The sequence below is a fragment of the Paenarthrobacter sp. Z7-10 genome (genome assembly GCF_026932795.1).
Taxonomy (GTDB): domain Bacteria; phylum Actinomycetota; class Actinomycetes; order Actinomycetales; family Micrococcaceae; genus Arthrobacter_M.
The window spans coordinates 1-57,671 of sequence record NZ_JADPVH010000019.1 but is presented as its reverse complement, the minus strand read 5'-3'; the positions used below and the strand labels follow the sequence as shown (position 1 = coordinate 57,671).

At 63.7% G+C, this 57,671-nt stretch carries 51 protein-coding genes and 1 riboswitch (1 of these 52 running past the window's edge); of the genes, 19 read left to right on the top strand and 32 right to left on the bottom strand.

Annotated elements, in window-relative coordinates; genetic code table 11:
* The 8 genes from IV498_RS07765 to IV498_RS07730 form a co-directional block, all read right to left on the bottom strand.
* On the bottom strand, nucleotides 1–448 hold the start of the coding sequence (locus tag IV498_RS07765; protein WP_442951315.1) for an ABC transporter permease. It extends 896 nt beyond the left edge of the window; 448 of the gene's 1,344 nt are visible here — the first part of the coding sequence; it begins with the start codon at nucleotides 446–448; the stop codon falls past the left edge of the window.
* The gene (locus IV498_RS07760; protein ID WP_269045985.1) at nucleotides 445–2,001 is read right to left on the bottom strand and encodes an ABC transporter ATP-binding protein; all 1,557 of its coding nucleotides are present in this window, start codon (nucleotides 1,999–2,001) and stop codon (nucleotides 445–447) included. The genes IV498_RS07765 and IV498_RS07760 overlap by 4 nt, the downstream gene beginning before the upstream one ends.
* A gap of 131 nt (nucleotides 2,002–2,132) precedes the next feature.
* Nucleotides 2,133–3,251 carry a BMP family lipoprotein gene (locus IV498_RS07755; protein WP_442951316.1) on the bottom strand — a complete coding sequence of 373 codons (1,119 nt, stop codon included), beginning with the start codon at nucleotides 3,249–3,251 and terminating at the stop codon, nucleotides 2,133–2,135.
* Between the two features lie 262 nt (nucleotides 3,252–3,513).
* On the bottom strand, nucleotides 3,514–4,557 hold the full coding sequence (locus IV498_RS07750; protein WP_269045995.1) for an NADP-dependent oxidoreductase: 1,044 nt from the start codon (nucleotides 4,555–4,557) through the stop codon (nucleotides 3,514–3,516).
* Nucleotides 4,558–4,658: 101 nt separating this feature from the next.
* Nucleotides 4,659–5,126, bottom strand: a complete 468-nt coding sequence (locus IV498_RS07745; RefSeq protein ID WP_269045983.1) for an organic hydroperoxide resistance protein — start codon at nucleotides 5,124–5,126, stop codon at nucleotides 4,659–4,661.
* 44 nt (nucleotides 5,127–5,170) lie between these two features.
* Nucleotides 5,171–5,647, bottom strand: a complete 477-nt coding sequence (locus IV498_RS07740; RefSeq protein ID WP_269045982.1) for a MarR family winged helix-turn-helix transcriptional regulator — start codon at nucleotides 5,645–5,647, stop codon at nucleotides 5,171–5,173.
* A 110-nt stretch (nucleotides 5,648–5,757) separates the two neighbouring features.
* The gene (locus tag IV498_RS07735; protein ID WP_269045981.1) at nucleotides 5,758–6,960 is read right to left on the bottom strand and encodes an amidohydrolase; all 1,203 of its coding nucleotides are present in this window, start codon (nucleotides 6,958–6,960) and stop codon (nucleotides 5,758–5,760) included.
* 128 nt (nucleotides 6,961–7,088) lie between these two features.
* On the bottom strand, nucleotides 7,089–8,246 hold the full coding sequence (locus tag IV498_RS07730) for a mannose-1-phosphate guanylyltransferase (RefSeq protein ID WP_269045980.1): 1,158 nt from the start codon (nucleotides 8,244–8,246) through the stop codon (nucleotides 7,089–7,091).
* A 227-nt stretch (nucleotides 8,247–8,473) separates the two neighbouring features.
* Here IV498_RS07730 and sdhC point away from each other — a divergent pair, with 227 nt between their 5' ends.
* The 7 genes from sdhC to IV498_RS07695 all read left to right on the top strand — a co-directional run bounded on the left by sdhC (nucleotide 8,474) and on the right by IV498_RS07695 (nucleotide 14,656).
* Entirely contained in the window at nucleotides 8,474–8,866 is a 393-nt protein-coding gene (gene sdhC / locus IV498_RS07725) for a succinate dehydrogenase, cytochrome b556 subunit (RefSeq protein ID WP_269045979.1), read from the top strand.
* 2 nt (nucleotides 8,867–8,868) lie between these two features.
* Nucleotides 8,869–9,327, top strand: coding sequence for a succinate dehydrogenase hydrophobic membrane anchor subunit (locus tag IV498_RS07720; protein ID WP_269045978.1), 459 nt, complete (start codon nucleotides 8,869–8,871; stop codon nucleotides 9,325–9,327).
* A gap of 141 nt (nucleotides 9,328–9,468) precedes the next feature.
* Entirely contained in the window at nucleotides 9,469–11,265 is a 1,797-nt protein-coding gene (sdhA, locus tag IV498_RS07715; RefSeq protein ID WP_269045977.1) for a succinate dehydrogenase flavoprotein subunit, read from the top strand.
* A 1-nt stretch (nucleotide 11,266) separates the two neighbouring features.
* Complete coding sequence (locus tag IV498_RS07710; protein WP_269045976.1) at nucleotides 11,267–12,046, top strand: succinate dehydrogenase iron-sulfur subunit; 780 nt, start codon at nucleotides 11,267–11,269, stop codon at nucleotides 12,044–12,046.
* A gap of 151 nt (nucleotides 12,047–12,197) precedes the next feature.
* Nucleotides 12,198–12,788 (top strand): TetR/AcrR family transcriptional regulator, encoded by a 591-nt coding sequence (locus IV498_RS07705; protein ID WP_269045975.1) that lies wholly within the window; start codon nucleotides 12,198–12,200, stop codon nucleotides 12,786–12,788.
* A 19-nt stretch (nucleotides 12,789–12,807) separates the two neighbouring features.
* Complete coding sequence (locus IV498_RS07700; protein WP_269045974.1) at nucleotides 12,808–13,695, top strand: maleylpyruvate isomerase family mycothiol-dependent enzyme; 888 nt, start codon at nucleotides 12,808–12,810, stop codon at nucleotides 13,693–13,695.
* 226 nt (nucleotides 13,696–13,921) lie between these two features.
* Nucleotides 13,922–14,656, top strand: coding sequence for a hypothetical protein (locus tag IV498_RS07695; protein ID WP_269045973.1), 735 nt, complete (start codon nucleotides 13,922–13,924; stop codon nucleotides 14,654–14,656).
* A gap of 109 nt (nucleotides 14,657–14,765) precedes the next feature.
* Here the strand turns inward: IV498_RS07695 and IV498_RS07690 are convergent, their stop codons facing one another.
* The 10 genes from IV498_RS07690 to glyA form a co-directional block, all read right to left on the bottom strand.
* Complete coding sequence (locus IV498_RS07690; protein WP_269045972.1) at nucleotides 14,766–15,818, bottom strand: YihY/virulence factor BrkB family protein; 1,053 nt, start codon at nucleotides 15,816–15,818, stop codon at nucleotides 14,766–14,768.
* Nucleotides 15,754–16,428 (bottom strand): 2'-5' RNA ligase family protein, encoded by a 675-nt coding sequence (locus tag IV498_RS07685; RefSeq protein WP_330059291.1) that lies wholly within the window; start codon nucleotides 16,426–16,428, stop codon nucleotides 15,754–15,756. Before IV498_RS07685 ends, IV498_RS07690 begins: the two co-directional genes overlap by 65 nt.
* Nucleotides 16,429–16,432: 4 nt before the next feature.
* On the bottom strand, nucleotides 16,433–17,452 hold the full coding sequence (gene trpS, locus IV498_RS07680) for a tryptophan--tRNA ligase (protein ID WP_269045971.1): 1,020 nt from the start codon (nucleotides 17,450–17,452) through the stop codon (nucleotides 16,433–16,435).
* A gap of 26 nt (nucleotides 17,453–17,478) precedes the next feature.
* Complete coding sequence (locus tag IV498_RS07675; protein ID WP_269045970.1) at nucleotides 17,479–18,453, bottom strand: exodeoxyribonuclease III; 975 nt, start codon at nucleotides 18,451–18,453, stop codon at nucleotides 17,479–17,481.
* Between the two features lie 62 nt (nucleotides 18,454–18,515).
* Nucleotides 18,516–19,127: a hypothetical protein gene (locus IV498_RS07670; RefSeq protein WP_269045969.1), complete on the bottom strand. Its 612-nt coding sequence runs from the start codon at nucleotides 19,125–19,127 to the stop codon at nucleotides 18,516–18,518.
* Between the two features lie 137 nt (nucleotides 19,128–19,264).
* Nucleotides 19,265–20,098 carry an ABC transporter permease gene (locus tag IV498_RS07665; protein ID WP_442951314.1) on the bottom strand — a complete coding sequence of 278 codons (834 nt, stop codon included), beginning with the start codon at nucleotides 20,096–20,098 and terminating at the stop codon, nucleotides 19,265–19,267.
* Nucleotides 20,095–20,883, bottom strand: a complete 789-nt coding sequence (locus IV498_RS07660; RefSeq protein WP_269045992.1) for an ABC transporter permease — start codon at nucleotides 20,881–20,883, stop codon at nucleotides 20,095–20,097. The genes IV498_RS07665 and IV498_RS07660 overlap by 4 nt, the downstream gene beginning before the upstream one ends.
* Before the next feature lie 184 nt (nucleotides 20,884–21,067).
* On the bottom strand, nucleotides 21,068–22,021 hold the full coding sequence (locus IV498_RS07655) for an ABC transporter ATP-binding protein (protein WP_269045968.1): 954 nt from the start codon (nucleotides 22,019–22,021) through the stop codon (nucleotides 21,068–21,070).
* A 121-nt stretch (nucleotides 22,022–22,142) separates the two neighbouring features.
* Nucleotides 22,143–23,087 carry a bifunctional methylenetetrahydrofolate dehydrogenase/methenyltetrahydrofolate cyclohydrolase gene (locus tag IV498_RS07650; protein WP_269045967.1) on the bottom strand — a complete coding sequence of 315 codons (945 nt, stop codon included), beginning with the start codon at nucleotides 23,085–23,087 and terminating at the stop codon, nucleotides 22,143–22,145.
* A gap of 5 nt (nucleotides 23,088–23,092) precedes the next feature.
* Nucleotides 23,093–24,397 (bottom strand): serine hydroxymethyltransferase, encoded by a 1,305-nt coding sequence (glyA, locus tag IV498_RS07645; RefSeq protein WP_269045966.1) that lies wholly within the window; start codon nucleotides 24,395–24,397, stop codon nucleotides 23,093–23,095.
* A gap of 137 nt (nucleotides 24,398–24,534) precedes the next feature.
* Nucleotides 24,535–24,620: riboswitch (ZMP/ZTP riboswitch) on the bottom strand.
* An 87-nt stretch (nucleotides 24,621–24,707) separates the two neighbouring features.
* Here glyA and purU point away from each other — a divergent pair.
* A complete protein-coding gene (gene purU, locus IV498_RS07640; protein ID WP_269045991.1) occupies nucleotides 24,708–25,568 on the top strand; it encodes a formyltetrahydrofolate deformylase in 861 nt (286 codons plus the stop codon).
* 185 nt (nucleotides 25,569–25,753) lie between these two features.
* Here the strand turns inward: purU and IV498_RS07635 are convergent, their stop codons facing one another.
* Both IV498_RS07635 and IV498_RS07630 read right to left on the bottom strand, forming a co-directional pair.
* The gene (locus IV498_RS07635; protein ID WP_269045965.1) at nucleotides 25,754–27,457 is read right to left on the bottom strand and encodes a flavin monoamine oxidase family protein; all 1,704 of its coding nucleotides are present in this window, start codon (nucleotides 27,455–27,457) and stop codon (nucleotides 25,754–25,756) included.
* Nucleotides 27,454–28,884 carry an amino acid permease gene (locus IV498_RS07630; protein ID WP_269045990.1) on the bottom strand — a complete coding sequence of 477 codons (1,431 nt, stop codon included), beginning with the start codon at nucleotides 28,882–28,884 and terminating at the stop codon, nucleotides 27,454–27,456. The genes IV498_RS07635 and IV498_RS07630 overlap by 4 nt, the downstream gene beginning before the upstream one ends.
* 351 nt (nucleotides 28,885–29,235) lie before the next feature.
* Between IV498_RS07630 and IV498_RS07625 the strand changes: the two genes are divergently transcribed.
* Nucleotides 29,236–30,900, top strand: coding sequence for a PucR family transcriptional regulator (locus tag IV498_RS07625; protein ID WP_269045964.1), 1,665 nt, complete (start codon nucleotides 29,236–29,238; stop codon nucleotides 30,898–30,900).
* Here the strand turns inward: IV498_RS07625 and IV498_RS07620 are convergent.
* Entirely contained in the window at nucleotides 30,869–31,702 is an 834-nt protein-coding gene (locus tag IV498_RS07620; RefSeq protein WP_269045963.1) for a carbon-nitrogen hydrolase family protein, read from the bottom strand. The genes IV498_RS07625 and IV498_RS07620 overlap by 32 nt on opposite strands.
* A 274-nt stretch (nucleotides 31,703–31,976) precedes the next feature.
* Here IV498_RS07620 and IV498_RS07615 point away from each other — a divergent pair, with 274 nt between their 5' ends.
* The 6 genes from IV498_RS07615 to IV498_RS07590 all read left to right on the top strand — a co-directional run bounded on the left by IV498_RS07615 (nucleotide 31,977) and on the right by IV498_RS07590 (nucleotide 39,565).
* Entirely contained in the window at nucleotides 31,977–32,495 is a 519-nt protein-coding gene (locus tag IV498_RS07615; protein ID WP_269045962.1) for a gamma carbonic anhydrase family protein, read from the top strand.
* A gap of 280 nt (nucleotides 32,496–32,775) precedes the next feature.
* Entirely contained in the window at nucleotides 32,776–33,945 is a 1,170-nt protein-coding gene (locus IV498_RS07610) for an ROK family transcriptional regulator (protein WP_442951313.1), read from the top strand.
* Nucleotides 33,946–34,254: 309 nt separating this feature from the next.
* A complete protein-coding gene (mmsA, locus tag IV498_RS07605) occupies nucleotides 34,255–35,799 on the top strand; it encodes a multiple monosaccharide ABC transporter ATP-binding protein (RefSeq protein WP_269045960.1) in 1,545 nt (514 codons plus the stop codon).
* Between the two features lie 26 nt (nucleotides 35,800–35,825).
* On the top strand, nucleotides 35,826–37,091 hold the full coding sequence (gene mmsB / locus IV498_RS07600; RefSeq protein ID WP_269045959.1) for a multiple monosaccharide ABC transporter permease: 1,266 nt from the start codon (nucleotides 35,826–35,828) through the stop codon (nucleotides 37,089–37,091).
* Between the two features lie 46 nt (nucleotides 37,092–37,137).
* Nucleotides 37,138–38,241, top strand: a complete 1,104-nt coding sequence (locus IV498_RS07595) for a substrate-binding domain-containing protein (protein ID WP_269045958.1) — start codon at nucleotides 37,138–37,140, stop codon at nucleotides 38,239–38,241.
* A gap of 154 nt (nucleotides 38,242–38,395) precedes the next feature.
* A complete protein-coding gene (locus tag IV498_RS07590) occupies nucleotides 38,396–39,565 on the top strand; it encodes a Gfo/Idh/MocA family protein (RefSeq protein ID WP_269045957.1) in 1,170 nt (389 codons plus the stop codon).
* A gap of 148 nt (nucleotides 39,566–39,713) precedes the next feature.
* Here the strand turns inward: IV498_RS07590 and IV498_RS07585 are convergent, their stop codons facing one another.
* From IV498_RS07585 to IV498_RS07550, 8 genes are all read right to left on the bottom strand, one after another.
* Entirely contained in the window at nucleotides 39,714–40,427 is a 714-nt protein-coding gene (locus IV498_RS07585; protein WP_269045956.1) for an ABC transporter ATP-binding protein, read from the bottom strand.
* The gene (locus tag IV498_RS07580; protein ID WP_330059286.1) at nucleotides 40,414–41,301 is read right to left on the bottom strand and encodes an ABC transporter ATP-binding protein; all 888 of its coding nucleotides are present in this window, start codon (nucleotides 41,299–41,301) and stop codon (nucleotides 40,414–40,416) included. Before IV498_RS07580 ends, IV498_RS07585 begins: the two co-directional genes overlap by 14 nt.
* Nucleotides 41,298–42,515, bottom strand: coding sequence for a branched-chain amino acid ABC transporter permease (locus IV498_RS07575; RefSeq protein WP_269045955.1), 1,218 nt, complete (start codon nucleotides 42,513–42,515; stop codon nucleotides 41,298–41,300). The genes IV498_RS07580 and IV498_RS07575 overlap by 4 nt, the downstream gene beginning before the upstream one ends.
* Nucleotides 42,512–43,519: a branched-chain amino acid ABC transporter permease gene (locus IV498_RS07570; protein WP_269045954.1), complete on the bottom strand. Its 1,008-nt coding sequence runs from the start codon at nucleotides 43,517–43,519 to the stop codon at nucleotides 42,512–42,514. Before IV498_RS07570 ends, IV498_RS07575 begins: the two co-directional genes overlap by 4 nt.
* 164 nt (nucleotides 43,520–43,683) lie before the next feature.
* Nucleotides 43,684–44,928: a branched-chain amino acid ABC transporter substrate-binding protein gene (locus tag IV498_RS07565; protein WP_269045953.1), complete on the bottom strand. Its 1,245-nt coding sequence runs from the start codon at nucleotides 44,926–44,928 to the stop codon at nucleotides 43,684–43,686.
* Between the two features lie 398 nt (nucleotides 44,929–45,326).
* Nucleotides 45,327–47,549 carry an NADP-dependent isocitrate dehydrogenase gene (locus IV498_RS07560; RefSeq protein WP_269045952.1) on the bottom strand — a complete coding sequence of 741 codons (2,223 nt, stop codon included), beginning with the start codon at nucleotides 47,547–47,549 and terminating at the stop codon, nucleotides 45,327–45,329.
* A 130-nt stretch (nucleotides 47,550–47,679) separates the two neighbouring features.
* Nucleotides 47,680–49,296 (bottom strand): bifunctional phosphoribosylaminoimidazolecarboxamide formyltransferase/IMP cyclohydrolase, encoded by a 1,617-nt coding sequence (gene purH / locus IV498_RS07555; RefSeq protein ID WP_269045951.1) that lies wholly within the window; start codon nucleotides 49,294–49,296, stop codon nucleotides 47,680–47,682.
* Between the two features lie 63 nt (nucleotides 49,297–49,359).
* Nucleotides 49,360–49,761 (bottom strand): VOC family protein, encoded by a 402-nt coding sequence (locus IV498_RS07550; RefSeq protein WP_269045950.1) that lies wholly within the window; start codon nucleotides 49,759–49,761, stop codon nucleotides 49,360–49,362.
* A gap of 225 nt (nucleotides 49,762–49,986) precedes the next feature.
* Here IV498_RS07550 and IV498_RS07545 point away from each other — a divergent pair, with 225 nt between their 5' ends.
* From IV498_RS07545 to IV498_RS07530, 4 genes are all read left to right on the top strand, one after another.
* Nucleotides 49,987–51,702, top strand: a complete 1,716-nt coding sequence (locus IV498_RS07545; RefSeq protein ID WP_269045949.1) for a glycoside hydrolase family 3 N-terminal domain-containing protein — start codon at nucleotides 49,987–49,989, stop codon at nucleotides 51,700–51,702.
* An 80-nt stretch (nucleotides 51,703–51,782) separates the two neighbouring features.
* Nucleotides 51,783–52,736: an N-acetylmuramic acid 6-phosphate etherase gene (gene murQ / locus IV498_RS07540; RefSeq protein ID WP_269045948.1), complete on the top strand. Its 954-nt coding sequence runs from the start codon at nucleotides 51,783–51,785 to the stop codon at nucleotides 52,734–52,736.
* 4 nt (nucleotides 52,737–52,740) lie between these two features.
* Complete coding sequence (locus IV498_RS07535; protein WP_269045947.1) at nucleotides 52,741–53,895, top strand: serine hydrolase domain-containing protein; 1,155 nt, start codon at nucleotides 52,741–52,743, stop codon at nucleotides 53,893–53,895.
* A gap of 76 nt (nucleotides 53,896–53,971) precedes the next feature.
* The gene (locus tag IV498_RS07530; protein ID WP_269045988.1) at nucleotides 53,972–54,955 is read left to right on the top strand and encodes an aldo/keto reductase; all 984 of its coding nucleotides are present in this window, start codon (nucleotides 53,972–53,974) and stop codon (nucleotides 54,953–54,955) included.
* Between the two features lie 30 nt (nucleotides 54,956–54,985).
* Here IV498_RS07530 and purN read toward each other — a convergent pair whose 3' ends face one another.
* From purN to IV498_RS07515, 3 genes are read right to left on the bottom strand one after another with little or no spacing between them, the layout of a single operon-like run.
* Nucleotides 54,986–55,546 carry a phosphoribosylglycinamide formyltransferase gene (gene purN / locus IV498_RS07525; protein WP_269045946.1) on the bottom strand — a complete coding sequence of 187 codons (561 nt, stop codon included), beginning with the start codon at nucleotides 55,544–55,546 and terminating at the stop codon, nucleotides 54,986–54,988.
* A gap of 33 nt (nucleotides 55,547–55,579) precedes the next feature.
* A complete protein-coding gene (locus IV498_RS07520) occupies nucleotides 55,580–56,887 on the bottom strand; it encodes a cell division protein PerM (RefSeq protein ID WP_269045945.1) in 1,308 nt (435 codons plus the stop codon).
* Nucleotides 56,888–56,939: 52 nt separating this feature from the next.
* Nucleotides 56,940–57,593 carry a hypothetical protein gene (locus tag IV498_RS07515; RefSeq protein ID WP_269045944.1) on the bottom strand — a complete coding sequence of 218 codons (654 nt, stop codon included), beginning with the start codon at nucleotides 57,591–57,593 and terminating at the stop codon, nucleotides 56,940–56,942.
* Nucleotides 57,594–57,671: the final 78 nt, after the last annotated feature.

Genomic DNA, 57,671 nt, shown 5'->3' with positions numbered 1-57,671 from the left:
AGATTCCCAGCTGCCCAAGCCAAGTCCGCGCACCCGGATCGTAGGTGGCGCCGCGCAGCAGTGCGCCGTAGGCTTCGGAGACCGCGGTCCAAGCCGCGGCAAAGGTATTGCCTGGTTCAGCGAAGAAGTATCCCGAGGCGGCCGCCACGCGCTTGTCTGTCACCGCGATCAGCAATCCACCGATCACGAGGGCGACGACGACGGCGAGCACCGACACGAGCGCGCTGCCGCTCATGATCTCCCGGACGATGCGCTTGCCGGTATGGTCGCCGTCGCCACCTGTTGCTGTCGAAGGCAGCCTTCCGGACGTTCCCACCCCGGTAAGCTCCGCCTCCCCCGCGCTGCCGGCGGGAGCGCCGCCGTCGGCCGGACCGTCGCCGGTCAGGCTCCCGGCAGACACCGCCGGTTGATCGGACTCGTTGGCCTCAACGCCCCGCGGGTCCCTCATGAAAGTTCTCCTTCTGCGGTGGTGGCGGAGGCATCCAGCTGTGCCTGCGCCTCTGTGGCGGTCAGCCCGGCCATCATCAGTCCCAATAAGGATCGGGAAGATTTTCCGGGGACAATGCCCATCAGCGCACCGGCGTAGAGGACGGCGATGCGGTCCGCCAGTTCCAGCACCTCGTCCAGCTCGGTGGAGACGATGACGACGGGTGTTCCCTTGTCCCGTTCGGCGATGATTCGCTTATGCAGGAACTCGATCGATCCGACGTCGACGCCGCGGGTTGGCTGTGAGGCAATGAACAGTTTGAGCGGCCGTGACAGCTCCCGGGCCAGCACCACCTTTTGCTGATTCCCGCCGGACAGGGTGCCAACGGGCACCGACGCGGAGGGGGTGCGGACGTCGAATTCGACAACCTTCGCTTCCGCATGCCGGGCAATGGCGGCCCGGTTCAGGGTCGAACCACGGGAAAAGGGAGCTTTTCCATACAAATCCAGGATCAGGTTCTCGGCGATGGAGAAATGCTCCACCAGTCCGTCGATCTGCCGATCCTCGGGAACAAAACCCACGCCGGCATCAAGGACCTGGCGTACATTGCGTCCCACCAATTCACGCCCATCCAGGGTTACAGATCCCTTTACGTGCTTGTGCAGGCCCAGTACGGCCTCCGTCAGCTCGGTCTGACCGTTGCCCTGCACACCGGCGATGGCCAAAATCTCGCCGGTGCCGACGCCGAAGCTGACATCGTCGACCAGGCGGTGCCCGGCGTCGTCCATCACCGTCAGGTTCCGGACCCGGAAGGTCTCCTCGCCCGGAGTGGCATCGGCCTTGTTCAACGCCAGGCTGACGGAACGGCCCACCATCAGTGCCGCCAGCTCCGTGGTGGCCGCCGACGGCAGCGCCGTGCCCACCATTTTTCCGCGCCGGATCACCGTGATCGTGTCCGCAATGGCCTTGATCTCGCGCAGTTTGTGCGTGATGAACACCAGCGAGGTGCCGCTGTCCTTGAGCTGGCGCATGATGGAAATCAGCTCGTCGGTCTCCTGCGGGGTGAGCACGGCGGTGGGCTCGTCCAAGATCAGGATCCGGGCATCCCGGACCAGGGCCTTGATGATCTCCACGCGCTGCTGCACGCCGACGGGCAGGTCCTCGACCACGGCGTCAGGGTCCACGTCGAAGCCATACTTCGCGGAGATGTCCCGGATTTTCTTCCGTGTTTGTTCCAAATCCAACACACCGGCAAATCCCGTGGCTTCCTTGCCCAAGGCGACGTTTTCGGCCACTGTAAAGACCGGCACAAGCATGAAGTGCTGATGCACCATGCCGATCCCGGCCGCCATCGCGTCGGCCGGTCCGGAAAATTTCACGGCCTTGTCATCGATGAGGATTTCTCCGGAGGAGGGCTCGTACAGGCCGTAGAGGACGTTCATCAGGGTGGATTTTCCGGCGCCATTTTCGCCCAGCAGGCCGTGGATCTCACCCGGTTGCACCACCAGGTCAATGTGGTCATTGGCCACCAGGGAGCCAAAGCTCTTGGTAATGCCCTTGAGTTCCAGTTTCAAGGTTCCAACCCGTCTTGGGAAAATTCTGCCGGAAAATGATTGGCCGGAGGTTGTGTCCGGCCGGTGATCCGCCGCAAAAGCGCGCCGCCTCCGCAGCCTGGCTGGGGAGACGGCGCACCAGGAACGGCAGCCTACTTGGTCTTCGGGCTGGCCTTCGACTCGACCTTCAGTGCTCCGGAGATGATGTCCTTCTTGATCGCATCCAGTTCGGACTTGGTGTCCGCGGACACCGCCGAATCCAGATCGTGGAAGGGAGCCAGCGCCACGCCGTCGTTCTCCAGCGTGCCGATGTACGGGGTGGGATCAAACTTGCCCGCCTTGTCATCCTTGACGATGCTTTCCACCGCGTCGCCCATCTTCTTCATGACGGAGGTCAGCAGGATGGACTTGTACGCCGGAGCCGTCAGGTAACCGTCGGAGTCGACCCACACCAGCTTGGCATCCTTGCCCGCCTTGTTCGCGGCGAGAATGGCATCTCCGGCGCCCTGACCCAGCGGCCCAGCAACCGGCATGATCACGTCGGCACCTTCGCCCAACAGGTTATTGGTGGCCTTGGTGCCTTCCTGGATGACATCAAAGGTATTGGCAAACACGCCCTGCTGGGTGGCCTTGTCCCAGCCCAGCAGCTTAACGGACTTGCCCTTTTTCTCATTGAAGTACTTCACGCCATCGGCGAAGCCATCCATGAAGACCGTCACGGTGGGAATGTTGATACCCCCAAATGTGCCGACCTTTCCGGTCTTGGACTGTGCGGCTGCAGCGTATCCCGCGAGGAACGCCGCCTGCGCCGTGTCGTAGACGACGGGCTTGACGTTGGGCAGCGAGATCTCGTTGTCGTCGATGGTGGCGAAGTGGCCCTTCGTGTCCTTCTTCGCAACCGTTTCGGTGGCGTCCTTGAGCAGGAAACCAACGGAGAAGGTCAGGTTGCAGCCGGCGTTGGACATCTGGTTCAGATTCGGCTCGAAGTCCGCCTTGGTGGTGGACTCCGCTTCCTTCATCTTGATGCCCAGATCGGCCACCGTCTTCTTCAGGCCCTCATAGGAGGACTGGTTGAACGACTGGTCGTCGAATCCGCCGGAGTCCGAGACAATGCAGCCAAGGTAGTCGCTGGCACCGGCGCTGTTGGAATCGCCAGCGGCCGCCGCCGACGGCGGCGTGCCGCAACCGCTGAGCAACAGAGCGGTGGCGCTCAAGGCGATGGTGCCGGCCGTGGCACCGCGCTTCGCTGCGGCTAACCGGGAGAGCTTCAGTAGGGGTTTCTTTGGGGCGGGCTTGATCAATGTTCCTCCAGAAAGATGTTGAGCCCCACGGCTGAAGTTTCAATGAGTGTCCGTTGGTAATAGTGCGTAACACCGTACCGAAATTCTGTTGTCACTGATATTTTCGTGGCGCTGCGCCGTGGCGCAATGATGACAATACCCTAGCGTTACACGCTCCCGGTCGAGGGCCATCCGGATGACCGCGCGATCATTGTTGGAAACTTGTTACCAACGGGTAGCCCCGGACCATCCTTCAGTCCAGCGCGACGATCATCTTGCCGGTGTTGGCCCCGCGCAGCATGTCGATGAAGGCCTGCGGCGCACTGGGCAGCGAGTGCACCACGGTTTCATCGGTGTGAACGTCGCCGCTGGCCAGCCACCGCCCCATCCGGGACGCGAATTCCGGGGCCAAATGCTGGTAGCTGCCGACCAAAAAACCTCGCAGCATCAACTGCTTACCAATGGCCAACGCAAGGTTGGACGGTCCGGGGGCCGGAGAGCTGTTGTTGTACTGCGAGATGGCCCCGCAGAGAGCGATCCGACCAAACGGATTCATCTTGGCAATAGCGGCCTCCAAGTGCTCTCCGCCTACATTGTCAAAGTAGACGTCGATGCCGGCGGAGCTCCCCAACGCACTCTTCAATGAGTCGCGGACCGGTCCGTCGTGATAATTGAAAGCAGCGTCAAAGCCCAGTTCAAGCAGCCTCTGCACCTTCGCAGCGGAACCGGCACTGCCGATGACCCGTCCGGCACCAAGGTTCTTGGCCATCTGACCCACCAGCGATCCAACCGCACCTGCTGCTCCGGAGACAAAGACTGTGTCCCCAGGGGTGAAGGCGGCCACCTGCATCAGTCCGGCATAGGCTGTCAGCCCGGTCATGCCGAGCGCGCCGAGATAGGCGGACGCCGGGGCCACCGAAGTGTCCACCGGCTTCGTCGCACCGCCCTCCAGCACGGCATACTCACGCCAGCCGTGGAAATGTACGACGACGTCGCCCACGGCCCGCTCGACGCTGCGGGAGGCAATGACGGTGCCCACGGCGCCGCCCTCCAACGCCTTGTCCAAGGCGAACGGCGCGCTGTAGGACTTCACATCGTCCATCCGTCCCCGCATATAGGGGTCCACCGAGATGGCGGTATTGCGGACCAGCACCTGTCCATCGGCCAAATCCGGCAGTTCAACTCTGGCCAGCCGGAAATTTTCCGGCACGGGCCAACCGTTCGGTCGGGACGCCAGATGGACCTCCAGCCCCGTCCGCGGAAGGCCAGTTTTGCCGTCCAGATCCTCGGCCTCCATGGCAACCGGGTTTGGACCCGCAGGGTCCTGGCCGGCAGAGTTTGGACCCGCGCCGTCCTGGCCGGCAGAGTTTGGACCCGCAGCGTTCATGCCGGCGGCGTTCATGCCGGCACCCCCGCCGGCTCGGAATCCATGGTCGCCGGCACTTCGGAGTCGACAATGCTCAATTGCACACTGATGTTTCCCCGGGTGGCATTTGAATAAGGGCAGACCTGATGGGCGTCGTCGACCAGGGGTCGCGCCGCTTCCCGATCCAATTCGGGAAGGCAGATGTCCATCCGCACACCGATGCCGTATGCACCACCACCGCTGGGCCCGAAATCGACCTTGGCACGCACCCAGGATCCGCCCGCATCGACGTGCCGTCGCCGCGCCACCAGCCGGAGGGCCGAGTGGAAGCATGCAGCGTAGCCAGCGGCGAAGAGTTGCTCGGGATTGGTGCCCTCGCCGGTGCCGCCCAGTTCAGGCGGTGAAGCCAGCCCAACATCCAACGCGCCGTCGGAACTGCGGGCATGTCCGTCCCGGCCGTCCCCAGTAGCCACTGCCTCGGCTGTGTACAAAATCTTCATATTGATCCTTTAGTTGCTGCGGGTGGGAGCCCGGGAAAGGTGCCTTAGTTCTTCAGTTGCTGCGGGTGGGAGCCAAGCAGAGGTACCTTCGCTGCTTCGTGCAGCGCCTCGGTGAGTTTGCCCAACGTGTCCTGTAGCTGATCCAGCTCCGGGAGGGAAAGCCCTGACGCATCGGCCAACCGCTGCGGAATCTCCGCGGCCCGCCGTTGGAGGGCGGCGCCGTCGGCCGTCAGGTGAATCTCCACCCGCCGTTCATCACCGGCGGACCGCCTGCGCCTCAGCAGACCGGCGGCCTCGAGCCGCTTCAGTAACGGGGACAGCGTACCGGAATCCAACTCCAGCGCCTCCCCCAGTTCGCGCACCGTGGCTTGGTCCCGTTCCCAGAGCAGCAGCAGGACCAAATACTGCGGATAAGTCAGGCCCAGGCGCTCAAGCATCGGCCTGTACACGGCTGTGGCAGCCCGCGACGCCGAATATAAGGCAAAGCAAACTTGACGCTTGAGCATGTCCCGTTCGGTCATTGCCCCACCATAGCGCCCAACTAGATTGTGCACAACTTATTATATGTTGCGTCCCGGTACGAAGCGCGCCGAGTCGGATCAAGGTGCGTGAAAGCGCGATCCAAGTCGGATCAGAGGAGGTCGCGGATGGATCGGAGCGCCGCCGCTGCCAGGACCTTGATGCCATTGGCGAGCGCTCCCTCATCGACTATGTAGTCGCCGCGGTGCAGGTCATAGACTTCACCGCCGGGCACATGCGTTCCCAATCGCATCATGGCGCCCGGAAGGTCCTGCAGGAACCAGGCAAAGTCCTCCCCGCCCATGGACTGCGGGGTCAGCACCACGGCGTCCTCGCCCAGCTCAGAGCGGGCAGCGGCTTCAATCAGGGCCGTCTCGTGCTCCGAGTTCACCACCGGGGGCACGCCGCGGATGTGTTCCAGGGCCACCTCGACGCCATAGGGTGCGGCCACCTGCTGCACTACGTCATCGAGCAGCCTGCCGGCCGAATGCCAGGCGTCGCGGTCAAGGCAGCGCATGGTTCCGAACAGCAGTCCGTTGGCGGGGATGGCGTTCGGCGCGGAACCGGCATTGATCTGTCCCCATACCACCGAGACGCCGCTTCGAACATCCACGCGGCGGGACAGCACGGCGGGAACGTTGATGGCTATCTGGGCAAGTGCGAACACCATGTCCTCGGTCAGGTGCGGGCGGGAGGTGTGGCCGCCGCGGCCGGTGAGCTCAATCTTGATGGTGTCCGAGGCGCTGGTGATTGCACCAATGCGCGTGCCGATATTGCCGACGGCGATCCTGGGATCGCAATGCAGCGCAAGAATCCGGGGCACACCGTCCAAGGCGCCCTGGGCGATCGCATCCAGCGCCCCGCCCGGCATCGTCTCCTCGGCCGGTTGGAAGATGATGCGAATGGTGGCACCCAGCGGCCGGTGCGAATGCATGGCCGCCAGCACCAGCGCGATTCCGAGCATGCAGGTGGTATGCACGTCGTGTCCGCAGGCGTGTGTCACGCCGTGGTTTTTCGAGGCGAAGGGCAGGGACGTTTCTTCCATAATCGGCAGAGCGTCTATGTCTCCGCGCAACGCTGTGGCAATCGGTCCGGAGCCGACGTCGACCACCAGACCAGTGTTCTTGAGCCGGCGCGGCTTCAACCCGGCGGCAGTCAGGGCCTCGACAAGCTTCTCGGTGGTGCGGTATTCCTGCCGGGAAAGTTCGGGATGGGCATGTAAGTCGCGCCGGAACAGCAGCAATTCCGCCAATATCGGTTCCAGCCACGGGCCGATCAGCAACGTCGGTTCAGTCTCGGAGGAGTAGTTGCGCACACAGAAACTCTAGCCACTGGGGAAAGGAATCCCGGCATTGGGGGCGGCTCGTTACCCCTGCTGCCCTTGGCGTTGCACTCGCCGCCTTTGGCATTGTCCCAGCCGCTGCGGATGTTGCTGCCGCAGGCTTAGAGCACGTCAGTATCGCCGCTGGCCTTGAGCCGGTCCACGGCACTCTTCACCCGCTGTGCATGCTCCGTGGTCGTGACAAGCAGCGCATCAGGGGTATCGACGATGACGACGTCCTTGATCCCGATCAACGCGATCACCCGTTTGGTGTCGGTGACCACCACTCCGGAGGCGGAGTCGGTGAAGACGCGCGCGCCCTCGCCGACGACTGTGACGTCGTCGACCTCATTGGCGCTGTTCAGCCGGCCGATCGCGGCGAAATCCCCCACGTCGTCCCAGCTGAAAGTTCCCGGAATGACCGCCACATCGCCCGCGTCAGCAGCGGGCTCGGCCACCGCATAGTCGATGGCAATTTTTGGCAGCGTCGGCCAGATCCGGGCCGTGACCTCCTGCCGGGCTGGTGTGTCCCACGCCTGGGCAATTTCGGTCAGGCCCGCGAACAGCTCCGGCTCATTGGCGGAAAGGTGCTTGAGCATCAGGGCCACCGGCGCCACGAACATTCCGGCGTTCCAGTTGTAGTCACCGCTGGCCAGGTACGCAAGGGCAACCTCTTCGCTGGGCTTCTCCACGAACTCGACGACGGCATGGGCACTGGGCGCGCCGGCGATGGCGAGCGGGGCACCGGTGCGGACATAGCCAAAGCCGGTGGAGGGGTGGGTGGGCTTAATCCCGATCGTGACAATCTTTCCCGTCGCCGCGGTGAAGATCGCTTCACGCACAGCGTCCCGGAATGCAGTGTCCGGGCTGATGACATGATCTGCGGCAAACGATCCCATGATGATGTCCGGGTCCCGCTGGTAGAGAATGGCTGCCGCGAGACCAATGGCTGCCGCCGAATCCTTCGGTTCGCTCTCCAAAATCAGATCCGCGTCAGCGACCTCCGGCAGCTGCCGGCCGACCGCCTGGCTGTGCGCCTGCCCGGTTACGACCAGTATCCGCTCGCCGGAAAGCGGCCGGAGCCGGTCATACGTGGCGCGCAGCAGCGTGCTGCCTGACCCGGTCAGGTCATGCAGGAACTTGGGCGCGGCGGCCCGCGACAGCGGCCAGAGCCTGGTTCCGACACCCCCGGCCGGAATGACCGCGTAGAAGCGGGCCAGGGTTCGGGCGGAGTCGACGGAAGGCTCCGCCAGCACGTCCGGTTGCGAGTCAGTATTCATCACCCCCAACTGTAACGGACCCGGGTGGGACACCATCGGCAGCGCACATGGTGTCCGTGACGGCCACCACGTGCGCTGTGACAAGGCCCATAGGGCAAGGAACGCCTAATTTGAATAAGCTTTCAGCTGAGCCTAGATTTAGGCTTGAGCTACGAGTGCTCTCGCTGTGAGCGTAATCCCCGCGTGGAACACGCTAGCGCCACGGCGATGCAGGGGAGGTTTAATCAGTGCCGACAAAACCAGCTGGCACTCTGTACCGCGGCCGTGAAGGCATGTGGTCCTGGGTGGGACACCGAGTTACCGGTGTAGTGATTTTCTTTTTCCTGTTGGTACACGTCCTTGACACCTCGCTGGTGCGGGTGTCTCCGGAGGCGTACACCTCCGTGATCGGTGCTTATAAGAACCCGATCATGGGACTTGGCGAGGCCGGTCTCGTCGCCGCCATAGTCTTTCACGCCTTTAATGGCCTGCGCATCATTCTGGTGGATTTCTGGAAGAGCGGCCCCAAGTACCAGCGGCAGCTCCTGTGGGGCGTCCTGGGCCTGTGGGTCATCACCATGGTTCCATTCCTGATCCGCCACCTCTCCATCGTCTTTTCAGCAATCCCCGGGGGGCACTGATCATGGCAACACCGACAATTTCGGCTCCGCGCAGCGGCGGCATCAATTACAACCGCAACAAACGTTCCGGCTCCAGCTTTGAAATGATCGCCTGGCTGTTCATGCGCCTTTCCGGCGTGGTGCTGGTGGTGCTGATCTTCGGTCACCTGTTCGTGAACTTGATGGCCGGTGATGGGATCCATGCCATTGACTTCGGTTTCGTGGCCGGTAAGTGGGCCAGCCCGTTCTGGCAGGTCTGGGACCTGCTGATGCTCTGGCTCGCCATGCTGCATGGCACGAACGGTGTCCGGACCATCATCAACGACTATGCGGAGCGCAATGCCACCCGGATGACCCTGAAAACGGTGCTTTACATCGCCACCGTCGTCATCGTGGTCCTGGGAACCTTGGTCATTTTCACCTTCGACCCCTGCCCGGCCGGCGCCGTCACCGACCTGCCGTCGTTCTGCCCGGCCAAGTAACCCGCTGATGGCCATTCGGCGCCCCCGGTTTCCGGCGGGCCGAAGGAGCCACAACGGGGGCCGCGGCACAGCGGTCCGGGCATTCCAGTCCAGACATTTTATTAGAGCTTTAACCGCAGTTTGAGAGAAAGAGCATCCAGTATGCAGGTCCATAAATTCGACGTCGTCATCGTCGGAGCCGGTGGCGCCGGCATGCGTGCCGCCATCGAGTCCGGCCAGCGCGCACGAACCGCTGTACTGACCAAGCTCTACCCCACCCGTTCGCACACGGGCGCCGCGCAGGGCGGCATGTGCGCAGCCCTCGCCAACGTCGAGGAAGACAACTGGGAATGGCACACCTTTGACACCGTCAAGGGTGGAGATTACCTGGTGGACCAGGACGCTGCGGAGGTCATGGCCAAGGAAGCCATCGACGCGGTGCTAGACTTGGAAAAGATGGGCCTGCCGTTCAACCGCACACCCGAGGGCCGCATTGACCAGCGGCGATTTGGTGGCCACACCCGCGACCATGGTAAGGCTCCTGTGCGTCGCGCCTGCTATGCCGCGGACCGCACCGGCCACATGATTCTGCAGACGCTGTACCAAAACTGCGTCCGTCACAACGTTGAGTTCTACAACGAGTACTACGTTCTTGATCTGCTGACCGTGGACGAAGAAGTCACGGTGGATGGCGTCACGACGATCCAGAAGAAGGTGGCCGGCGTCGTCTCCTACGACCTTGCCTCCGGTGAACTGCACGTTTTCCAAGCCAAATCGATCATCTTCGCGACCGGTGGAGCAGGCAAGGTTTTCAAGACCACCTCCAACGCACACACCTTGACCGGCGACGGCATGGGCATCGCCTTCCGGCGTGGCATTCCGCTGGAGGACATGGAGTTTTTCCAGTTCCATCCGACAGGCCTGGCCGGGCTGGGTATCCTGCTCTCCGAGGCCGCCCGCGGCGAGGGCGCGATTCTGCGCAACTCAGAGGGCGAGCGTTTCATGGAGCGCTACGCCCCGACGATTAAGGACCTCGCCCCGCGCGATATTGTGGCACGGTCAATGGCCAATGAGGTGCGCGAGGGGCGCGGCTGCGGGCCGAACAAGGACTATGTGCTGTTGGACCTGACGCACCTGGAACCGGCGCACATTGATGCCAAGCTGCCGGACATCACCGAATTTGCCAGAACTTACCTCGGTGTCGAGCCCTACACGGAGCCAGTCCCCGTCTTCCCGACGGCGCATTATGCCATGGGCGGCATCCCCACCAACATCACCGCTCAGGTGCTGGCGGACAATGACACGGTGATTCCGGGTCTGTATGCCGCCGGTGAAGTAGCCTGCGTTTCGGTGCACGGTTCCAACCGGCTCGGCACCAATTCGCTGCTCGACATCAACGTCTTCGGCAAGCGCGCCGGAATCGCTGCGGCCGAGTACGCACTGACGGCCGACTTCGTTGACCTCCCCGAGGACCCGGAAGCTTACACAAACGAGCTGCTGAACCATGTGCGGACCTCCGACGGCGGTGAAAAGGTGGCTGCCATCCGCAAGGAACTGCAGGACACCATGGACGCCAATATGCAGGTGTTCCGCACGGCTGATTCGCTCAATACCGTACTCGCTGACATTGCCGGATTCGAAGATCGTTACCAGCGCATCACGGTCCAAGACAAGGGCAAACGGTTCAACCTGGATCTGCTCGAAGCCGTGGAACTGGGCTTCCTGCTGGAACTGGCCAAAGTCATGACGGTTGCGGCGCTGCACCGCAAGGAGTCGCGCGGCGGGCACTTCCGCGAGGACTTCCCGGAGCGCGACGACGAAAACTTCATGAAGCACTCAATGGCTTACAAGGACTCGAATGTGAGTCAGGCCGGCTCCGCCGAGCACGTGGCCGGCATCCGGCTGGGGACCAAGCCAGTAATTTTTACGCGCTATGAGCCAATGGTGAGGAAGTACTGAGATGACAGCTGAACTAGCCGAACCGGCATCCAAGGTCGAGCTTCCAGCGTCCGTTGGTGGCGGCGAGATCCCCACATTCAACGTCACTTTGCGCGTGCGCCGCTACAACCCGGAGGTCTCCCCGGAGCCCGTGTGGGAAGACTTTGAGCTCACCATGTACGGCACCGACCGGGTTCTTGATGCGCTGCACAAGATTAAATGGGAGCACGACGGCTCGCTGTCCTTCCGTCGCTCCTGCGCCCACGGGGTCTGCGGCTCCGATGCCATGCGCATCAACGGACGCAACCGTCTTGCCTGCAAAACGCTGCTCAAAGACCTCGACACCAAGAAACCGATCCTGGTCGAGCCGATCAAGGGCCTTCCGGTGGAAAAAGACCTCATCGTCGATATGGAGCCGTTCTTCCAGTCCTACCGGGAAATCATGCCCTTCCTGATCAACAAGGGCCACGAGCCGACCCGGGAGCGGCTGCAGTCCGCGGAAGAGCGTGCGCGCTTTGACGATACGACGAAGTGCATTCTGTGTGCCGCCTGCACCTCATCGTGCCCGGTTTTCTGGACAGACGGCCAATACTTCGGTCCGGCCGCCATTGTTAATGCGCACCGGTTTATATTCGATTCCCGGGACGATGCCGGCGACATGCGGCTGGAGATCCTCAACGATAAGGAAGGTGTCTGGCGATGCCGGACCACCTTCAACTGCACCGAAGCGTGCCCGCGCGGCATCCAGGTCACGCAAGCCATTGCCGAGGTCAAACAGGCCATCCTGACCCGGCGCGTCTAGCGTTCCGTGCGCCTGTAGTCCGGGAAGCGGCCAGCCTCTCTCCTTGTCGGGCTGGCCGCCCAGCCGGAGGCCAGCTTGGTCGTGCCGTGAAGGGACTTCGCGTCCCGTCTGACCATTGACTGAATACGCTGCCCGGAGGACAATCCTAACTATGTTAGAAATTCCTAACAGAGATAGGAAGCGCGACCGGCGTACATCCGTCCGCGTGGAAATTCTGGATGCGGCTTGGTCCTTGGCGCGCGAACAGGGCCTACCCGGATTTACCCTCCGCGAGGTCGCCCGTCTGGTGGGGATGCAAGCGCCCTCCCTCTACACCCACTTCGATTCACGCAACGCCATCATTGATGCAATGTTCGGGCAGGCGTGGCAAGAGTGCGGTCAGGCGATGAAGGAAGTCATTCCCGAAAAGCCCCTTCCCGCCAGGGGATGGCTTCGGCTCGTTGCCCACAGCTATTTCGATTTCTGCACCTCGGACCCTGTCCGCAACCAACTGATGAACCAACGTTCCGTGCCGGGCTTCGTCCCTACAGCCGAGTCGTATGCACACTCCGTGGCCGTACTGGACACGTTATCCACGGAACTGGCTGGCTATTCGGTGACCCGCCAGGAAGACATCGATCTGTACACCGCGCTCATCGGCGGTCTGGTCGACGCACAACTGGCCAATGGTCCCGGCGGTGACCGCTGGCGCAGGCTCGTGGACCGGACCGTTGAGATGTATGCCGACAATTTGGGTCTCTGAGTTTACGAAGGAGCAAGCCATGAGCATAGGCATCAGTACCTTGGGAACGCGGACAGCGCCGTGGACGCCGGCCATGGAGCGAACTGCGGCCATGCGTCTCGCGGGAGAAGAGTACCGGCGGGTGGCTTCCGCCGTCGGAGCTCTGGAGAAGAACCAGTGGGTGCTGGCAACCGACTGCGCCGACTGGACGGTCCGGGAGTTGGTGGCGCACATCGCGGGCATGGCCGCAATGGTATGCACCCCGTGGGAAAGCAGCCGACAGGTCAAAGCCGCGAGCCGCATGGTGGACGCCTCCGGTGGGCTGTTCATCGACGCACTGACCGGCTTGCAGGTCTCCGAACGGTCCGCCGCAGGACCACAGGAGCTTGTTCAGCAGGTACGGCGCATTGGTCCAAAGGCCACGCGCGGACGCCGGCTGATGCCGGCTTTCCTGCGTCACCGGTTAATGCAGCCGGCACAGGTCGTGGGAGAGGTGGAGGAATGGTGGACCCTGGGATTCTTGGTTGACACCATTCTGACCAGGGACCCTTGGATGCATAGGATTGATCTGGCCCGCGCTACAAGTACTGACCTGCAGCTGACGCCCGGACATGACGGTGCCATCGTCGATGACGTGGTGCGGGAGTGGGCTGCCCGGCACGGCCAACCATACCGACTAACGCTCACCGGCCCTGCCGGCGGAAGTTGGTCCCGGACCGGATCCGGGAAGGGGAACGGGAACGCCGGTGGCGTCCCCGCCGGGAACTCTAATGTGCACGCCACTCCTCCCAACCAGGTCTTGGACACAGTCGACTTGAACGTGCACCCCATTCCTCCCAACCTGGTCTTGGACGCCGTCGACTTTTGCCGGATCCTCTCCGGCCGTGCCGAAGGAGAAGAGCTCCTAAGGGTGAAGGTCCCTTTCTAGTCCGCGCCCAGTAGGGCTGGCGCCCTCGCCACTCCCCCGTCCCACCTACCCGGATCGAGTGAGCATTTGGTGTTCGATCCAGCCCTGTATCGAACAGGAGTTACTCATTCGATGCGGGTTTAGGCCCTGGTGGAGCCGTTGCCAGATGGCGGGCTTGGTTTGTAGGCTGGGGCCATGCAGGGCAGCCGTAACCCATAGCTTGCGCATCAAGCACCAGGAGGCAGCAATGAGCAGCACGAATGAACCCGCCGGGGCACGCCGGGACGACTCCGGGGCACGCCGGGAGGACACCGACACCTCACGGATCCATCGGGCCGAGCACCGCGGAGCCGCGCGGGAAGCGGACGCCGACCGGGAGGCTGCCGGCCGGGAAATGCGAAGCCGCGAAAAGGAAAGCTACGGCGGGGTGAAGGTCGGCTCCGCGTTCTTCGGCTGGCTGACAGCCACCGGCATGGCCGTGCTGCTCACGGCACTGGTAGCGGCAGCGGGCACCGCCGTGGGCGTGGCGACGAACACCAACGCGACTAAGGCACTGAACCAGGTGTCGGCGGACCCCCAGACCGTAGGGGTCGCGGGATCCATCATTTTGTTGGTCATCCTGTTTGTGGCGTACTACTGCGGCGGCTATGTGGCCGGGCGCATGGCCCGATTTAATGGGATTCGACAGGGCGTCATGGTGTGGATCTGGGCCATTATCATTGCGGTCCTGGTCGCCATTCTCGCCGCCATCGCGGGCAGTAAATTCAATATCCTGGCGAACCTGAACAGCTTTCCCCGCATTCCCATAAACGAAGGCACCGTGACCACTGCGGGCATCATCGCCGTCGTCGTCGTGGCGGCAGCCAGCCTGCTCGGCGCCATACTGGGCGGCCTGGCTGGAATGCACTTCCACCGCAAGGTTGACAGGGCTGGACTGACGACCGCAACCGGGAGCGACGCTGATGCAGGCAACGGGCGGTAGCCGCAGGGCACATTAGGCGCCAATGGCCGCTGGTCCCTCCGCAAACCCGTCGGTGCAACCCAGCCAGTATCGTGCGCCTTGGCTGATACTGGGCTGTCCGCCAGGGAGCTCAATGACCCCTGATGGTCCGGGCTCTGCCCGCCTTCCCCTGCAGGTTTTCGCCGGCTGTGGCGTCCGCCTCAGCGATCGCGGCCCAAGCGCCGGCGAGCAGATACACCTGGCTTACAAAGTTGAACCAGATCAGCAATCCAATTACTACGGCAAAGGGTGCCAGCAGTGGATTGGCCCCGGCTTTGCCAAGCAGCATACCGCTCAGCAGTTGAAGCACTGCCGAGCTGATGCCAGCCAGCAGCGTCGAGATCAAAAAGATGCGCCGCCGCAGCTTCAATCCGGCGCCGAGCCGAAATATGACGGCGGTGGTAATCCACGCCAGGATTACAGCCGTGACAAAGCCCAGCAGATAGACGAGAGTACCGGCGAAGGATTTGTCCAGTCCGAGGGTGGACGCGACGGCGTCCAGGGCGGAGCTAAAAACCAGGGTCACTGCCGAGGTCAGCACGAGGGCCACGCCGAGCAGCAGCAGAGTGCCGGCGTCCTTGAGCTTGTTCAACAGCGCATTGCCTGGCACTGGACCCACAACCATCACACCGCGCAGACCATCCCGCAGGGATTGGATCCATCTCAGCGAGGTGAAAATGGTGACGACGGCGGCCACTATGGCGGCCCAGCCCAGTCCGGTGGGGTTGAGCAGGGTCTGCGGATCAACCAAGCCGGTGCCGCCGTCGACCTTCAACAGCCCGGGAGCGCTGGTTGAAACGCTGGCAATAATGGCATCCAGCAGTTCCTTGTTCCCGCTCAATACCAGCCCCGCCACGGAGAAGCCCGTGGTGAGCAGACCGGTAATCGAGAAGAACATATTGAAGCCGATACCGGCGGACAGCAGTGCACCGTGCTGCAGGCTGTAGAGCTTCAGGACGCGCATCGGCCGGATCGCACTGAGCGCGGCTATCCGGAGCGCGAGCCAAGCCAGCAGCACACCAACGGTTCCCGCGTGGCTGCGTTTGGCCCGGCCAAGCGCCTCACGTTTCCGAATCACTTCAAGGGCGAGCTTGGCCCTTTCGGTTGGTTTGGCCGGGACCGTTGCCGGCTGTTGCACTTTCACGCTTCCCGCCAAAGCTGAACTCTTCCTGTAGTTTCCACACACCGGAACTGCTGTGTTCGTATAGTCCCATACTGCGCACCGGGAAGCTGGCCCTGAAGTTGCGCAGTGTTTCCTGCGCTTCGTCCAGGTTCTCGTCGCTGACACCGTGCGCCACCGTAATGTGCGGGTGGTAGGGAAACGGCAGGATCCGCTGCAGCGGCCCCAGCTGAAGGTCCGCATGCAGGCTGACGCAATTCTCGAATCCCTGGCGCACCTTCAGATACACCACGGGACTGATCGGTCGGAAGGAACTTGTTCCCTCAATCATGACGGTGAAAGGCCGTTGCCGCGCCGCAATCCTGCGAACATGACTCGCGGTCGCCTGCCAGTCGCCAACCGGGGTGGTGGTCACCAACGTGATATGCGCCGGAATGACCTCCGCCCCGGTATCGCCGAAGGACAGCCGCCAGCGCAGCAGATCCGAAGCCAACGGTTCCGGCAGGGCAATGACCACGCCGGCGAAGTCCGAGGGCGTGTCCGCCACTTCGCCCATCGTGCACCCACCGGTGAGCACAGTCCCGGTGCCAGCATTGCCGGAGACGGGAGCGCGGCGGTCGGCGGGCTGGTGCATCGTCTCAGCGGCCGCCGCTCAACGGCAGGAAACCTATCCTGTCGTACACGCTTGCCAGCGTTACGGAGGCAATATCACGCGCCCGCCCGGCACCGCGTGCCAGCAGCCGGTCCAGTTCGGCCGGGTCGGACATCAATTCATTGGTCCGCGCCCGCAACGGGGTCAGGAATTCCACCATTAGCTCGGCCAGATCCGTTTTCAGATGTCCATACATCTTGCCCTGGTACGCCTCTTCCAGATCGGCGATGGTGCGGTTCGTCAGCGTGGCATAGATGGTGAGCAGATTGGAGATTCCGGGCTTGGCCTCCGCGTCGAAACGGATCTCAGTTCCGTCGTCGGTGACGGCGGACTTAATCCGTTTCGCCGCCGTCTTCGGGTCCTCCAGGAGCTGGATGGCGCCGTTCGGCGACTCCCCCGTCTTGGACATTTTCGCGGCGGGATTCTGCAGGTCGTAAATCTTGGCAGTGGATTTGAGGATGGTGGCCTGCGGAACCTTAAAGGTCTCGCCGAAACGGGAGTTGAAACGCTGGGCCAGGGTCCGGGTCAGCTCCAGATGTTGCCGCTGGTCTTCCCCGACCGGGACCAGATCCGCCTGGTAGAGCAGAATGTCGGCCGCCATCAGCGATGGGTAGGCAAAAAGCCCCAGCGTGGCCGCATCCGAGCCGGCTTTGGCAGTCTTGTCCTTGAACTGCGTCATTCGAGCCGCTTCACCATAGCCCGTGATGCAGTTCAATGCCCATGCCAGCTGGGCATGCTCAGGCACGTGTGACTGCACAAAGAAGATGGACTTGTCCGGATCGATCCCCGCGGCAATGTATTGCGCAGCCACGATCCGGGTGCGTTTGGCCAGCTCCACGGGATCAAAGTCGACGGTGATGGCGTGCAGGTCCGGTATGAAGAAAACCGGATCGTACTCCGACTGCATGTCCACCCATTGCCGGACGGCGCCAATGTAATTCCCAAGGTGCAGCGAATCGGCGGTGGGCTTGGCCCCGGACAGTATCCGCTGGCGTGTGGAAGTCATGGAATCAATACTCTCGAATTCTTCGTCTAAGGAGTTTGAGCGCCGGCCGCCGAAGCGGCGGCCAGATGATAGTCGACCACCAGCGGCGCGTGGTCGGAAAAGCGCGTCTCCCACGATGGCGCGCGGTCGACGACGGCGCTGGCCGCTCCCGCTGCCAGCTCCGGGGTGGCGAGGTGGTAATCAATGCGCCAGCCGGTGTCATTGTCAAAAGCCTTTCCACGCCAGGACCACCAGGTGTAGGGACCTTCCACGTCGCCGGCCAGGGTGCGGTGCACGTCCCGCCAGCCAATGTCGGTACCGAAAAACCTGTCGAAATATGCCCGCTCATCGGGCAGGAATCCGGCGCGCTTGACGTTGCCTTTCCAGTTCCTGATGTCGAGTTCCGTGTGGCCGACGTTCAGGTCTCCCACCACGAGCGAATGGTCGCTGTCGCGGCGCATTTCGCGCAGCCGCTTGGCCATCAGCTCCAGGAAGCGATACTTGTCCGCTTGCTTGGGTGTTTCCGCCTCGCCGGAATGCACATATGCGCTGGCCACCGTCAGTTTTTGACTGGAACCACCCGGGTCGGTGATTTCGAAATCTGCCTCGACCCAGCGTCCAGCAGTGGCAAAATAGTCGTCCCCGATACCCACCCGCGTGGCCACCGGCTCAACGCGGCCCCGACGGGAGGCTATGGCTACTCCGGCGCGGCCCTTCGCCGCCGCTTCGGCATGGTGCACATGCCACTCGTCGCCAAGATACTCCTGGACCACGGAGTCAGGAGCCCTGACCTCCTGCAGGCACAGAATGTCCACCCCCCGCGGGGCGAGCCAAGCGGCCATACCGCGCTTATACGCCGCCCGCAAACCATTGACGTTAACCGTTGCGATCCGCAGCGGGTTAGCCGGGGCACCCGCGTCCCCGGTTCCGGTGATGTCCGCGGTCCCGGGGCGTCTGATCCCGGTGGCGTCCCCGGTCCCGGTGGTGTCCGCGGTGCTTGTCGTGTTCGTCGCCATACTCACCCGCTCCACTTTACCGGTTTACCCGCCAACGCCAGGAAGGGAGGTAACCTCCCGAACCGATCTCAGTCAATAACTACGCCGCGGACCGGCTCGCCGTCGTCGCCCGCAGGATTGTTCGTGCGGCTGGATCCGGTTCCGGCGGCCGCTGGGGTCACCTGAACGCCGATCATGCCGCGGCCATTGTGTGCAGTGATTCGGATGGTCTCCAAGGCGCGATCCACCTTGTCCCGGTCGATGGCCGCTGCGCCATGTCCAAGGCCATCCTCGAGCACGCCTGCCTGGACCTGAATGATCTTGAAACTGTGGTCCAGCTTCAGGTCCCGGACGTTTCCCGAATCGTCATTCAACAGCCTGGTGCCGGCGCCACTTTCCGGCGCACCGGAGCCTTGGCGCGCCGACCCAGCGGCGGCGAGGTGCGCCTGAGCCGTCCGGACCTGGTCCGCACCGAACTTGGCCGCCTTATACACGCCGATGTACACGAAGGTGGCCAGCACCAGCCAACCAAAGGCGACGACCACTATCACCCAGCCCAGCACGTCATTGTGATTTGCCGCCAAAACCAACGCCAGCAGGAAAACGGCGGCCAGCACGATGGGCCCTGCCGCGGCCCACTTACCGGGACGCCGGGTCTTGTCGCTGTCCTTACTGAAAGGGCCCGTACCGAGAGTAGACATAGTCCCATTGTCTCAAAGAGTCGCCCGACCGGACGGCCCTTCCACCGAAGGCGAAACGCAGAGCAGGGCGAGCCAGCAGGCCGACAGCGCAGAACCGGGCGAGCCGAAAGGCCGACGGCGCTGGGGTGTGACAGCCCTCAGCGCAGGAACAGTCTCCGCAACCGCCCGGTGGTCAGCACCGGGCCCAGCATCACCATGACAAGGTAGTAGCCGATATGTCCCAGTGTGGCCAGCGAGAACACGCCCACACTCAGTTCACGCAACAGCTCGACTCCGTGCCAGAGCGGCATCACCTGGATTACCCACTGGATGGGTTCCGGGTACACCGTCAAGGGATAGAACGTTGCCGAGAACAGGAACATAGGCAGCATCACGAAGTTAATCCAGTCCATTTGCTGGAACGTCTTCATAAAGCTGGTGATGCCCATCCCGAAGCTGGCGAACCCGAAGGCAATGAAAACCGAAGCCGGGATCATCAGCAGGCCCCACGGGCTGGTTATCAGTCCCATCAGGGCCATCACTGCGGTGAAACCTGTTGCATACAGCAGTCCGCGGAGCAGGGCCAGGAAGATCTCTCCAAGCGCCACGTCCAGAGGCCCGAGGGAGGTGTACAACATGCCCTGGTACAGTTTCGCGAAGTTCATTTTGAAGAACACGTTCCAGGTGGAGTCATAGACGGCGCCGTTCATCGCCGAGGTGGCCAGCAGCGCCGGTGCTATGTACGCCGCGTAGCTCAGCGGACGGCCGTCCGGACCGGCCACCGAGCCCACCAGCGCCCCGAGCCCGATGCCCATCGAAAGCAGGTAGAGCACTGGTTCGAAGAATCCGCTGACCATCACCAGCCAATTGGTGCTCTTCGTGGCCAGCAGCCCGCGGCTGATCACGGCCCGGATGTTGCCCGAGTACAGCGCTCCCAACGGTCGCCCGTCTGCGGTGAGCTCCGTCGTCGTCGTGCGCGATACGGTGCTCACTTGCCCAACCTCCGAACAAAAATACGCCTGGACAAAAGCCAGCCCGCCACGGCCGCCGCAAGCATATACAGCACGTGCACCACGGTGAGCCAGGCCGGCTCTGCGTAACCATAGCTGAGCACGCGGCCCAGCTCGGTGGCATGCCACAACGGCGACAGCCAGCCGATCCACTGCAGGAACAGCGGGAGCGCGGTCAGCGGGAAAAACGTTCCAGAGAACAGGAACAGGGGCGTGACGATGAATCGCTGCACGATCGCGAATTGGCCGGCGTCGGTCTGGATTGTGGCAACGTAGGCCATCAGCGGCAGGCCGAATGACAGCGCACAGAGCGTGGCGGTGAAAATAGTCAACCAAGCCCACGGGCCGCCCGCGGCGCCGAAGAGCAACACAATGCCGAAGTAGATGGCGGTGGGAGCAAGAATCCGCAGTGTCACGCCGATGATGTGGCCGTTGGCGATCTGCCCGGGCTCCAGCGGGGAGGCGTGGGGGCCGTAGAACGTCCGGCGCCACTTGAAACCGGACATGATCGGGAACATGAATTCCCCGGTTGCGGACATCAGCGCACCGCTTGCCACCAGCGCGGGGGCCAGGAAGGTCAGATAACCGACCCCGCCAAACTGGGCTGAGCCGTTGGTGTTCACCAGCGATGCCAAGCCGACCCCCATCGCAAACAGATAGGCCAGCGGCTGTCCCACGCTGTACATCAGCAGGCTCAGCGCATATCCGCGCATCACCCGGAGCGTGTGCTCGGCGAAATACCACGAGCCGTAGCGGCGGGCGCGCACGGCGGAGACTTCGGGTGGGTGCGGGACCTTGAGGCTGCTGTGCCACTGGAACTCGGCATGCTCCGTACCGGCGTGCCCGGCGCCGAGGTGTTCGACACCGGCGTGCTCGACGGAGCCACCACCGTCCTGCTCCGCGCCCGGGGACGCGCTGCCGACGGAGCCACCGCCGGTCGGCGTCTCCTTGCTAGTCAATGAGGCTCCTTCCTGTCAGCCGGAGGAAGACGTCCTCCAGGCTGGAGCGGCGGATCAGTGACGTGATCGGATGCAGTCCGCGCTGTGACACGCTGTCCATCGCGGCTTCACCGTCATGTGCGTAAATCAATACCCGATCCGGCAACGTTTCTGTGCGTTCCCCGATCCCCTGCAGTTCCGCGGCAACTGTGGTGTTGCGGGCCGAGCCGAACCGCAGTTCCAGGACCTCCCGGGTGGAGTACTGGCGGATCAAGGCAGCGGGAGATCCCTCGGCCATGATCCGGCCCTTGTCCACCACCACGAGCCTGTCGCATAACTGCTCCGCCTCGTCCATGTAATGCGTCGTAAGGATCAGGGTGGTTCCAGCCTCCTTCAGCCGGAACAGCCGGTCCCAGAGGATGTGCCGTGCCTGCGGGTCCAGGCCCGTAGTCGGTTCGTCCAGCAGCAGGATGGTCGGATCGTTGACCAGCGAGCGGGCAATGGTGAGCCGTCGTTTCATTCCGCCGGAGAGGTCATCCACCTTGGACTTCGCCTTTTCGGTCAGCTGGGCAAAGGCGAGCAGCTCGTCCGCCTTCGGATTCAGGTAGCTCATCGGCAGGCCAAAGTAGCGGCCGTAGACGATCAAGTTGTCCCGGACCCGCAGCTCTTCGTCCAGGTTGTCCTGCTGTGGCACCACGCCAAGATGCGCCCGAACCTGTGGTCCGTTCTGTTCCGGATCCAGCCCCATGATGGTCAGCGTGCCGGAGGTGCGCTGGGAAACCCCGCCGATCATCCGCATGGTGGTGGACTTCCCGGCGCCATTCGGTCCCAGCAGGCCAAACGATTCACCGGCGGGGACGTCAAAGGAAATATCGTCGACGGCGGTGAAGTCGCCATACTTCTTGGTCAGGTTATGAGCTGAGATGACGAATTTGTGCGGGGCATTTAGTGAGACGTTTTGGGACACTCAGCTTAGGCTAGTACACAGATTCGAACAGCGTAAGACCTTTTCCGTCACCAGTTGCCGCTGGCCGTGCTGTGTGGCTGGTTTGAACCCACGGTCCGGCACGGCACGGAGGCGGCGTGCGCTAGTCGACGATGATGCCCGCCTGCCGCTCCGCGGCCTCGACGACGTTCGCCAGCAGCATCGCCCGCGTCATCGGGCCAACGCCGCCGGGATTCGGCGACAACCAGCTGGCCACCTCTCCGACCGCGGGTTCAACGTCGCCCACGATGCGGGATTTGCCGGTTTCTTCATCCACGATCCGGCTGACGCCGACATCAAGCACGATCGCGCCTTCCTTGAGCTGGTGGGCCTTGATCATCTCCGGGAACCCGGCGGCTGCCACCACCACGTCCGCCATCGCCAGCAGCTCCGGCAGGTCCAGGGTTCCGGTGTGAGCCTGCAGCACTGTCGCGTTGATGGAGCGCCGGCTCAGCAGCAGGGCCAGCGGCCGGCCTACAGTGACGCCGCGGCCGATCACCAGCACCTTTTTGCCGGTCAGGGCAATCTTGTGCCGCAGCAGCAGTTCCACAATGCCATGCGGGGTGCAGGGCAGCGGGGCGTTCACAGCGGAGTGGACATTGAGCACCAGCCGGCCCAGGTTGATTGGATGCAGCCCATCCGCGTCCTTCGCCGGATCGACGCGTTCAAGGATTGCGCTGGCATTGATATGGTCGGGCAGCGGCAGTTGCACAATGTAGCCCGTGGTGGCCGGATCGGCGTTCAGCTCATCCAGCAATGCTTCCAGATCCTGCTGGCTAATGTCGGCCGGCAGGTCCCGGCGCACGGAGGCGATGCCGACTTCGGCACAATCGCGGTGCTTGCCGTTGACGTACCACTGACTGCCGGGGTCCTCCCCCACCAGCACCGTCCCGAGTCCGGGGGTGATGCCCTTGGATTTCAGCACCGCGATCCGCTTCGCCAGCTCACCCTTCAGGGCTGCCGCCGTCGCCTTTCCATCCAGTACCCGGGCGGCCACTGGGGTGCCCAGCGGTGTCTTAGCCCTTTCAGCGTGGGTGGCGTGCGCCATTGCGCTCACCATTCTTTCTGGCCGGGGTACAGCGGGAAGTCCTCGGTCAGCTTTTCCACCCGGCGACGCAGGGCCGCCAGATCCGCACCACCCTTCAGCGCGGCCGCAATGATCTCGGCAACCTCGGTGAACTCGGCTGCACCGAAACCTCGGGTGGCCAGGGCCGGCGTTCCGATCCGCAGACCGGAGGTAACCATTGGCGGGCGCGGATCGAACGGCACGGCGTTTCGATTGACGGTGATGCCGATGCCATGCAGCAGATCCTCGGCCTGCTGACCATCCAGTTCGGAGTTGCGCAGGTCCACCAGGACCAGATGCACATCGGTGCCGCCGGTCAGGACAGAGACGCCGGCCTGCGCCACGTCTGCGGCATTCAGCCGATCGGCAAGGATCCGGGCACCCTCCAGCACCCGTTCCTGGCGTTCCTTGAACTCGGCGGAACCGGCCACCTTGAACGCTACGGCCTTGGCCGCGATGACATGCATCAGGGGCCCGCCCTGCTGGCCCGGGAACACATTTGAGTTGATTTTCTTTGCCCACTCCTGCTTGGCCAGGATGACGCCGGAGCGCGGGCCGGCGAGCGTCTTGTGCACGGTGGAGGTCACGACGTCGGAGAACGGAACCGGGGACGGGTGCAGCCCGGCCGCCACCAGCCCGGCGAAGTGCGCCATATCCGTCCAGAGCAGCGCGCCGACCTCGTCGGCGATGGACCGGAAAGCGGCAAAGTCGAGGTGCCGCGGATAAGCGGACCAGCCGGCGATGATGACCTGCGGCTTCTCGGCAATGGCCTGCTCGCGCAGTTTATCCATGTCGATGGTGAACGTCTGGGGGTCCACCTGATAGGCGGCCACCTGATAGAGCTTGCCGGAGAAATTCAATTTCATGCCGTGAGTCAGGTGCCCGCCGTGGGCAAGCGAGAGACCAAGGATCTTTTCACCGGGAGTAATCATGGCGGCAAGGGCTGCGGCGTTGGCCTGGGCCCCGGAATGTGGCTGCACGTTCGCGTATTCGGCCCCAAAGAGGGCCTTGACCCGCTCGATGGCGAGGTTTTCCGCAACATCAACGTACTCACAGCCGCCGTAATATCTCCGGCCGGGGTAACCCTCCGCATATTTATTGGTCAGGACCGATCCCTGCGCTTCAAGCACCGCCCGGGGGGCGAAGTTCTCCGAGGCGATCATTTCCAAGGTGCCCCGCTGGCGGCCTAATTCATCCTTCAGGACGGCGGCGATCTCGGGATCCAGCTCGGCGAGCGGGAGATTGGTCACGGACTGCGCTGACGGGGACGGCGCTGTACTGCTGGAAGGCATGGACACTAAGACTCCTGGATGGCTGGGGGAACTGCTACAGGTCAGGTTACCGGTCGACAGGCGGATTCCCGCAGGGCCGGGGACGCATCCCCGAAGGGTGTCCACTGCGCAGTTCCGAGCGCAGTGGAAACATCGTGACCCTCGGCCCAGGCGTACGATCCGTGGTCTTCCGCTTCGCCGCTCCCCGATGGTGGTCCACCTGACGCCAGTCGCAGCGCCTTAACTGTATTACAGCGCCCCCGGCCTGCCCAACGTGTTACGGGCCCGCTCAGGGACTGCCTCTGCCGGTAGCGTTAGGTCCGTGAAAACGATTGAAGGTACGACGGCGACTCCGGGCTTTGTCCTGACCCTCTCCTGTGCGGATCGTCCCGGGATTGTCCATGCCGTGGCCGGTGCGCTGCTGCAGGCGGGGTGCAACATCACAGATTCCCAGCAGTATGGCAGTCCGGTCACGGGCACTTTTTTCATGCGCGTCGCGGTCGAAACATCCACGCCGTTCGCGGCACTGCAGGACCAGCTCGCCCCGGTGGCCTCGGCCTTCGGAATGGATTGGGGCTTGCATCGGGCCGGAGCACCGGTTCGCACCCTGATCATGGCTTCCAAATCCGCCCACTGCCTCAACGACCTGCTGTTCCTGCAGCGTTCCGGCACACTGCCGATTGATATTCCGGCCATCGTTTCCAACCACCGGGAGCTGCAGGGACTGGCTGATTTTTACCAAGTGCCCTTTCACTACATCCCCGTAAACTCCGGCTCCAAGGTCGACGCTGAGGACGCACTGCGTGTCCTGATCGCTGAAAACAGCGTCGAACTGGTTGTGCTGGCACGCTACATGCAGGTGCTCAGCGATGAGCTGTGCACCGAGCTGGCCGGCCAGGCGATCAATATCCACCATTCGTTTTTGCCGTCCTTCAAGGGCGCCCGCCCCTACCACCAGGCGCACGCCCGCGGCGTCAAGATCATCGGCGCTACGGCGCATTACGTGACCGCCGCCCTGGACGAAGGCCCCATCATCGAGCAGGAGGTGATCCGGGTGGACCATGGCCGCTCCGCTGAGCAGTTGGTGGCCCTCGGCCGGGATGTCGAGGGCCGCACCCTGGCGACAGCGGTTCAATGGCACGCCGAGCACCGGGTGCTGCTGGACGGCAACCGGACCGTCGTCTTCAACTGACCTTTGTCACCCAGGCCTTCTCCATTTGGCTTTCAGCCCCGGCCGCATTGCTCTCACCTTTTTCACCCAGGCCTTCTCCATTTGGCTTTCAGCCCCGGCCGTATTGCTCTCACCTTTTTCACCCGAGCCCTGTTCAGCTGACCTTCGTCGTCAGGCCACCTTTGCGTGCCTTCAGCGTCGGGCCGTCAGTCCAGCGGCACCGGTCCCAGCTCATTCAGCAGGTCGCCGGGCCCGGGATTTTCCGGTGCCGAGCTTCCGCCCAGATGCGCCAGCACGCCCCACACCGCGTTGAGCCCGGTCGTCACGGCGCCCTCCGCCCAGCCGGCGGTGAAAGACACGTCGTCCCCAGCCAGGAAAATGCCACGCTGCGACACGGGCAGCGCGTCCTGTTTGAAGTGTGTAAAGAGTCGCTGCTGGTAACGGTAGTGCCCGGGCAGGTTGGCCTTGAACGCTCCCATAAAGTTCGGGTCCGCCTCCCAGGACACCGTGATCGGCTGGCCGACGATGTGGGAGGCGATGTCCACCTTCGGGTAAATCTGCTTGAGCGAATGCAGCATCAGTTCCACCCGTTCCTCCGCCGAAAGCGCCAGCCACTTCAGCGCGTCGTCGTTCCAGGTGTAAGAGAGCAAGATGACGGCCGGCTTGTCCGGTCCATTGTCGAGCAAATACGTCGCCCGATTCAATCGGTCCGTCAGCGTCATGGACAACACATCGCGGCCCGTTTCCGGATCGATGTCCTTCCAAAACGGCCGGTCCACCATCACGAACGTCTTGGAGGATTGCATATAGTGCGAGCGCTCAATGGCCGTCCACATTTCTGGTGCGAACAGCGCTTCCTCGGTATGGATCCGGGTGGAGAGCAGCCACGACTGGCAGGTGGTCACCACCGCGCGGTAGCTGGCGGTCCGGCCCCAGCGTTCCTGGACCCGAAGGGAGCCGTCCGGTTCGCGTGAAATTTTCGCTGCCGCCCCGTGTGGAGAACCATTGTGCAGCGAGGCCAGCGAGGTGCCGGCGGGCCAATGCACCATCTCCGACGGCGAGATGTCCGACGGCGAATGTTGCCAAAGTGCTTCGGGCAGGCGTTGCGCTCCGCCCACCAGCGAGCGATGGCCGTCGTCGGCGTCCGTAGAGACAACGCGCAGGATTTCCAGGATCGAGTTGGGGAAGTCGGTGTCCCAGCCGCCGGTTCCGAAGCCAACCTGGCCGAAGGCCTCGCGGTGCGCGAAGCCGGCCTCCTGGAAGGATGCGCTCTGCGCGATGAAGCCGTAGAACGTCTGTTCGTCCAACTCCGGCAGCAAGGCATTCCAAAGCGCCTTGATCCGACCGGTATTCCGGGTCCGGATTGCCTCCTGCATTTCGGCGAACTGGGCGCCGTCGTTCACCGCCGCTTTCCATGCTGCGGCGACCTCATGGAAGAATTCTGGCAGTTCCGCCGTGGTTTTGGCGTAATGCGCGGCCCCACCCAGTTCGATGACAGTGCTGGAGGTGACGTCCGCGAGCGGATTAGGGAACGCCGCCGTCGCCAGCCCCAGCTTGTCCACGTAGTGATAAAAGGCACGGCCGGAAACCGGGAAACGCATCCCACCCAGGTCCGCCACCACCTCCGGTGCGGCCGGGAAACTGGCTGTGCGCAGTCGGCCACCGAGCTGATCCGCCTCATAGAGCACCGGCCTAAGGCCCATTTTCATCAGTTCATAGGCGGTCACCAATCCGGACAGCCCTGCACCCACCACGGCGACTTCGGTGCCATGGAGCTCCGCTGGAACCCAGCCAAGTCCGGCCGGATGCGCCAGATAGTGGTCATAGCTGAAGGGAAAATCCGGGTTCAGCATCGTAATCGGCGCCGCGCCCGGCTGCGGTGGCTGCTGCGGGTCGGTGGCGACTGTCATCGCTGCCCAACTTTCATGGGTTCGTCGTCGAACGTGCTGGTGGCCAGCACACGGTACTCCTCGGTGCTCAACTGCGCCACCTTCGAATGCCGGCGGCCGTAGCCAAAGTAGGCCGCGAACCCCACCAGCATCCAGCCGGCGAAGACCAGCCAGGTGATACCGCCCAAGTTGATCATCAGGTAGATGCACATCAGCGAGCCCAGGATGGGGGTCAGCGGATAGAGCGGAACGCGGTAGCTGCGTTTGAGTTCCGGTCGCTTGGAGCGCAGGTAAATCACCGCCAAGTTGACCAGCCCGAAAGCGAACAGGGTGCCTATGCTGGTGGCATCGGCCAGCGCCCCCAGCGGGATCAGGCCGGCGGTGAGGGCCACCACGATGCCCACGATCAGCGTTCCGGTCACCGGGGTGCCGGTCCGGGCGGAAATTCGGCCGAAGACCTTCGGCACAAGTCCGTCGCGGGACATCGACATCAGGATCCGGGTCTGTCCGTACAGGACTGTCAGCACGATGCTGGCGATGGCCAGCACCGCACCCACGGAGAAGACGACGGCGATCCACGGCTGGTGCGTGATTTCCTGCAGGATCTGCACCAGTGCGGCCTGAGTTCCTTCGAACCATGTCCATTCCCGGGCGCCGACTGCCGCGACGGCCACCAGGACGTAAAGTGTGGTGACGATGACCATGGAGAGCATAATGGCGCGCGGCAGATCCCGCTGCGGATTGCGCGCCTCTTCGCCGGCGGTGGAGGCGGCATCAAAGCCGATGTAGGAGAAGAAGACCCGGGACGCGGCGGCGGACACGCCAGCGGCACCCATCGGCATCAGGGGTGCGAAGTGGCCGGAGTTGAACGCGCTGAACGCGATCGCGCAAAAGAACAGCAGGATGACGATTTTGATGATCACGATGGCGGTATTAATCCAGGCGCTTTCCTTGGCGCCGCGCACCAACAAGGCCATGGCCAGCAGCACAATCACCATGGCCGGCAGATTGAATACCCCGCCAGAGCCGGGGGGTTGCGAGATGGCATCGGGCAGGCTGAGCCCGAAGGCTGACACGGTTTCGTTGACGTACTGGCCCGCACCAACGGCGACGGCGGCCACGGAGACTGCGTACTCGAGCACCAGGCACCAGCCGCAGATCCAAGCCATTCCCTCCCCAAGGGTGGCATAGGTGTAGGAGTAACTGGAGCCGGACACCGGGACCAACCCCGCCATCTCGGCGTACGAGACAGCGGAGAGCAGGGCTGCCAGTCCCGCGATGACGAAGGAAATCCAGATCGCGGGACCGGCGAGGGGCACCGAGTCGCCCAGGATCACCAGGATGCCGGTCCCGAGAGTGGCGCCGATGCTGATCATGGTCAGCTGCAGCACACCGAAACTGCGGATCAGCTTCCTTCCGTCGGAGCCGGATCCCGCCTCGTGGACCATCTGGCCCAAGGGTTTGCGGCGGAGCAGTTGGCGGCCAAGCCCGATGGAGGGACCGGTCCGGTTACCGGCACCGGGACGCCGCGGCGGCTGGGGCGCCGCGGCGGTCACCGGCTGCAGCGCCGGTGTCCTCGGCTGGTTCAGTTGGCTGGGCACAGTCACCGTTGACTTCCAATCATTGGGTAGTTAGGAATTTCCCCTATCCAGAGTAGGGCTGTGTCCCAGCTCCCTGGTTGGTGCGAAATGCCCTAAGATGTCGTTACATGAGACGTATTGCACTGATCCTCAGCCTACCGGAGGAGCCGGCTCCGGACCGCGGCGCTGTCTCCTCGGCTGAACAGGCGGGAGCAGTCCATGCCGCTGCCTGCTGACGATCTCGAAGCTCGGGAACCATTTATCACCCTTGGGATGTTCCGGCGGGAACTTCCCGCCGGGCTGACCGTGCTGCACGACGCCGAGCGGAACGATTATGCCTGCCGGAACGATGCCACGGGCCGGAACGATGCCCACCGGAACGACGATGCAAGCCAGGAGGCAACACTGCTGCGCTGGGTGGAACCCAGCGAGCTGGAGGACCCGACGCCGTACCTGATGGACGGTGAATTCATCCTCACCGCCGGTTTGCCATTCGTGGGCGAGGGCGGTCGTCCTGATCTTGTTGACGCGTATGTGGCCAGGCTGGTGGAGGCCCAGGTCTGCGCGCTCGGCTTTGGCTTGACGCCATATCACGATGCCGTTCCGCAGCCGCTCATCGACTCCTGCCGGAAACGCAACCTGACGCTGATCGAGGTGCCCCCGTCGGTGCCGTTCGCGGCCATCGGCCTGCAGTTTGCCCAGTTGCTCGAATCCGAAAGGGCCAAGGTATTCCGCCAGTTGGCCGACGCCAACCGGGTGCTGATGCGTGGCGTGCTTTCGCCACGCCCCGAGAACGAACTGCTCTCCGCGCTGGTGGCACGCTTCCCCTGCTGGGCCGTGCTGGCCGGCGGAGATGGCCGGATCCGCGGGCGCGCCGGCGTGGTCCCGCAGGACTCGGCAAACCTGACTCCGATGCTGGGTCGGCTACTCTCCGGCTCCGGTCCACGGGTGGAACTGGAGTCGCTCCCCCTCCCCGGTTCGCGCTACGTAGTCGGGCACCCGCTGCGCAGCGGCAGGGACGTCACCCTGGGCGCATTGCTGATCGGCTCCGATCAGCGGCTCACGCCGGCGCAGAACAACGTAGTCTCCACCGCCGTCGGTCTCTTGGAACTGCTCTTCCGCCAGCGGACCAGCGGATCCCTGGCCCCCAGCCAGCTCGCTGTGGCGCTGTTGCTGCATCCTCAGACCGTGACCAGCGGCAGCGGGCGGCAGGTCACCGCGGCTAAGGATCTGCTTGCCCAAAGCGTGGGCGCCGCCCGCTCAGCCCCCCTGCGGGTCATTCAGGGCGTCGCTGTTGACGCGCCGGATTCCAGGCATGGAGGCAACAGCGAAAGCCCGGTCCGGGAGCTGCTGCAGTGGCGTCGGCTTTTCCAGACCAAAATGGTGGAAATTACCGACTACGGCTTCGCGGCGATCACCCGGCTGAAGGTCGACGACGCGCTGTTGGCCGAGGTGGAAAAGTTGGGCTGGCGCTTGGTGGTGGGCGATCCGACGGAACTCAGCGACCTGCCGGCCGCCTACCAGCGAGCAACCTCATTGCGTGCCCGCGCCCTGAACACTCAGCAGAATGTGCGCTTTGATGCGGTCACCTGGTCCGTCACAGGCCTGCTTGGACGGGAGGCGGGCACCATGCTGGCATCGCAGTTGTTCGCCCCGCTGAAGAGCCTGGAGCCGGAGCGGCGCGACGCCCTGCTGTCCGTGCTCCGAGCATGGCTGGCAGAAAACGGAAACTGGGACGCTTCAGCCAAAACCTTGGGCTTGCACCGCAACAGTGTGCGCCGGCAGATCGGCGTGCTGGCGGAGCTGATGGACAGCGACTTCAACGCTGCCCAGACCCGGGCGGACCTCTGGATTAGCCTCCAGTACACCGATCTGCCAGGCTGAGCGCCCAGCGCTCTTCCCATCGCGCGTACAGTTCAGGTCGGCGCTCGCGCAGATACGGCACTTCCGCACGAGCGGAGGTGATGCCCGCCAGGGTGATGTCGGCGAATATCAGGTCCTTGCCGCTGCCAGCTTGGGCGAGCATTGCGCCGTCGGGCCCAGTGATGACGCTCCCGCCGCCGAACGTCACCCCGCCTTCCGTGCCACAGTGGTTCGCGTACCCTATGGCCACCTGACTCTCCAAAGCGCGGGCACGGAGCAGGATCTGCGGCACGCTGTCGTAGCCGTGGCCCAAAGCCGTCGGAACGAGCAGCAGTTCCGCACCACGGCTGGCGGCTGCCCGGACCTGCTCCGGAAACTCGACGTCGTAGCAGATCAGCAATGAGGTTTTGAAGCCACCGAAATCGACAACGTCGGGCGGTCGGCTTGAGGGTGTAAAGGCCCCACGCTCCAAAGGGCCGAAGAGGTGAACCTTGGCATAGTTCAGCAGCTCGGCACCGCTGCGGTCCAACAGCGTCGCAGCGATGTTCCACTCCCCGTTTTCCCGGACGGCAGGCAGACTGTGGACCAAGGCCAGGTTGTGGCGCACCGCGATGGCCGCCAACCGGGCGGCAATGTCCGGCAACCGCGCCGGGTCCAGCTCCGCGCGCACCCGCTTCGGGGCGTATCCGACAGCGAAGAGCTCCGGCGTCAGCAGCACCGCAGCCCCACCTGCTGCGGCCCGCTCGGCCGCCTGATCAATGGTGCGCAGGTTGGCTTCCACGTCGAGTGTCCGGGCCTCGGCCTGCAGCACCGCCAATTTCATCTGGACGGCCTCCCTATTTTTGGCTGTTCTGAAACCGGCTGGGCGCAGGCTTCTGATCCCAGAATAACCAACCAAGGGACCCGTCGCGGGGGCAAATCATCCCACCCGATCAAACTTTGGGACGAACTGGTCCACCGACTGACCGTACAGTTCGCCACCTCCGCTCGAGCTCATGTGGTCGCAACCGGAGGAATGGGCCGCGCAGACACCCGCGGAGCCCCGCCGGACAGGCGGCGGCAGCTGGCCCCGCCGGACCACGGGTAGCATCGGTGCCATGAAACAGCTGATTCCCTTTGGCGGGAAAACACCGATCGTCCACGAAACCGCGTTTGTTGCTTCCAACGCCACCTTGATTGGCAATGTGCAGCTCGGGCCTGACGCCAGCGCTTTTTATGGCGTCGTCGTCCGCGGCGATACGGCGGCCATTCTGGTCGGCGCCGGCAGTAATCTGCAGGACAACGTCGTACTGCACGCCGATCCGGGCTTCCCAACCACACTCGGGGCGGGAGTCAGCGTCGGTCACTCGGCGGTGGTGCATGGCTGCACGGTGGAGGACGACTGTCTGATTGGAATGGGTGCCACCGTGATGAACGGAGCCGTCATTGGAGCGGGATCACTGGTGGCTGGCGGCGCTGTCGTGCTTGAAGGTGCCGTGATCCCTCCCCGCTCCCTGGTGGCTGGCGTGCCTGCGAAGGTCCGGCGTCAGCTTACCGACGAGGAGTTCGACGGCGTACAGCAGAACGCGGCGCGCTACGTGCAACTCGCCCGCGAACACAAATCAATCCACTCCTGACCCCTCGCCGCTCCGCAACTCCCCTCCCTTGGCTCCCGACCCTCCATAACTTCCGCCTCCCCTTCGACTCCCGACCCTCCATAACTTCCGCCTCCCCTTCGACTCCCGACCCTCCATAACTTCCGCCTCCCCAGCCCCCGACTGAGTGGCAGCAGATGCACTCAAAACGGCTTTTGAGTGCATTATCTGTTACCTAGTTGGGAGAAGGGGTTGCGTTAACTTCTTGACTGCAAGCGGGGATTGATGCAACCTTCTATGTATGGCCGCCGAAGACCCCGCATTGAAGAGACGATCGCGTAATCCCGGATCGCAGTCGGCGCTTCGCCACCTGAACGAAGAGCGCATCATCGAAACGTTGCTGGGCAGCGGGCCGTCCACGCAGGCCGAAATATCCCGGCACACCGGTTTGTCCACTGCCACGGTCTCCAACATCGTCAAGAGCATGGCCGAAACGGGTCTCATCTCCACCTCTCCCACCACGAGTTCGGGCCGGCGGGCGCTGTCCGTGACCCTGAACGGAAACGGCGCGGTCGCCGTCGGAATCGACTTCGGCCGCAGCCATGTACGGGTGGTGCTGGCCAATCTGGGCTACCGCGTGGTGGCCGAACGGGCCATTCCCCTGCCACTGGGGCATAAGGCGTCCGAGGGTATCCGGGCCGCCGCCGATCTGCTCGACGCACTGCTGGCCGAGGCCAAGCTTAAACGCAGCTGCATCATCGGCGTGGGGGCCGGGATTCCCGGACCCATTGACCGGCGCAGCGGCACTGTGATCCAGGGCGCGATCCTGCCGGAATGGGTGGGAATCAGCATCCTGAACCGGTTGGAAGAATCCCTGCAGATGCCGGTGTTCGCGGACAATGACGCGAACCTCGGCGCCTTGGCCCAGGTCACGTGGGGACCGCACGGCGCGGTGAGCAACCTGATGTTCCTCAAGATCGGCAGCGGCATTGGAGCCGGACTGATCATCAATGGAGCGCCGTACTACGGCAACATCGGCGTGACAGGCGAAATCGGTCATGCCACCATTTCGGAGCACGGACTTATCTGCCGCTGCGGCAACCGCGGATGCCTGGAAACGGTCGCCTCGACGGCCATCATGATTGAGCTGCTCAGCCGCGGAGCGCACACTCCGCTCACCGCCAACGACATAGTTAACCGGGCGCTTGCCGGGGACGCCGCGACCCTGCGCGTCGTCGATGACGCTGGCGTCGCCGTCGGCCGGGCGGTGGCCAATGTCGCGAACCTGATCAACCCTGAGGTGATCGTGGTCGGGGGCCCGCTGGCCGAACTCGGCGAAGTTCTGCTGGAGCCGATCCGGCGCGGTCTGATGCGCCACGCCGTCCCGGTAGTGGGCGAAAGCACCAGCTTGGCAATGTCCTCTCTGGGCGACCGCGCGGAGGCCCTGGGCGCCGCTGCATTGGTCTTTCAGCACCAGGGAATCCACCGATGACATGCGGACCGTTGCCGAGTCGTTGCGTTAAAGACTTGACGACAACCGCGGAAGCGGGTTTACTTTTTTCAGGCGCTGCGACAGGCCTTTGGTCCACGGGAATCGAAGTCCGGCGTGCGGCGGTTTTGCCTAACCTTCTTATCGGGTCACCGCACCCGGTTTGGAAGCCGCTTGCCGGCAGTTTGTACGCACGGAACGCAGGGGCACGAGTTTGACGCCGTTTTAGTGGGCGGTTTTTACCTTTTTTGCAGACAGTTTTTACGGACAGTTTTTTGGACAATGAAGTCGTTCTTGGAGGCGAAGTAAACCATGGCATCCAGCAGCCCGGTCATTCTCGAGATGCGCTCCATCACGAAGGAGTTTCCCGGGGTTAAGGCCCTTTCCAACGTCTCCATTACCGTTCATGCCGGGGAAATACACGCCATCTGCGGCGAAAACGGCGCCGGCAAATCAACCCTGATGAAGGTCCTTTCCGGTGTCTACCCGTTCGGCAGCTACAGCGGTGACATCGCCTACCAGGGCCAGGTCTGCGAGTTCAAGGACATTCGGGCCAGCGAGCACGCCGGCATCGTGATCATCCATCAGGAGCTGGCCCTGATTCCGGAATTGTCCATCCTGGAGAACATTTTCCTGGGCAATGAACCAACCAGGTTTGGTGTCATCGATTGGAACCAGGCGCGACGACGGTCCATCGAACTGCTGGCGCGGGTGGGCCTGCGTGACGATCCGGACACCCCGGTCAAAGAGATCGGCGTTGGCAAGCAGCAGCTGGTGGAGATCGCCAAAGCGCTGAACAAGTCGGTTAAGCTGCTGATCCTGGACGAGCCGACGGCGGCATTGAACGAGTCCGACTCACGGCATCTGCTGGATTTGATCCGCGGGCTTAAGGGCAAGGGCATCAGCTCCATCATGATTTCGCACAAACTCAACGAAATTGAGCAGGTCGCGGACTCCATCACCATTATCCGCGACGGCAAGACCATCGAAACCTTGGATGTTGTGGCAGACGGCGTGGATGAGGACCGCATCATCAAGGGCATGGTCGGACGGACGCTGGAGTCCCGGTTCCCTGACCACACGCCGAGGATCGGTGAGGTTTTCTTCGAGGTGAAGAACTGGACCGTGAAGCACCCACAGATTTCGGACCGGCTGGTGTGCAAAAACTCCAGCTTCACCGTCCGGCGCGGAGAAATCGTTGGTTTCGCAGGGTTGATGGGTGCCGGGCGCACCGAGTTGGCGCGCTCCATCTTTGGCCGCTCCTACGGCACGTTCGTCTCCGGACAGATTATGAAAGACGGCAAGGAGGTGACGCTTCGCACTGTTCCGCAGGCCATTCACCATGGCATTGGCTACCTCACCGAGGACCGCAAATCCCTGGGTTTGAACCTGCTCGACGACATTAAGGCCACTACCGTTTCAGCGGCGCTGAGCAAGATTTCCCGCAACACCGTGGTGGATGACAACAAGGAGTACTCCGTCGCGGAGCAATACCGCCGGCAGCTGCGCACCAAGACTCCCAGCGTCGACGAAGGTGTCTCCAAGCTCTCCGGCGGCAACCAGCAGAAAGTGGTGCTGGCGAAATGGATGTTCACCGATCCGGACCTGCTGATCCTGGATGAACCCACCCGCGGCATCGACGTCGGTGCCAAGTACGAGATCTACGGCATCATCCAGCAACTGGCCAATCAGGGCAAGGGCGTAATCGTCATTTCCTCGGAGCTGCCGGAGCTGCTGGGCCTCTCCGACCGGATCTACACCATCTTTGAGGGCGCCATCACCGGGGTGCTGGACAAAGACGACGCCAGCCAGGAAAACCTGATGAAACTCATGACCGCCGCCAAGAAAACCGCCTGACCGCCGGAAGAAACAGGACCAAAACAATGAATGCGCTCAAACAGCTCTTTGGCGGTAACACCCGCCAATTCGGCATGATCTTTGCACTGATAGCCCTGATCATCCTTTTTCAGTTCATGACCGGCGGTCTGACCCTGACCTCGGACAACGTCATTAACCTTTTCAATGGCAACGCCTACATCCTCATCCTGGCCATCGGCATGGTTTTGGTGATCATCGCCGGGCACATTGACCTCTCTGTCGGTTCCATCGCGGCCTTCGTGGGCATCGTCGTCGCGATCACCATGCGCGACTGGCACCTGCCGTGGTTCATTGGAATCTTGCTGGGTCTGATTCTGGGGGCCATCATCGGCGCCTGGCAGGGATTTTGGGTGGCCTATGTTGGTATCCCGGCTTTCATTGTCACGCTCGCGGGCATGTTGCTGTTCCGCGGCGCCAACCAGTTCGTTGGTAAGTCCAATACCGTTCCGGTGCCCAAGGATTTCCAGTACATTGGCGCCGGATACCTGCCCGAGGTCGGTCCAGTCACCGGGTACAACAATCTGACGATATTGATCGGGCTGATTGTGGTCGTGGCGATTATCTGGGGCGAAATCCGGTCCCGGAAAAATGCTGTCTCCCTGGGCGCCGACGTTCCCCCGCTGTGGATTTCCGTGCTGAAGATAGTGCTGCTTTCCGCGGCCGTTCTGTACGCCACCTACCTCTTTGCCACCGGTCGCCGCGGCACGTCGTTCCCCATTCCCGGCCTCATCCTGGGCGTGCTTGTGCTGATCTACGGTTTTATCTCATCCAAAACCATCATCGGCCGGCACATCTACGCCGTTGGCGGAAACCGCCATGCAGCGGCCCTGTCCGGCGTGCAGAGCAAGCGGGTGGACTTCCTGGTCATGATGAACATGGCCATCCTGGCGGGCCTGGCGGGCATGATTTTCGTCGGCCGCTCCACGGGCTCCGGCCCGTCCGACGGTGTCGGCTGGGAACTTGATGCAATCGCCGCCGTCTTCATCGGAGGCGCCGCGGTCACAGGTGGCGTCGGCACGGTGGTTGGATCCGTCATCGGTGGCCTCGTCATGGCAGTCCTGAACAACGGACTTCAGCTGCTCAACGTCGGCTCGGACATGCAATCCATCATCAAGGGACTGGTGCTGCTCACCGCTGTCGCATTCGATGTCTACAACAAGAGCCAGGGCAAGAAATCCATCATCGGGCTGATGATGAGGAATTTCGGCAACCGGCCGCAGGCAGAAACAACCAAAACCAAAGAAGTCATATCCACGACAACCAGTGTCTAGCGAATCTCTTGCCAGACATCTACTCCCCATAAAGAAAGCGAAAACCATGTTGAAATTCAACAAATCGGTGAAATCACTTGCGGTCATCGCAGCGGTTTCGGCTTTGGCCCTGACCGGCTGCGGCCGCGCCGACACCGGTTCCTCCTCCAATGGCACGTCGGCCGCGGCGGGCTTCCCGCAGGATTCCGAAATCGGCGTGGCCCTCCCGCAGAAGACCTCGGAGAACTGGGTCCTGGCCGAAAGCCTGTTCAACGACGGACTCAAGACCGCAGGCTTCAAGGGCAACGTGCAGTTCGCCAACGGAGGTGTGTCCGAGCAGCAAAACCAGATCAGCTCAATGATCACCAAGGGTGCCAAGGTCATCATCGTCGGCGCGATCGACGGTGCCCAGCTGGGCACCCAGTTGAAGCAGGCAAAGGATGCCGGCGCCACGATCATTGCCTATGATCGCCTGCTGCTCAACACGGACAACGTGGATTACTACGTCGCCTACGACAACTACAAGGTGGGTCAACTGCAGGGCCAGGCGCTGCTGGACGGGATGAAGGCCAAAAAGCCAACCGGCCCCTACAACGTTGAGCTCTTCGCCGGATCTCCGGACGACGCCAACGCGAAGGTTTTCTTCGACGGCGCCATGAACGTGCTGCAGCCGAAGATCGACGACGGAACGCTAAAGGTCGTCTCCGGCCAGAAGTCCTTCGAGCAGGCCGTGACCCAGGGCTGGAAGGCGGAGAACGCGCAGAAGCGGATGGACACGCTGCTGACGGGAAACTACACCTCCAAGGCGCTGGACGGGGTCCTGTCTCCGAACGACACCCTGGCACGGGCCATCCTGACCTCGGTCAAGGCCGCAGGTAAGCCGACCCCGATCGTCACAGGCCAGGACTCGGAAGTTGAATCGGTCAAGTCCATCATGGCCGGCGAGCAGTACTCCACCATCAACAAGGACACCCGCGCCCTGGTGGCCCACGCCATCCAGATGGTCAAGGACCTGCAGGCCGGCAAGAAGCCCGAAGTTAACGATGACAAGTCCTACAACAACGGCAACAAGGTGGTTCCGGCCTTCCTGCTGGTGCCGCACATCGTCACTAAGGCCAATGCCGCTAAGGAATACGCCAACGATCCGACGCTGTCGGCGCTGACCAAGTAGCGTCCGCGGGTCGGTTCAGCTGGCCCCGATGGAAGGACCCGGTGCACCGATTCGGTGGCCGGGTCCTTTGTCGTCCTCCGGCGGCAAAGGTGCTTTTCGTAGTCCCAAGACCGCGCCAGTGCCACCGGCGCCCCTGTAATGCAACAATGGGCCCATGACCGGAACCCGCCCCATTTCCAGGCCCGAGTGGCTCACCGCTCCGGAGCACAACACCTTCGCTGCCACGGGACGGACGCTGCGGTGGGGCGTTGTGGCCACCGGCAACATTGCCAACACGGTGACTGCAGAACTCGCCCTACTGGAGGACGCAGAGCTGGTGGCGGTGAGCTCCCGCAGCCAGGCCAAGGCATCGGAATTTGCGGCCCGCTTCGGTTTTGCGCGGCATTATTACGACGGCGGACCCGGGTCCGGCGTCGACGTCACCGACCACAGTAACTCCACCGGGGGCGGTGGCGTCAGCAACCACGGGTTCGCCACCGGGGGCGGCACCGATCAGCCGGTGGCCGGCTATCAGCAACTGGTGCGGGATCCCGATCTGGATGTTGTCTACGTCGCCACACCCCATGGCCAGCATTTCGAAGTGGTCAGGGCCGCTCTGCAGGCCGGAAAGCATGTGCTGTGCGAGAAGGCGCTGACGGTCAACGCCGCCGAGGCGGCCGAGCTGATCCGGTTGGCCCGGGAACGCAAGCTGTTCCTGATGGAAGCCGTCTGGGCCCGCTTTGTTCCGGGCATGCAGCGGGCCTTCGAGATCGCAGCTTCCGGCGAAATCGGGAAAGTGCAATGGGTCCGCGCCGATCTTGGCTTTCCGGCACCGGTCGATCCGACGGCGCGGATCTGGGCACCGGTCGATGGCGGCGGTGCCCTGCTGGATCTCAGCGTTTATCCCTTGCTCTGGGCGTGGGGAACGCTCGGCGCGCCGCAATCGGTCCACGCCAGCGGCGCCTTGACAGATTTTGGAGTCGACCGGCAGAATGCCATCACGCTCAGCTATGCCTCCGGGGCGCAGGCCCAACTGATGTCCTCGCTGACCGCCCTGGGGCCGCGCTCCGCCGTCGTCGCCGGTTCGAAGGGCTACATCGAGGCCGCAGGCTCCATCAACAACCCTCTCAGCCTCACCGTGCAGACCGGCGTGGAGGAGCCCAGAGTCGAAACGTTTGAACCCCTGGCCCGTGGCTACACCTATCAGCTGCGCGAGGTCACCCGCTGCATCCAGCAGGGCCTCACCGAAAGCCCCACGATGCCGCTGGACGATTCGCTGGCCACCATGGAGCTCTTCGACGAGGTCCGCCGTCAGTTGGGCGTTGTTTACCCCAATGATGCCTAGCCGGCAGCGGAAAGACGGACCGCCCTTAGGTGCGGAGCTCTGAGATCTGACCATGTTTGGGTTTCCGGTGCCGGAGATACATAGCGTGTCCCCCGAATTTTCGGGGGGGGGGGGGGCGCCGCCAAACGTGGTCAGTTCTCAGAGGCTGTCACCCGACGCCCAGGTACGCTTCCTTGATGGCCGGATTGGCCAGCAGTTCCTTACCCGTACCGCTGTGCGTTATTTCTCCCGTTTCCAGCACGAAGGCGCGGTGCGCCCGGGCGAGCGCCTGGTTGGCGTTCTGCTCCACCAGCAGCACGGTGGTGCCCTGGCTGTTGATCTCGGTGATGATCTTGAAGATCTGCCGGATGAACTGTGGCGCCAAGCCCATGGACGGCTCGTCCAGCAGCAGCAGCTTTGGGTTGGACATCAGTGCCCGGCCAATCGCCAGCATCTGCTGCTCGCCTCCGGACATGGTTCCACCCAGTTGCTTCTGGCGTTCCAGCAGCCGCGGGAACAGATCAAAGACACGGTCAATGTCCGCGGCCATACCACTGCGGTCCTTGCGCCCATAGGCGCCCATATCCAGGTTCTCCATCACGGTCATGCCGGGAAAGATCCCGCGGCCTTCCGGCGCCTGTGAAATGCCCTGCACCACGCGGATGTGGGCCTTCATCTTGGTGATGTCCTCCCCGGCGAACCGGATGGATCCGCTGGAAGGGTTCAGCAGGCCGGAAATGGTCTTCATTGTCGTGGTCTTGCCGGCTCCGTTCGCCCCGATGAGGGAGACGATCTCGCCTTCCTCGACGGTAAAGGACATGTCCTTAATGGCTTGGATGCGGCCGTAGTGGACGGAAACATTGTTCAGCTCAAGCAACGTCATCTTCGGGCTCCCCCAGGTAGGCGGCAATCACGCGCGGGTCTTCACGAATCTCGGCCGGTGCGCCGTCCGCCAGCTTCTTGCCGAACTCCAGCACCACAATCCGGTCCGTGACGCCCATCACGAGTTTCATGTCGTGCTCGATCAGCAGCACGGTATATCCGTCATTGCGGATGGTCCGGATGAGCTGCATGAGCTCTTCCTTTTCGGCTGGGTTGAAGCCGGCGGCGGGCTCGTCGAGACACAGTACCTTGGGATCGGTGGCCAGCGCGCGGGCAATTTCCAGCCGGCGCTGATATCCGTAGGGCAGGTGCCGGGACAGGAACTGCGCGTGATCGGCGATGCCAACGAACTCCAGCAAAGCCATGCCGCGCTCGATGGCCGATTTCTCCTCGCGCACGTGCGTCGGCAGGCGCAGCAGCGCTCCGCCCACGCTGGTCCGGTGCCGCGCGTCAAGGCCGACGACGACGTTTTCCAGGGCTGTCATCTCCCCAAACAGGCGGATGTTCTGGAAGGTCCGGGCAAGCCCCTGCCGCGTAATTTTGTGCTGCGCAAGACCGCCGAGCGACTTGCCCTCCAGCAGCACTTTGCCACTGGAGGGCTTGTACACACCGGTCATGGCATTGAAGCACGTCGTCTTGCCGGCGCCGTTCGGGCCGATCAGCCCGAGGATTTCCCCCCGCAGGATGTCAAAGGTGACGTTGTCCAGCGCCGTGAGGCCGCCGAACTTCATCGTCAGGTTTTGCACCTGCACAAGAGGGTCGCCCACCTTCACGGCGATATCCCGGTCCGGGGCTACTCTCTCTGCGACCTCCAGGTCCACGCCTCGGCTGGCCAACGCCTCGACGTCGATTTCCGGTTCCAGGGCCTCGCTCATGTTTGTGCCCCCTTCTCTTCGTCGCTCACCCTGGTGGACATGGCGCGGGAGCCGCCCGCATCACCCACGCCCTTGCGCCCGGTGACTTTGTTATAGGCGGCGCGCCCGTAGGCCAGCAGCCGCTGCCGTGCCGGCAACAGACCGGCGGGTCGGAAAATCATGATCAGCACCAATGCCACGCCGAAGATGAGGAACTTGTATTCGGCGATCGCGGTGAAGCGCAGCGGAATGTACGCCACCAGTGCCCCACCGAGGATTGCGCCGACCTTGTTGCCGGTGCCGCCCAGCACGACCGCACAGAGGAACAAAACCGAGGTGACGACGTCGAACTTCTGGTTGTTCACAAAGCCCACCTGACCGGCGAACAGGGCCCCGGAGAGACCGCCGACCGAGGCGCCGATGACGAAGGCCCAGACCTTGTACTTGAAGGTCGGTACGCCCATGATTTCCGCTGCATCCTCATCCTCGCGGATGGCGATCCAGGCCCGGCCCACCCGGCTGCGCTCCAAGTTACCGGCGAGCAGCAGCACCACGATGATGACCGACAGCGTAAGCCAGTACCACGGGGTGCCATTGGAGTTCAGGAAAATTGCGTTGCCGGCGGCGTCGGTTCCCGGCGGGTGTCCAACATTCTGAAAACCGACCTGGCCCTTCATCGCGGGAATGATTGTGGCCATAATGCGGACGATCTCGCCGAACCCAAGGGTCACGATGGCCAGGTAGTCCCCGCGCAGCCGAAGGGTTGGAATGCCCAGCATGACGCCGAAGAACATGGCCACGCCCATGGCTACAGGCAGCGTCCACAGATACGGGATGTGGACATACGGCGAGTCCGGACTGGTCAGCATGGCCGCGGTGTAGGAGCCGACGGCGAAGAAGGCCACGTACCCCAAGTCCAGGAGGCCGGCGTACCCGACCACGACGTTCAGCCCGACCGCGACGAGCGCATAGATGGACATCTGCGCGCAGGCCAGCGGCCAGTTGTTGCCCGGCTCGGTGCTGATAAAGGGCGGGTTGACCACCGGCAGGAGGTAGGCCAGCACCACAATGATGATCAGGTAAAACCACTGTTTTTGCCGTGGCAGGGCGTTCCAGCGCTGCCCCAGTCCGTTGAACCAGCCACCGCGACGGTGTGCTCCGGCGGACTCGCGGTCCAGCGATATCTTCTTTGCTTCGGCCCCCGGGATCAGCGGCGGGCCTTCGGTGGTACTCATGCCTTGCTCCTTCCGAGTGAGCTTCCCAGTACGCCTTGTGGCCGCAGGATCAGGACCAGGACCAGGACCAGGAAGGCGACGACGTCGGTCCACTGCGAATTGCCCAGCAGGATCTGTCCATAGTTGCCGATCAGGCCCAGCAGGAGTCCGCCGACAAGTGCGCCGCGAACGTTGCCGATGCCACCGAGCACGGCGGCGGCGAAGGCCTTGATGCCCAGGATGAAGCCGCCATTGTATTGGACGCCGGAGGGAATCTTCATGGTGTAGAACAGTGCCGCGGCGCCGGCCAGGATGCCGCCAATTATGAAGGTGGTCATGATGATGCGTTCCTTGTTCACGCCCATCAGGGTGGCCGTGTCCGGGTCCTGGGCGACGGCACGGATGCCGCGGCCGGTGCGGGACCGGCTGATGAAGAGGTCGATCACGATCATCATGATCACGGCCGCCACCACGATGACGATCTGCTGCGAGTCGATGATGGTTCCGAACACGTCGAAGATCGGCGTTGGGTGGAACATGGTCAGCGCGCGTTCCGGGCTGGGCCCGCGCCACAGGTACAGCAGGTACTGAATGGAAAAGGAGACGCCGATGGCGGTAATCAGGAAAGCGAGCCGCGGGGCGTTCCGGCGCCGCAGTGGTCGATAGGCGACGCGCTCGACGATGACAGCGGTGAGCGCCGAAACGATCATCCCCACCACCAGGGCCAGGATTAGGTTTCCGACGATGGCCCAGAATCCCAGGTGCGGGGCGGACGGGCCGAAGTTCAGGGCGCTGAGGGTGAACCACACCCCGAAACAGCCCATGATGAAGACTTCTGAATGAGCAAAGTTAATCAGGTTCAGCACGCCGTAGACAAGCGTGTAACCCAACGCGACAAGCGCGTAGATGGATCCGAAAGTCAACCCGTCAAAGGTCGCACTCCAGAAGTTTTCGATCAGCGACGGGACGTCGAAACTGATCCAGTCATTGTCCATCGGCATGGACGCGAGAAGTGAGGGAAGCATTGGCACATCCTGATCAGGCTGGACTGCGGGCATCGTTGGCCCGAAGCGCAGCGCCGGTACTGAGGTCTTGGTGCGGAATCACGAAAATGCTGCGGGGCCGGATGTTGCCGGCCCCGCAGCATCTCGTGTTCTTGCGGGAGTTCGGGCTGATTTGCCCGGTCCGGCTACTCGCCGATCGGGCCGACAGGAACGATCTTTCCGTTGTCGACCTTGTATCCGTAGACCGTCGGGGCCTGGAGCTCGCCCTTGCTGTCCCACTTGTAGTGCTTGCTCAGACCGTCCTTATCATAGGACTTGACCCAGGCAAGCAGGTCCGGCCTGGTCTGCTTGCCGGCGTCAATTCCGGAGAGCAGCACCGTAGCTGCGTCGTAACCTTCGATCGAGTAGGTTCCCGGTTCCGCGTTGGCCAGCTTCTTGTAGGCGGTCTCAAAGGTGGGAATCAGCTCACCGGGGATGCAGGGGCAGGTGAAGTAAGCGTTGTTGGATGCGTCACCGGCCTGCTTGATGAACTGGTCATCCTTGACACCGTCGGGGCCAATGAACGTGCCGGTGAAGCCCTTGGCCACCAGCTGCTGGTCGAAGGGGGCGCCTTCGGCGTAGTAGCCGGCGTAGAAGACCGCATCCGCTTTGGCGTTTATGATCTTGGAAATCACGGCGGAAAAGTCCTTCTGGCCGGTCGTGACCTTTTCCGTGCCCGCCAGGGCGCTGCTCAAGCCGGCGGAAGTCGAGGTGGCCAGTCCGATGCCGTACTCGGAATCGTCCTGCACGACATAGATCTTCTTGGCTTCCAGCTTGCCGGTCAGGAACTTCGCCGCAGCCGGTCCCTGGACTCCGTCATTGCCCAGCCCGCGGAAGAAGGTGGTCCAGCCATTTGTCGTCAGCGAAACACCTGTGGCCGACGGAGTGATGTGGACAAGGCCCTTCTGCTCAAAAATGTTGCCCGTGGCCTTGGATTCGCCGGAGAACGGCAGACCTACGACGCCGATGATGTTCGGCTCGCTGACCACTTGGGTAACAGGACCGGTGGCCTTGTTCGGGTCGCCTTCCGTGTCGTACTTCTTGAACTGGACCTGGCAGCCCGGGTTCGCCGCGTTGTGCTCATTGATGGCCAGCTGGATGCCGTTGAAGATGTTCACGCCCAACTGGGCGTTCGCACCGGTTTCGGCTCCGGCGTAGGCCAGCGTCGTGGTTGCGGGGCATTTGCCCTTGCCATCACCCTTGGGGAGCACTGCCCCCGCCGGAGTGTCGATCTTGGTCAACGCGGGGATGTTCACCTTGTTGGCCGCGCCCGCGCCCGCGCCGGCCGTATCGCCGGATCCACTGGTTCCTGGCTGGTTGGCACAGGAGGAGAGCAGCAGCCCGAGGGCGGCCGCAACTGCCAGCGTGGTGGAGACTTTCTTTCGGTACATAAGTTTTTGCCTTCCGAGCCGCATCCGATACGTGGGAGCGCCATTGTTCCCACGTTCGGCGCCGAATATGTTCCCTGAGACTACAACGAAATTTGTGTGGTTCAGAACACATCCGTGCAATTTGCGGTACCCGCCGTGTCGGGTGTCGCCGGGTCGTTGCACACCTTGCTTTGTCCGAGGTGGAAATTTGCCGTAAACACGCGGAAATTTCGGCCGTCCGCAGCCCATCCCGCTGCCAGCTTTACCGAATTGCAACCAAAAATGGCCCCGACCAGGCGGACGCACCGGCCGCGCAACCTGTCACAAAAAAAACTGCCCGCCTTCCTTTCGGGAGGGCGGGCAGCAGCCTGGCCTGCGCAGCGCGGTCAATCAGCCCGCGGAGCGCAGCCAGCCGGCACCTACCCCTGCAGCGATTCCAAGACCTCATTGAGCGTGGTCGAGGGGCGCATGATGGCCACCACCTTGCTCACATCCGGGTGGTAATAGCCGCCAATGTCCACCGGGGAACCCTGCACGGCAAGTAGCTCGGCCGTGATGGTGTCCTCGTTGGAAGCCAGCGCCTGCGCCACCGCGGCAAAAGCCTCCGCCAGCTCCGCATCCTCGGTCTGCTTGGCCAATTCCTGGGCCCAGAACTTGGCCAGGTAGAAATGGCTGCCGCGGTTGTCGATCTCCCCGCTTCTGCGGCTGGGCGATTTGTTCTCCAGCAGGAACGTGCCGGTGGCCCGGTCCAGCGTATCGGCAAGGATTTGAGCGCGGGCATTGTTGGTGCTGATGGCCAGATGCTCAAAGCTGACGGCCAAGGCCAGGAACTCCCCCAGGCTGTCCCAGCGCAGGTGATTTTCCTTCAGCAGCTGCTGCACATGCTTCGGTGCGGAGCCGCCGGCACCCGTCTCGAAAAGGCCACCACCGTTAATGAGCGGAACCACGGAGAGCATCTTGGCGCTGGTGCCCAGTTCGAGAATCGGGAACAGGTCTGTCAGGTAGTCACGCAGCACATTGCCCGTCACCGAGATGGTGTCCTCGCCCTTGCGGATGCGCTCGAGCGTGAAGGCCGTGGCGTCCTGCGGCGACATGATTTCAATCTGCAGGCCGTCGGTGTCGTGGTCCTTGAGGTATTCGCGGACCTTAGCGATCAGGATGGCGTCGTGTGCCCGGCCCTCGTCCAGCCAAAATACGGCCGGCATGGCGGAGGCACGTGCACGGCTCACGGCCAGTTTGACCCAGTCCCGCAGCGGCACGTCCTTTGTCTGGCAGGCGCGCCAGATGTCACCGAGTGCCACTTGGTTCTCCAGCAGGACGGTGCCATCATCGTCGATGATCTGCATGGCTCCGGCGGCGTGGACTTCGAAGGTCTTGTCATGGCTGCCGTACTCCTCGGCCGCCTGCGCCATCAGGCCCACATTGGGGACGGTGCCCATGGTAGTGGGGTCGAAGGCACCGTTGGCGCGGCAGTCGTCGATGACCACCTGGTACACGCCGGCGTAGGAGCTGTCCGGGATGACCGCCAAGGTGTCGGCTTCCTTGCCGTCCGGTCCCCACATATGCCCGGAGGAGCGGATCATCGCCGGCATCGAGGCGTCCACAATGATGTCGCTGGGCACGTTCAGGCTCGTAATGCCCTTGTCCGAATCCACCATGGCCAGGGCCGGCCCCTCAGCCAACCCCTTCGTGATCGCGGCTTCGACACCGGCACGGACGTCAGCGGGCAGCTCCGTGAGTCCGTTAAGAATGGCGGCAAGGCCGTTGTTCGGGCTGACTCCCGCTGCCGCCAGCTGGTCCCCGTAGGTGGCGAAGAGATCGGAAAAGTATGCCTTGACGACGTGGCCGAAGATGATCGGATCGGAAACCTTCATCATGGTGGCCTTCAGATGCGCCGAGAACAGCACACCCTCCTCCTTGGCCCGGGCCACCTGGGCGGCCAGGAACGTATCCAGCGCGGCCGCGCGCATCACGGTGGCGTCCACAACCTCGCCGGCCAGCAGGCCGAAGGCGTCCTTGAGGATCTCGACGGTCCCATCCTCGTGCACCAGTTGGATCTTGACCGTACTGTCGGCGGCAACGACGATGGACTTCTCGTTGGAGCGGAAGTCATCGGCGTCCATGTGTGCGACGTTGGTCTTGGATTTCGGGCTCCAGTGGCCCATGGTGTGCGGGTTCGCCCGGGCGTAGTTCTTCACCGACAGCGGCGCCCGGCGATCCGAGTTGCCCTCGCGCAGCACCGGGTTGACGGCGGAGCCTTTGATCTTGTCGTACCGGGCCCGGATCTGCTTCTCTGTATCGGAGGACGGATTGTCCGGATAGTCGGGCAGCGCGTATCCCTGGCTCTGCAGCTCCACAACTGCTGCCTTCAGCTGGGGAACGGAGGCGCTGATGTTGGGCAGCTTGATGATGTTGGCTTCCGGCGTCCTGGCCAAGGCGCCCAGCTCCGACAGTGCATCGTCCATGCGCTGATCGTCGCGCAGGAAGTCGCCGAAGCTGGCAATGATCCGGCCGGAGAGCGAGATATCGCGCGTTTCCACTTCCACGCCGGCCGTCGAGGCATACGCTTCGATGATCGGCAGGAACGAATAGGTGGCCAGCATCGGGGCTTCGTCCGTGTGGGTATAGATTATTTTGGCCATGGGTGGGGCGTCTCCTACGAGGGTCGACTAACGGAAATTCTGTGTTATCTCAACAGCTCTAACTTACCTGAGCCGGTGTCAGTGAAAGAAGTGCCGGCACCGTTGAGACATGGTCGTACCTGCGGCAGTATCAGTGAAAGAAATGCCGGGCACCAGTGAGGTACATGGTCACGCCGGCGGCGGCGGCAGCGGCGATGACTTCCTCATCGCGCATCGAACCGCCCGGCTGGACGACGGCGCGCACGCCGGCCGCAAGCAGGATCGCCAGGCCGTCCGCAAAGGGGAAGAACGCGTCCGACGCCGCCACCGCACCACGGGCGCGTTCGATCGGGACACCGTCCGCACCAAGGCTGAGCGTGTTCGCGCGTTCAACGGCCAGTTTGCAGGAGTCCACCCGGTTGACTTGGCCCATGCCCACCCCCACCGATGCACCGTTATTGGCCAGCAGGATGGCGTTTGACTTCACCCCGCGCAGCGCCTTCCAGGCGAAAGCGAGATCGGCCAGCGTGGCTTGGTCCGCGGCCTTCCCGGACACCAGCTGCCAGGTCGACGGATCGTCGCCGCCGGCATCCAACCGGTCCGAGGCCTGCACCAGCATGCCCCCTGATACCTGCTTGAATTCCACCTCGGAGCGGGCATAACCTTCCGGCAGGGTGAGCAGCCTGATGTCCGCCCGCTTGCGCAGCCGCTCGAGGGCATCCGGGGCAAAGGACGGCGCGATGATGACCTCGGTGAAGATGCCTTTGAGCCCGGCCACCATCTGGTGCGTGACGGGACGATTGCTGGCGATCACGCCGCCGAAGGCCGAATCCGGGTCGCAGGCGTGGGCTTTAGCATGGGCATCCGCTACCGGGTCAGCGGCTGCGGGGTCGGCCACGGCGATGCCGCAGGGATTGGCGTGCTTGACCACGGCAACCGCCGGCTGGTCGAAATCGAACGCCGCGCGCAGGGCCGCATCCGCGTCCACGTAGTTGTTGTAGCTCATCGGCTTACCATGCAGCTGGTCAGCCTGGGCGATGCCGGGCGAAGCCGACCGGTCCACGTACAGCGCCGCTGCCTGATGCGGGTTTTCGCCGTAGCGCAGCACCTCGGACCGCTCCAAAGAAACGCCGGCGTACGCCGGCCAGTGTTCGCCGTCGTCGTTCAGTTCCTTTGCCGTCCACGCGGCCACCGCGTTGTCATAGGCAGCCGTGTGCGCAAATGCCAGCGACGCCAGCCGGCGGCGGCCGGCCAGATCGAAACCGCCCTGCTGTGCGGCGCGCAGCACGTCGGGATAACCGGCCGGGTCGACGACGACGGCCACCGACGCGTGGTTCTTCGCCGCCGCCCGGACCATGGACGGCCCGCCGATGTCGATCTGCTCAACGACGTCGTCCTGCGCCGCACCCGAGGCCACCGTGGCCGCAAACGGGTAGAGGTTGACCACCACAAGGTCGAAAACATCGATGTCCAGCTCCTTGAGCTGCGCCACATGCTCCGGCAGCCGGCGGTCCGCCAGGATCCCGGCGTGGATGCGCGGGTGCAGCGTTTTGACCCGACCGTCGAGCATTTCCGGTGAGCCTGTCACGTCCTCGACCCCTGTCACCGGCACATTGGCGGCCGCGATCCGGGCCGCTGTCGAACCGGTGGAGACGATGCTGACGCCCGCCGCATGCAGGCCCCGCGCCAGGTCCTCCAACCCGGTCTTGTCGTAGACGGAGATCAGGGCACGGCGGAGGGGAACACGGTCAAGGGGGGCGTTACTCACGAAAGCTTCTCCAAAATGTATCGACGAACGCGGCTGATGGCTGGCAAAGGGGCCACGGAAAGTTTATGCCTTCGCCTCGGTGCCGTGCGTTGCTTCCGCCCGCCGCAGTTCCTGCACCGACCAGCTGTTGCCGTCAGGATCGTCAAAGAAGAGGAAAGCACTGCCGTTCCCCTCCCCAAGGTGGGTCACCTCGCTGACCGCCACGCCGCGTAATACGAGCTCCTGGCGTGCCGCGTTGATGTCTTCCACCACCAGCTGCAGGCCCTTGAGGGAACCGGGAGCCGATCCGGAGACGCCAAGGACAATCGAGCAGGCCGAGCCCGCCGGGGTCAGCTGGACCACCCGCATGTCCGGGCGCGGCCTTACATCATGGTCGACGGTGAATCCGACCGCCTCGGCATAGAACTTTTTCGACGCATCCACATCCGCTACCGGAACCGGGATAACTTCAAGCTTCCACTCCATGCTGACCTCCATTTGTCCGTTGACCTGCTGCCTTCGCCGCAATTCCCGCCCTTGGCGTTGACCCGATGTCCTTATTTGAGCACAAACGGCCATCCGAGCACAGATCGCCAACGAAGGTTCCACGGCACCGACTACCAGCCCACGGATGCGGACAAAAGCGCTTCCGCCGTGATCGACTGGGTATGGACCACCCTGCGGCCACACGATTCGAGGAACGGTACGCCAATGAGCACCACAGAGCCCGGACCAAACGGAACAGACTCCACGCAGCTGCTCCGGCAGGTCAATGGCGTCATCTGGCCCGGTTTCCGGGGCACCACTGCTCCGCCGTGGCTGGAATCGGCCCTCACCAACGGGCTTGCGGGAGTTGTGTATTTCAGTTCCAACATCGAGCCGGGCTCCCCCGGCCAGCTGGCGGCCCTGTCCGCGCAAATCCGGGCCGTGAATCCACAGGCCATCATCGGCGTGGACGAAGAGGGCGGGGACGTTACCCGGCTGGAGTCGGCCACCGGTTCGCACCTGCCGGGTGCTGCCGTGTTGGGAAGGCTCGACGACGTTGCCCTCACCGAGGCGGCCGGTGCGGCCATCGGACGGATGTGCCGGCAGGCCGGCGTGAATCTGGTGCTCGCCCCGGTGGCGGACGTAAACACGAATCCGTTGAATCCAGTGATAGGGATCCGGTCCTTCGGCGCCGATACGGCCCTGGTCAGCCGGCACACCGCCGCCATGATCCAAGGCATCCAGCGGAACGGGGTGGGCGCCTGCGCCAAACACTTCCCCGGGCATGGGGACACGGTCTCGGACTCGCATCTGGGGTTGCCGCGGCTGAATCTGCTCCCAAGCCAACTGGAACGTGACCATCTGCCGCCCTTCCGGGCGGCCGTGGACGCAGGGGTGACCGCCGTGATGAGCGCACATATCGTGGTCCCCGGACTGGGCGACGCCGAACAGGCAGAGCTGCCGGCCACCCTGAATCCTGCCGCGGGCGCGCGGTTGCGCGCCCTAGGCTTCGAAGGTCTGCAAATCACCGATGCCCTCGATATGGCAGCGATCAGGGCCTCGGTCGGGTCCGGCCCCGGCGCGGTGCAGGCCTTACTTGCCGGCGCGGATCTGCTCTGCGTGGGCAATCCGTCCAATCCTCCTGCCGACGCCCCACGCCGATCGGGCCCCAACAACACCACCGGCGAGACGACACCTTCCGCCGCCCCCGGCCCGACGGGCCCGTCTGACATGCCTTTCCCCGCCCCCGACCCTGCGGGCCCTTACAACACCACCGCTCAGACGGCGCCCTCCACCACCCCCACCCCGACGTACCCTTCAGGTTCCCCCGCATCGGTCCAAAAGGATGAAGCCGAGTACTGCGAGGTCCGCGACGCTCTGCTGGCCGCGGTCCGGAGCGGGGAACTGCCGTTGCGCGTGCTGGAGCGTGCCGCGGCACGGGTTGCCGGCTTCGCCGCGTGGGCATCGGCTCCTTTCCCGGCACCTGGCTCAGTGGCTCCTTCGAATCCGGAGCCGGATTGGGTCGCCGCGGCCCGGCGGGCCTGCGACCTGCGGATCCCGGCCGGCATGGAGGCGCCCCGACCGGTGGGTCCGACGGTATACCTGATCGATATTCGGACCGGACACAATATGGCAGCGGGGCCGGGCCGGAACCTGATTGCTTCGGTGTTGAGTGAATCGGTGCAGCTGCACGCCATCAACGCCGCGGAGCTGGCAGCTGGCATCCCGGAAGGCGCGGTGGTCGTCGTGCTGGCCGATTCCTTAGCTGCGGGCAGCAGCCAGCTGGCCGCGCTGGCGCAGATAGCTGCCCTTGCGCCGCAGGCGATCTGCGTCAATGCCGGCGTCCCACCCCTCACCGCGCCGCCGACGGTCCTGCTCGATTGCCGCGGATCGTCCCTGGTCACCGCACAGGCAGTTACCACGCTGTTGACCGGCGGATAGCGTGCGCAGCCGCCGGGGCGAATGCTTCGGGATTAAACTACCGTGGATGGCACAGGCCTTTTCCCTCGAGAGGAATACCGATGACCGGCTCGGACCAACGCGCAGAGCTCAGGGCAGAGCTCAGGGCAGAGCTCAGGGCAGAGCTCGAGGAACTCGTGACGGAATCCTCCAATGACCAGTTTGGGGATCTTGCCGCCTTGGACACGGCAACCCTCGTGGCGGCGATGAACGCCCAGGATGCCGTGGTTCCGGCCGCCATTGCCGGTGCCACTGCCGTCATCGCCGGGGCCATCGACCGGATTTCGGAGCGCATGTCCCGCGGCGGTCGGCTGATCTATGTGGGAGCTGGAACCCCGGGTCGGCTCGGCGTCCTGGACGCGAGCGAATGTCCGCCCACCTTTGGCACCGATCCGTCTTTGGTCGTGGGCGTGATGGCCGGCGGCGCACGGGCCATCGGCTCCGCCGTCGAAAACGCCGAGGATAACGCGGCCGCCGGCGCCGCGGACATGGCCGCTCTGAACCTGACCACGGCGGATTCGGTGCTGGGCATTTCCGCATCCGGGCGGACCCCCTATGTCCTGGCGGCGCTGGAAGCCGCCGGTGCCGCCGGCGCGCTGACCATCGGGTTCGCCTGCAATCAGGGCTCGGCGCTGGGACGGAACGCGGACATTGCACTGGAAATCGAGGTCGGTCCCGAGCTCCTGACCGGATCCACTCGGCTCAAGGCCGGGACCGCGCAAAAAATGGTGCTCAATATGATCAGCACCATTGCCATGGTTCGGCTTGGCAAGACGTACCGCAACCTCATGGTCGATCTGCGGGCCAGCAACGAAAAACTTCGCGCCCGCAGCGAACGGACCGTCATTCGTGCCACCGGAACCGATGCCGCCACCGCGGCAGCCACCCTGCGCGAGGTTGACGGATCCGTCAAAGCCGCCATCCTGGTCATTATGACGGGCCTGCCACCGGACCGTGCTGCCGCCGTGTTGGAACAGCACGCCGGCCAGCTGCGCGATGCGAGAGACGACGCGTAGCGCCGTGGATCAGCGGGCAATAGCAGCCGGGATCGAGCGGATCCTGCGGCGGGCGGTCGACGACGGCACGCTCCCCTCCGCCGTGTGCGCCGTCGCGGTGCGCGGGCAGCGCTGGCCCGTCATCGCCGTCGGCGACGCCGTGCGCTGCGGGGAGGACGGCGCGCAGCTCCCGCCCGCCTCGCGGCCAGCAGCCGGGCCGGACACCTTTTACGACCTGGCCTCCATCACCAAGATCCTTACCGCCCTGACAGCCCTGACCCTGGTCGAGGCGGGGCTGCTCGATTTGGACCGGCCGCTGGCGCACTGGCTGGCAGAATATCGCAGTGCCGGCCGGGAGTCGGCCACGCTGCGGCAGCTGCTGACGCATACCGCGGGGCTGCCGCCCACGTGGGGCGGCTGGCGCAAGGCGCTGGAGGCCGGGATGCCCTTCGATCGGGCGGCCCTGCTGGCCGATCTTCTGACCGTGCCGCTGACAGAGGCTTCGGGAGCCCGATTTGAGTACTCGTGTGTCGGCTACAACACCGTGATGGCATTGGCGGAGCGGGCAACCGGGCAGCGATGGCGCGACCTGGTGGAAGCCAAGGTGCTTTCCAGACTGCCCGGCGGATTGAACTTCGCGCCGGCACCGGAAGAATGTGCGGCCACCGAGTTAATGCCCGAACTGGGTCGGGGCCTGGTGCGCGGCAGCGTCCATGATGAGGCTGCCTGGTCCTTGGGTGGTGCCTGCGGCAATGCCGGGCTGTTTGGCACCGCTGCCGGTCTGTTGAACCTGGGTGAGGCCTTGCGAACCGGGCTGACGGACTTCCTTACGCCGGAAACGGCCGCGCACATGTGGTGTGACCAACTGCCAAACTCGCTGTCCGCGGCGCGCACCGCGGCTGGACCCGCCTTCGGCCATGGGCTGGGGTTGCGGATTGGCGAGACGTCCTGGATGGGCAGTTCCGGGAGGCATGCCCGAGGTCACACGGGTTTCACCGGCACCTCCCTGCTGGTGGATCGGCACGCCGAGCTCACCGTGGTGCTGCTTACCAACCGGGTTCATCCCCATCGTGCCGGTCCTGACCTGCAACTCCTGCGCCGGGCGGTGGCCGGGAAGGTCTATGCCTCGCTGCCCGGGGCAACGCCCGAGCGCCCTGCGGCAAGATGGGCGGATTCTTAGAAGATTCTGTGAAGGTATAAGTAATGATGTCCCCATGCTTCCTTTTCCTTGCGTCGATCTGGTGCCTGCCCGGAACGTGATTGAGCACCGTCAGCTTGGTCGCTCCGGCATCGCCGTCTCGGTGCTTGGCTTGGGCTGCAGCAACCTCGGACGATCTGGAACACCCACGGAAAGCCCCCAAGCGGCAACGGAGCTGGTCCGGGCGGCGATCGACGCCGGCGTCACGCTCTTCGATACGGCGGACAACTACGGCCGGCCAGCGGGACGCAGCGAGGAGATCCTGGGCAATGCGCTTGGGTCCGACCGGGATGACCTCATTGTGGCGACGAAGTTTGGCATGCCTCCGGACGCCGGGAACGCCGAAGATTTCCAGGCCCGTGGCTCCCGCCGGTACATTGTCAGGGCGGTCGAAGCGTCCCTGCGCCGGCTTCGCACCGAGTGGATCGACCTCTACCAATTCCACACGCCGGACCCGCGCACACCCATCGACGAGACCTTGGACGCTCTGGAAACGCTTGTGAAGTCCGGAAAGGTGCGCTATTTCGGGCACTCGAACTTCGCCGGGTGGCAGATCGCCGAAGCCGAATTTGAGGCCCGCAAGCGCCCCGGCTCACGCTTCATCTCGGCTCAGAATCACTACAACCTGCTTGACCGGCGCGCCGAGAACGACGTGATACCGGCCGCGCAGGCATATGGCCTCGGGGTATTGCCCTACTATCCGCTCGCCAACGGACTCCTGACCGGCAAGTATTCCCAAGGGGCGCCCACCGGAAGCCGATTAACACATTCCCGGCAGTCACTGCTCGCAGAGGCGGACTGGCCCCGGCTGGAAAAGCTGCGGCAGTTCGCCGTCGCACGCGGCATCACCGAATTGCATGTCGCCATGTCCTGGCTTCTCTCCCGTCCAGCCGTATCCAGTGTGATCGCCGGCGCCACGACACCGGACCAAGTCCAAGCGAACCTTGCGGCCCTCAGCTGGGAGCCGACGGCCGCGGACCTCACGGAACTGGATAGTATCTTCCCGCCGGGCTCCGCCGGTCCCGCAAGTTCCCCCGGTTGATTGCCCGACGCCGTTCCGCCGTTCCTCCGATCAGGCCGTCAGTTCACCCAAGACCCGAATGAGAAGCTCCCGCTCGGCCACCTTGATGCGTTCGTGCAGGCTCTCCTCGGTGTCGTCGCCGCGGACCGCCACGGCCGTCTGCGCAAGAATGGGACCGGTGTCGACGCCTGCATCCGCGATGTGCACCGTGCAGCCCGTGACCTTGACGCCGTAGGCGAGGGCGTCCCGCACACCGTGGGCCCCGGGGAAGGAGGGCAGCAGCGCCGGATGGGTGTTTAGGTACCGGCCGGGAAAGGCCTCGATAAAGCCTGCTGCCACGATGCGCATAAATCCGGAGGAGAGCACATAGTCGGGCTGGTACGCCGCGACGGCCGCGAGCAGAGCCTCATCCCAATCGCTGCGCGTCGCGTAGTCCTTGAAGTTGACCACGAAGGTCTCGATGCCGGCATCAGCGGAACGGGCAACACCGCCGGTCCCGGGCCGGTCCGCCCCAACGGCCGCAATCTGGACTTCCAACGTTCCGGCTGAGACGGCGTCGAGTACCGCCTGCAAATTCGAGCCGGAGCCGGAGACGAGGACAACGAGACGCATGGTCCAACAGTAGGGGACCAACGCGCGAAGGCCCTAGTCGTCGTCGGCCTCCCGCTGGAATTCCTGCGGCCGGCGCTCCAGCCACGGTCCGGCGGCGAAGCCGACGACGACGCCGACGGCCACTTCCGCACCAACGCAGGCGGCGGAGGTCAGAACATCAGGTCCTATGTCGGTCAGCCTGCCTATCCCCGCCGAGCCGCGGGACAGCCAAGCCAGAACGGCCGTGATCAATGCCGCGGCCAGACCAACGGCGGCCCCCAGCACCAGGGTCGAGACCACCGCGGTAAACCAGCGTGTCCTGACTTTGATGGACAGCCACTCGTCAAAATGGTTTTCCCCCTCGCGCAGGAACCACCAGCCGCCCAGCGCGCCCGCGAACACTGGTATCACCAACGCCACGACGCCCCAGCTGAGCTGGCCCACGGGCAGTGCGCTGAGCACCGGAATGGCCGGAACGGGAGCCACCATGGTGGCCAGCGACGACACAGTAGAGCCGGTGCCGAGCGCGAAACCTGCGCCGGAAGCCCAAGCCAGGGTGGCGATCACCAGGTTCGGGATGAAACCCAGCTGGGCGAACGTCAGTACCGCCCCACCGACCACGCCGGTCTGCAGACCTTCATAGACGGCCACAATGTCTGACCAATGCCAGCCGATATCGACCACCAGCAGCACGGCGCAGAGCGTCACGGCGGCGGCCACGGCCAGCAGCCCCGCCCGGACCGCTGCCCAGACATAAGAACCGGCCCAGCGCGAGTGCTGACTGGTCCGGGCAATCCAGTGCGCCGCGTCAACGCCAATCAGCCGTCCCCAGCCAGCTGCCTCCCGGCGGGCACCGACGATCAGTCCTAGCCCCACCGGAATCAGCGGCACTACCGCACCCAGTACCAGGTTCGCATTGGCCGCCTGCGTGCGGCACACGAAGGCCGTTCCCAGTCCGGCTGCGGCATAGATGGCGAGCGCGCCCAGTAGTCCCTGCCACAGCTGGTCGGCGTAGGATGCCCGGGCCAACCGGCGCCCTGCCCGCCAGGACAACAGGAACGGAATCAGGGTCAGCCCCAGTGGAATCACGTGCAGCGTGCCAGTCTGCATTGAGGCGGAGCTGGGTCCGTCGTTGAAGCTCAGGTTCAACGGAACACCGTGCAGCACCAACCAAACTTGGCCGGCCAAGCGGGCCAGCGCATCGGCAGTTTGATTTTGGAAGCCATCCGACCACCACACCCCGACAAGCGCCACTCCAACCAGCAGGGCTGAAATCGCGGCCGCCTGCGCCGACTCGAGGATGCCCTGCAGCCATAACGGCATCGGAAACCCCTGCTGGCCGGTGCCTGCTGTCGTTTTCATCGTCTTCCATGCTCCCATGGTGCTGCCCACAGCCATAGCTACGGCGCCAGGGCTATTCGCCGGCCGGGAAGTCGAAGCTGGCCGGAATGGACGCCGGGTCTTTCCCATACACAAGCGCGATCTCCTGATGCGCCCGCAGCGTCAAGGACGTGGGGTCCGCGTCGTCCTTGGCCCCGTTCACCACCAGATGCCAGCCCTGGTCTCCGCGCCCGGTTTTACCGCCGATGCTTCCGTCCGTGCCAAGGACACCCCATTCGGTCAGCAGCTGCCCCAGAATGTACTTTTTACCGGCGGTGGCCGCTTCGATGTGCACCACGCCGGAGGTGTCGTGGGTGTGCAGTGCCGAAATCCCGGTTGCCTGTCCGCTCGCGTCGACGGCAAAGCCGATATTGGCCGGCACGGCAACCTTGTTGCCGTCCACGAAAATATCCAGATGGGCGTGGTAATGCTCCACTGTGCCCTCGGCATCGAGGATCTGCAGGCCGGCGGACTTGATCCGCTCCCCCGATCCAGCGAAATCCAACGCCCAGGCGGGGCCAGCGTCCGCTGCGCTGGCCGAGCTGGTGCCGACGGCGTCCGAGGCAGCAGTCACGCTCGACGGGGAGGCGGCGCTCGATTGTGAGGGGGCGCAGCCGGCGGCGAGGACGACGACGGTCAGCGCCGAGGCGAGCACCAGGGCGGGAGAGGAAAACGGGCGTCGACGCATGGAAGTGGACCTTTCGGGGACTGGCGATGGGCACGGAGCCGTGCGCAGATATGATTCCGGGGGCGTAATCCCCCCCCC

Excerpts from the sequence above, each read along its gene's own strand:
- IV498_RS07750 (WP_269045995.1), bottom strand. The coding sequence starts at position 4,557 with ATGGAGGCCGAGGATCTGGACGGCAAAACTGGCCTTCCGCGGACGGGG.
- IV498_RS07745 (WP_269045983.1), bottom strand. The coding sequence starts at position 5,126 with ATGAAGATTTTGTACACAGCCGAGGCAGTGGCTACTGGGGACGGCCGG.
- IV498_RS07740 (WP_269045982.1), bottom strand. The coding sequence starts at position 5,647 with ATGACCGAACGGGACATGCTCAAGCGTCAAGTTTGCTTTGCCTTATAT.
- IV498_RS07730 (WP_269045980.1), bottom strand. The coding sequence starts at position 8,246 with ATGAATACTGACTCGCAACCGGACGTGCTGGCGGAGCCTTCCGTCGAC.
- IV498_RS07720 (WP_269045978.1), top strand. The coding sequence starts at position 8,869 with ATGGCAACACCGACAATTTCGGCTCCGCGCAGCGGCGGCATCAATTAC.
- sdhA (WP_269045977.1), top strand. The coding sequence starts at position 9,469 with ATGCAGGTCCATAAATTCGACGTCGTCATCGTCGGAGCCGGTGGCGCC.
- IV498_RS07710 (WP_269045976.1), top strand. The coding sequence starts at position 11,267 with ATGACAGCTGAACTAGCCGAACCGGCATCCAAGGTCGAGCTTCCAGCG.
- IV498_RS07705 (WP_269045975.1), top strand. The coding sequence starts at position 12,198 with ATGTTAGAAATTCCTAACAGAGATAGGAAGCGCGACCGGCGTACATCC.
- IV498_RS07700 (WP_269045974.1), top strand. The coding sequence starts at position 12,808 with ATGAGCATAGGCATCAGTACCTTGGGAACGCGGACAGCGCCGTGGACG.
- IV498_RS07695 (WP_269045973.1), top strand. The coding sequence starts at position 13,922 with ATGAGCAGCACGAATGAACCCGCCGGGGCACGCCGGGACGACTCCGGG.
- IV498_RS07685 (WP_330059291.1), bottom strand. The coding sequence starts at position 16,428 with ATGCACCAGCCCGCCGACCGCCGCGCTCCCGTCTCCGGCAATGCTGGC.
- trpS (WP_269045971.1), bottom strand. The coding sequence starts at position 17,452 with ATGACTTCCACACGCCAGCGGATACTGTCCGGGGCCAAGCCCACCGCC.
- IV498_RS07670 (WP_269045969.1), bottom strand. The coding sequence starts at position 19,127 with ATGTCTACTCTCGGTACGGGCCCTTTCAGTAAGGACAGCGACAAGACC.
- IV498_RS07650 (WP_269045967.1), bottom strand. The coding sequence starts at position 23,087 with ATGGCGCACGCCACCCACGCTGAAAGGGCTAAGACACCGCTGGGCACC.
- glyA (WP_269045966.1), bottom strand. The coding sequence starts at position 24,397 with ATGCCTTCCAGCAGTACAGCGCCGTCCCCGTCAGCGCAGTCCGTGACC.
- IV498_RS07635 (WP_269045965.1), bottom strand. The coding sequence starts at position 27,457 with ATGACAGTCGCCACCGACCCGCAGCAGCCACCGCAGCCGGGCGCGGCG.
- IV498_RS07630 (WP_269045990.1), bottom strand. The coding sequence starts at position 28,884 with ATGGTCCACGAGGCGGGATCCGGCTCCGACGGAAGGAAGCTGATCCGC.
- IV498_RS07625 (WP_269045964.1), top strand. The coding sequence starts at position 29,236 with ATGCCGCTGCCTGCTGACGATCTCGAAGCTCGGGAACCATTTATCACC.
- IV498_RS07620 (WP_269045963.1), bottom strand. The coding sequence starts at position 31,702 with ATGAAATTGGCGGTGCTGCAGGCCGAGGCCCGGACACTCGACGTGGAA.
- IV498_RS07615 (WP_269045962.1), top strand. The coding sequence starts at position 31,977 with ATGAAACAGCTGATTCCCTTTGGCGGGAAAACACCGATCGTCCACGAA.
- mmsA (WP_269045960.1), top strand. The coding sequence starts at position 34,255 with ATGGCATCCAGCAGCCCGGTCATTCTCGAGATGCGCTCCATCACGAAG.
- mmsB (WP_269045959.1), top strand. The coding sequence starts at position 35,826 with ATGAATGCGCTCAAACAGCTCTTTGGCGGTAACACCCGCCAATTCGGC.
- IV498_RS07595 (WP_269045958.1), top strand. The coding sequence starts at position 37,138 with ATGTTGAAATTCAACAAATCGGTGAAATCACTTGCGGTCATCGCAGCG.
- IV498_RS07590 (WP_269045957.1), top strand. The coding sequence starts at position 38,396 with ATGACCGGAACCCGCCCCATTTCCAGGCCCGAGTGGCTCACCGCTCCG.
- IV498_RS07585 (WP_269045956.1), bottom strand. The coding sequence starts at position 40,427 with ATGACGTTGCTTGAGCTGAACAATGTTTCCGTCCACTACGGCCGCATC.
- IV498_RS07580 (WP_330059286.1), bottom strand. The coding sequence starts at position 41,301 with ATGAGCGAGGCCCTGGAACCGGAAATCGACGTCGAGGCGTTGGCCAGC.
- IV498_RS07575 (WP_269045955.1), bottom strand. The coding sequence starts at position 42,515 with ATGAGTACCACCGAAGGCCCGCCGCTGATCCCGGGGGCCGAAGCAAAG.
- IV498_RS07570 (WP_269045954.1), bottom strand. The coding sequence starts at position 43,519 with ATGCTTCCCTCACTTCTCGCGTCCATGCCGATGGACAATGACTGGATC.
- IV498_RS07565 (WP_269045953.1), bottom strand. The coding sequence starts at position 44,928 with ATGTACCGAAAGAAAGTCTCCACCACGCTGGCAGTTGCGGCCGCCCTC.
- IV498_RS07560 (WP_269045952.1), bottom strand. The coding sequence starts at position 47,549 with ATGGCCAAAATAATCTATACCCACACGGACGAAGCCCCGATGCTGGCC.
- IV498_RS07550 (WP_269045950.1), bottom strand. The coding sequence starts at position 49,761 with ATGGAGTGGAAGCTTGAAGTTATCCCGGTTCCGGTAGCGGATGTGGAT.
- IV498_RS07545 (WP_269045949.1), top strand. The coding sequence starts at position 49,987 with ATGAGCACCACAGAGCCCGGACCAAACGGAACAGACTCCACGCAGCTG.
- murQ (WP_269045948.1), top strand. The coding sequence starts at position 51,783 with ATGACCGGCTCGGACCAACGCGCAGAGCTCAGGGCAGAGCTCAGGGCA.
- purN (WP_269045946.1), bottom strand. The coding sequence starts at position 55,546 with ATGCGTCTCGTTGTCCTCGTCTCCGGCTCCGGCTCGAATTTGCAGGCG.
- IV498_RS07520 (WP_269045945.1), bottom strand. The coding sequence starts at position 56,887 with ATGAAAACGACAGCAGGCACCGGCCAGCAGGGGTTTCCGATGCCGTTA.
- IV498_RS07515 (WP_269045944.1), bottom strand. The coding sequence starts at position 57,593 with ATGCGTCGACGCCCGTTTTCCTCTCCCGCCCTGGTGCTCGCCTCGGCG.